The sequence below is a fragment of the Caulobacter sp. GW821-FHT10A10 genome, assembly GCF_059415745.1.
Genome location: NZ_JBWKNV010000002.1, coordinates 54696 through 110178, shown reverse-complemented (window position 1 = coordinate 110178; position 55483 = coordinate 54696). Strand labels below are relative to the sequence as shown.

61 protein-coding genes (2 of these 61 only partly in view) are annotated in these 55483 nt (G+C 68.7%); 39 read left to right on the top strand and 22 right to left on the bottom strand.

The genetic code is table 11. The features are described 5' to 3' along the window. A protein-coding gene (locus AC07NS_RS05355; protein ID WP_494602022.1) for a M3 family metallopeptidase crosses the window boundary here: on the bottom strand, positions 1-1351 show its 5' portion. It extends 788 nt beyond the left edge of the window; 1351 of the gene's 2139 nt are visible here — the first part of the coding sequence; the start codon lies at positions 1349-1351; the stop codon falls past the left edge of the window. Between the two features lie 156 nt (positions 1352-1507). Here AC07NS_RS05355 and AC07NS_RS05350 point away from each other — a divergent pair, with 156 nt between their 5' ends. Both AC07NS_RS05350 and AC07NS_RS05345 read left to right on the top strand, forming a co-directional pair. Beyond that, on the top strand, positions 1508-2359 hold the full coding sequence (locus AC07NS_RS05350) for a glutamate racemase (RefSeq protein ID WP_494602020.1): 852 nt from the start codon (positions 1508-1510) through the stop codon (positions 2357-2359). A gap of 234 nt (positions 2360-2593) precedes the next feature. Continuing rightward, entirely contained in the window at positions 2594-3127 is a 534-nt protein-coding gene (locus AC07NS_RS05345) for an SRPBCC family protein (RefSeq protein WP_494602019.1), read from the top strand. Between the two features lie 189 nt (positions 3128-3316). On the opposite strand, the gene AC07NS_RS05340 is transcribed toward AC07NS_RS05345, so the two are convergent. The 5 genes from AC07NS_RS05340 to AC07NS_RS05320 all read right to left on the bottom strand — a co-directional run bounded on the left by AC07NS_RS05340 (position 3317) and on the right by AC07NS_RS05320 (position 10348). Continuing rightward, positions 3317-4402, bottom strand: a complete 1086-nt coding sequence (locus tag AC07NS_RS05340; protein WP_494602017.1) for a GNAT family N-acetyltransferase — start codon at positions 4400-4402, stop codon at positions 3317-3319. A 93-nt stretch (positions 4403-4495) separates the two neighbouring features. Beyond that, positions 4496-6640, bottom strand: a complete 2145-nt coding sequence (locus AC07NS_RS05335; protein ID WP_494602016.1) for a prolyl oligopeptidase family serine peptidase — start codon at positions 6638-6640, stop codon at positions 4496-4498. Further along, complete coding sequence (locus AC07NS_RS05330) at positions 6641-8794, bottom strand: prolyl oligopeptidase family serine peptidase (protein WP_494602015.1); 2154 nt, start codon at positions 8792-8794, stop codon at positions 6641-6643. A gap of 185 nt (positions 8795-8979) precedes the next feature. Continuing rightward, positions 8980-9756 (bottom strand): potassium channel family protein, encoded by a 777-nt coding sequence (locus AC07NS_RS05325; protein ID WP_494602014.1) that lies wholly within the window; start codon positions 9754-9756, stop codon positions 8980-8982. Continuing rightward, entirely contained in the window at positions 9749-10348 is a 600-nt protein-coding gene (locus AC07NS_RS05320) for a hypothetical protein (RefSeq protein WP_494602013.1), read from the bottom strand. Before AC07NS_RS05320 ends, AC07NS_RS05325 begins: the two co-directional genes overlap by 8 nt. 59 nt (positions 10349-10407) lie before the next feature. Between AC07NS_RS05320 and dapF the strand changes: the two genes are divergently transcribed. Genes dapF through AC07NS_RS05300 form a run of 4 tightly spaced genes read left to right on the top strand, consistent with a single transcriptional unit; the run spans position 10408 to position 14379 of the window. Next, a complete protein-coding gene (dapF, locus tag AC07NS_RS05315) occupies positions 10408-11262 on the top strand; it encodes a diaminopimelate epimerase (protein ID WP_494602012.1) in 855 nt (284 codons plus the stop codon). After that, positions 11175-12086, top strand: coding sequence for an SDR family NAD(P)-dependent oxidoreductase (locus tag AC07NS_RS05310; protein WP_494602011.1), 912 nt, complete (start codon positions 11175-11177; stop codon positions 12084-12086). Before dapF ends, AC07NS_RS05310 begins: the two co-directional genes overlap by 88 nt. Further along, positions 12083-13414 carry a tRNA (N(6)-L-threonylcarbamoyladenosine(37)-C(2))-methylthiotransferase MtaB gene (mtaB, locus tag AC07NS_RS05305; protein WP_494602010.1) on the top strand — a complete coding sequence of 444 codons (1332 nt, stop codon included), beginning with the start codon at positions 12083-12085 and terminating at the stop codon, positions 13412-13414. The genes AC07NS_RS05310 and mtaB overlap by 4 nt, the downstream gene beginning before the upstream one ends. Further along, the gene (locus AC07NS_RS05300) at positions 13411-14379 is read left to right on the top strand and encodes an endonuclease/exonuclease/phosphatase family protein (protein ID WP_494602009.1); all 969 of its coding nucleotides are present in this window, start codon (positions 13411-13413) and stop codon (positions 14377-14379) included. The genes mtaB and AC07NS_RS05300 overlap by 4 nt, the downstream gene beginning before the upstream one ends. A gap of 1 nt (position 14380) precedes the next feature. Here AC07NS_RS05300 and AC07NS_RS05295 read toward each other — a convergent pair whose 3' ends face one another. Next, positions 14381-14782, bottom strand: coding sequence for a thermonuclease family protein (locus AC07NS_RS05295; protein ID WP_494602008.1), 402 nt, complete (start codon positions 14780-14782; stop codon positions 14381-14383). Between the two features lie 167 nt (positions 14783-14949). Between AC07NS_RS05295 and AC07NS_RS05290 the strand changes: the two genes are divergently transcribed. Continuing rightward, entirely contained in the window at positions 14950-15384 is a 435-nt protein-coding gene (locus AC07NS_RS05290; RefSeq protein ID WP_494602007.1) for a GFA family protein, read from the top strand. 168 nt (positions 15385-15552) lie between these two features. Here AC07NS_RS05290 and AC07NS_RS05285 read toward each other — a convergent pair whose 3' ends face one another. From AC07NS_RS05285 to AC07NS_RS05225, 13 genes are all read right to left on the bottom strand, one after another. Then, positions 15553-16182 carry a trimeric intracellular cation channel family protein gene (locus tag AC07NS_RS05285; protein WP_494602006.1) on the bottom strand — a complete coding sequence of 210 codons (630 nt, stop codon included), beginning with the start codon at positions 16180-16182 and terminating at the stop codon, positions 15553-15555. Between the two features lie 187 nt (positions 16183-16369). After that, positions 16370-17689, bottom strand: a complete 1320-nt coding sequence (locus tag AC07NS_RS05280) for a tyrosine-type recombinase/integrase (RefSeq protein WP_494602005.1) — start codon at positions 17687-17689, stop codon at positions 16370-16372. Continuing rightward, entirely contained in the window at positions 17686-17985 is a 300-nt protein-coding gene (locus tag AC07NS_RS05275) for a hypothetical protein (RefSeq protein ID WP_494602004.1), read from the bottom strand. The genes AC07NS_RS05280 and AC07NS_RS05275 overlap by 4 nt, the downstream gene beginning before the upstream one ends. A 69-nt stretch (positions 17986-18054) precedes the next feature. Continuing rightward, positions 18055-18384, bottom strand: a complete 330-nt coding sequence (locus AC07NS_RS05270) for a hypothetical protein (RefSeq protein ID WP_494602003.1) — start codon at positions 18382-18384, stop codon at positions 18055-18057. Further along, positions 18381-18566 carry a hypothetical protein gene (locus AC07NS_RS05265; protein ID WP_494602001.1) on the bottom strand — a complete coding sequence of 62 codons (186 nt, stop codon included), beginning with the start codon at positions 18564-18566 and terminating at the stop codon, positions 18381-18383. Before AC07NS_RS05265 ends, AC07NS_RS05270 begins: the two co-directional genes overlap by 4 nt. 3 nt (positions 18567-18569) lie before the next feature. Continuing rightward, the gene (locus AC07NS_RS05260) at positions 18570-20123 is read right to left on the bottom strand and encodes a hypothetical protein (protein ID WP_494602000.1); all 1554 of its coding nucleotides are present in this window, start codon (positions 20121-20123) and stop codon (positions 18570-18572) included. Then, positions 20123-20695: a hypothetical protein gene (locus tag AC07NS_RS05255; protein WP_494601999.1), complete on the bottom strand. Its 573-nt coding sequence runs from the start codon at positions 20693-20695 to the stop codon at positions 20123-20125. Before AC07NS_RS05255 ends, AC07NS_RS05260 begins: the two co-directional genes overlap by 1 nt. Beyond that, positions 20692-21075, bottom strand: coding sequence for a hypothetical protein (locus AC07NS_RS05250; RefSeq protein ID WP_494601998.1), 384 nt, complete (start codon positions 21073-21075; stop codon positions 20692-20694). The genes AC07NS_RS05255 and AC07NS_RS05250 overlap by 4 nt, the downstream gene beginning before the upstream one ends. Then, entirely contained in the window at positions 21075-21392 is a 318-nt protein-coding gene (locus AC07NS_RS05245; RefSeq protein WP_494601996.1) for a hypothetical protein, read from the bottom strand. Before AC07NS_RS05245 ends, AC07NS_RS05250 begins: the two co-directional genes overlap by 1 nt. 2 nt (positions 21393-21394) lie before the next feature. Next, positions 21395-21739: a hypothetical protein gene (locus AC07NS_RS05240; protein ID WP_494601995.1), complete on the bottom strand. Its 345-nt coding sequence runs from the start codon at positions 21737-21739 to the stop codon at positions 21395-21397. 1 nt (position 21740) lies between these two features. After that, positions 21741-22025: a hypothetical protein gene (locus AC07NS_RS05235; protein ID WP_494601994.1), complete on the bottom strand. Its 285-nt coding sequence runs from the start codon at positions 22023-22025 to the stop codon at positions 21741-21743. After that, positions 22022-22282, bottom strand: coding sequence for a DUF2312 domain-containing protein (locus AC07NS_RS05230; RefSeq protein WP_494601993.1), 261 nt, complete (start codon positions 22280-22282; stop codon positions 22022-22024). The genes AC07NS_RS05235 and AC07NS_RS05230 overlap by 4 nt, the downstream gene beginning before the upstream one ends. A gap of 169 nt (positions 22283-22451) precedes the next feature. Continuing rightward, positions 22452-23048: a LexA family transcriptional regulator gene (locus AC07NS_RS05225; protein WP_494601991.1), complete on the bottom strand. Its 597-nt coding sequence runs from the start codon at positions 23046-23048 to the stop codon at positions 22452-22454. A gap of 102 nt (positions 23049-23150) precedes the next feature. On the opposite strand from AC07NS_RS05225, the gene AC07NS_RS05220 reads away from it, so the two are divergent. From AC07NS_RS05220 to AC07NS_RS05180, 9 genes are read left to right on the top strand one after another with little or no spacing between them, the layout of a single operon-like run. Then, the gene (locus tag AC07NS_RS05220; RefSeq protein WP_494601990.1) at positions 23151-23381 is read left to right on the top strand and encodes a hypothetical protein; all 231 of its coding nucleotides are present in this window, start codon (positions 23151-23153) and stop codon (positions 23379-23381) included. Further along, positions 23381-23767 carry a hypothetical protein gene (locus AC07NS_RS05215; protein WP_494601989.1) on the top strand — a complete coding sequence of 129 codons (387 nt, stop codon included), beginning with the start codon at positions 23381-23383 and terminating at the stop codon, positions 23765-23767. The genes AC07NS_RS05220 and AC07NS_RS05215 overlap by 1 nt, the downstream gene beginning before the upstream one ends. 25 nt (positions 23768-23792) lie before the next feature. Then, on the top strand, positions 23793-24164 hold the full coding sequence (locus AC07NS_RS05210) for a hypothetical protein (protein WP_494601988.1): 372 nt from the start codon (positions 23793-23795) through the stop codon (positions 24162-24164). After that, the gene (locus AC07NS_RS05205) at positions 24161-24832 is read left to right on the top strand and encodes a YdaS family helix-turn-helix protein (RefSeq protein ID WP_494601986.1); all 672 of its coding nucleotides are present in this window, start codon (positions 24161-24163) and stop codon (positions 24830-24832) included. The genes AC07NS_RS05210 and AC07NS_RS05205 overlap by 4 nt, the downstream gene beginning before the upstream one ends. Further along, positions 24832-25026, top strand: coding sequence for a hypothetical protein (locus AC07NS_RS05200; RefSeq protein ID WP_494601985.1), 195 nt, complete (start codon positions 24832-24834; stop codon positions 25024-25026). Before AC07NS_RS05205 ends, AC07NS_RS05200 begins: the two co-directional genes overlap by 1 nt. Then, complete coding sequence (locus tag AC07NS_RS05195) at positions 25027-25230, top strand: hypothetical protein (protein ID WP_494601983.1); 204 nt, start codon at positions 25027-25029, stop codon at positions 25228-25230. A gap of 16 nt (positions 25231-25246) precedes the next feature. Continuing rightward, positions 25247-26383, top strand: coding sequence for a DUF7146 domain-containing protein (locus tag AC07NS_RS05190; protein WP_494601982.1), 1137 nt, complete (start codon positions 25247-25249; stop codon positions 26381-26383). Continuing rightward, a complete protein-coding gene (locus tag AC07NS_RS05185; RefSeq protein ID WP_494601981.1) occupies positions 26384-26665 on the top strand; it encodes a hypothetical protein in 282 nt (93 codons plus the stop codon). It abuts the gene before it with no gap. After that, complete coding sequence (locus AC07NS_RS05180) at positions 26659-28845, top strand: hypothetical protein (protein WP_494601979.1); 2187 nt, start codon at positions 26659-26661, stop codon at positions 28843-28845. Before AC07NS_RS05185 ends, AC07NS_RS05180 begins: the two co-directional genes overlap by 7 nt. Here AC07NS_RS05180 and AC07NS_RS05175 read toward each other — a convergent pair. After that, a complete protein-coding gene (locus AC07NS_RS05175) occupies positions 28814-29686 on the bottom strand; it encodes a hypothetical protein (RefSeq protein ID WP_494601977.1) in 873 nt (290 codons plus the stop codon). The genes AC07NS_RS05180 and AC07NS_RS05175 overlap by 32 nt on opposite strands. A gap of 472 nt (positions 29687-30158) precedes the next feature. Between AC07NS_RS05175 and AC07NS_RS05170 the strand changes: the two genes are divergently transcribed. From AC07NS_RS05170 to AC07NS_RS05070, 21 genes are all read left to right on the top strand, one after another. Further along, positions 30159-30788 (top strand): hypothetical protein, encoded by a 630-nt coding sequence (locus AC07NS_RS05170; RefSeq protein ID WP_494601976.1) that lies wholly within the window; start codon positions 30159-30161, stop codon positions 30786-30788. Between the two features lie 178 nt (positions 30789-30966). Then, complete coding sequence (locus AC07NS_RS05165) at positions 30967-32538, top strand: hypothetical protein (RefSeq protein ID WP_494601974.1); 1572 nt, start codon at positions 30967-30969, stop codon at positions 32536-32538. Next, complete coding sequence (locus AC07NS_RS05160) at positions 32526-32963, top strand: hypothetical protein (protein WP_494601973.1); 438 nt, start codon at positions 32526-32528, stop codon at positions 32961-32963. The genes AC07NS_RS05165 and AC07NS_RS05160 overlap by 13 nt, the downstream gene beginning before the upstream one ends. Beyond that, positions 32960-33193 carry a hypothetical protein gene (locus AC07NS_RS05155; protein WP_494601971.1) on the top strand — a complete coding sequence of 78 codons (234 nt, stop codon included), beginning with the start codon at positions 32960-32962 and terminating at the stop codon, positions 33191-33193. Before AC07NS_RS05160 ends, AC07NS_RS05155 begins: the two co-directional genes overlap by 4 nt. 4 nt (positions 33194-33197) lie before the next feature. After that, positions 33198-34775 (top strand): portal protein, encoded by a 1578-nt coding sequence (locus AC07NS_RS05150; protein ID WP_494601969.1) that lies wholly within the window; start codon positions 33198-33200, stop codon positions 34773-34775. Positions 34776-34782: 7 nt separating this feature from the next. Then, on the top strand, positions 34783-35274 hold the full coding sequence (locus tag AC07NS_RS05145) for a hypothetical protein (RefSeq protein ID WP_494601968.1): 492 nt from the start codon (positions 34783-34785) through the stop codon (positions 35272-35274). Positions 35275-35380: 106 nt separating this feature from the next. Continuing rightward, on the top strand, positions 35381-35863 hold the full coding sequence (locus tag AC07NS_RS05140) for a capsid assembly protein (protein ID WP_494602824.1): 483 nt from the start codon (positions 35381-35383) through the stop codon (positions 35861-35863). Between the two features lie 509 nt (positions 35864-36372). Further along, positions 36373-37302, top strand: a complete 930-nt coding sequence (locus tag AC07NS_RS05135) for a phage capsid protein (protein ID WP_494601966.1) — start codon at positions 36373-36375, stop codon at positions 37300-37302. An 80-nt stretch (positions 37303-37382) separates the two neighbouring features. After that, the gene (locus tag AC07NS_RS05130) at positions 37383-38054 is read left to right on the top strand and encodes a phage connector family protein (protein ID WP_494601964.1); all 672 of its coding nucleotides are present in this window, start codon (positions 37383-37385) and stop codon (positions 38052-38054) included. Between the two features lie 2 nt (positions 38055-38056). After that, positions 38057-38530 (top strand): hypothetical protein, encoded by a 474-nt coding sequence (locus AC07NS_RS05125; protein ID WP_494601962.1) that lies wholly within the window; start codon positions 38057-38059, stop codon positions 38528-38530. Continuing rightward, the gene (locus tag AC07NS_RS05120) at positions 38530-40632 is read left to right on the top strand and encodes a phage tail protein (protein ID WP_494601961.1); all 2103 of its coding nucleotides are present in this window, start codon (positions 38530-38532) and stop codon (positions 40630-40632) included. Before AC07NS_RS05125 ends, AC07NS_RS05120 begins: the two co-directional genes overlap by 1 nt. Position 40633: 1 nt before the next feature. Continuing rightward, a complete protein-coding gene (locus AC07NS_RS05115) occupies positions 40634-41185 on the top strand; it encodes a hypothetical protein (protein ID WP_494601959.1) in 552 nt (183 codons plus the stop codon). Next, positions 41185-43770 carry a glycosyl hydrolase 108 family protein gene (locus AC07NS_RS05110; RefSeq protein WP_494601957.1) on the top strand — a complete coding sequence of 862 codons (2586 nt, stop codon included), beginning with the start codon at positions 41185-41187 and terminating at the stop codon, positions 43768-43770. Before AC07NS_RS05115 ends, AC07NS_RS05110 begins: the two co-directional genes overlap by 1 nt. A 122-nt stretch (positions 43771-43892) precedes the next feature. Beyond that, on the top strand, positions 43893-46931 hold the full coding sequence (locus tag AC07NS_RS05105) for an ADP-ribosyltransferase-containing protein (RefSeq protein WP_494601955.1): 3039 nt from the start codon (positions 43893-43895) through the stop codon (positions 46929-46931). Between the two features lie 2 nt (positions 46932-46933). Beyond that, positions 46934-47212 carry a hypothetical protein gene (locus AC07NS_RS05100; protein WP_494601953.1) on the top strand — a complete coding sequence of 93 codons (279 nt, stop codon included), beginning with the start codon at positions 46934-46936 and terminating at the stop codon, positions 47210-47212. Further along, positions 47209-49854 (top strand): hypothetical protein, encoded by a 2646-nt coding sequence (locus tag AC07NS_RS05095; protein WP_494601951.1) that lies wholly within the window; start codon positions 47209-47211, stop codon positions 49852-49854. Before AC07NS_RS05100 ends, AC07NS_RS05095 begins: the two co-directional genes overlap by 4 nt. Positions 49855-49880: 26 nt before the next feature. After that, complete coding sequence (locus tag AC07NS_RS05090; protein WP_494601950.1) at positions 49881-52196, top strand: hypothetical protein; 2316 nt, start codon at positions 49881-49883, stop codon at positions 52194-52196. Positions 52197-52217: 21 nt separating this feature from the next. Beyond that, a complete protein-coding gene (locus tag AC07NS_RS05085) occupies positions 52218-52946 on the top strand; it encodes an FkbM family methyltransferase (protein WP_494601948.1) in 729 nt (242 codons plus the stop codon). A gap of 68 nt (positions 52947-53014) precedes the next feature. Next, a complete protein-coding gene (locus tag AC07NS_RS05080) occupies positions 53015-53494 on the top strand; it encodes a glycoside hydrolase family 108 protein (RefSeq protein WP_494601947.1) in 480 nt (159 codons plus the stop codon). Between the two features lie 2 nt (positions 53495-53496). Further along, a complete protein-coding gene (locus AC07NS_RS05075) occupies positions 53497-53913 on the top strand; it encodes a 3TM-type holin (protein WP_494601946.1) in 417 nt (138 codons plus the stop codon). 35 nt (positions 53914-53948) lie between these two features. Beyond that, positions 53949-54266, top strand: a complete 318-nt coding sequence (locus AC07NS_RS05070; protein ID WP_494601945.1) for a hypothetical protein — start codon at positions 53949-53951, stop codon at positions 54264-54266. Here AC07NS_RS05070 and AC07NS_RS05065 read toward each other — a convergent pair. Continuing rightward, positions 54220-54552 carry a hypothetical protein gene (locus tag AC07NS_RS05065; protein ID WP_494601944.1) on the bottom strand — a complete coding sequence of 111 codons (333 nt, stop codon included), beginning with the start codon at positions 54550-54552 and terminating at the stop codon, positions 54220-54222. The genes AC07NS_RS05070 and AC07NS_RS05065 overlap by 47 nt on opposite strands. Before the next feature lie 98 nt (positions 54553-54650). Here AC07NS_RS05065 and AC07NS_RS05060 point away from each other — a divergent pair, with 98 nt between their 5' ends. Together AC07NS_RS05060 and AC07NS_RS05055 are read left to right on the top strand one after the other, a co-directional pair. Then, positions 54651-55217, top strand: a complete 567-nt coding sequence (locus AC07NS_RS05060) for a hypothetical protein (protein WP_494601943.1) — start codon at positions 54651-54653, stop codon at positions 55215-55217. 9 nt (positions 55218-55226) lie between these two features. After that, positions 55227-55483, top strand: the 5' portion of a protein-coding gene (locus AC07NS_RS05055) for an SGNH/GDSL hydrolase family protein (RefSeq protein WP_494601942.1). 1015 nt of this gene lie beyond the right edge of the window; only the first 257 of its 1272 coding nucleotides appear in the window; it begins with the start codon at positions 55227-55229; its stop codon lies beyond the right edge, outside the window.

Genomic DNA, 55483 nt, shown 5'->3' with positions numbered 1-55483 from the left:
CGCCCGAGCGCTTGCCCTGGCGGGCATAGGGGTCGAAGTACCACAGGCCAACGTGCTTGCCGCCGCGCAGCACCTCGTAGACGGTCATGTCGTCCTGGTAGACGGGCAGGCCCGACACCTTCTTGAACTCGAAGCCGTAGACTTGGCCGGCGGCCCAGAACATGCCTTCGCGCAGCTTCTCCAGCTGCATGTACGGCTTCACCTCGTTCATATCGAGGTCGTACTTCGCCTTGCGGACCTTCTCGGCGTAGTAGCGGTAGTCCCAGGGCTCGATCTTGAAGCCCCCCTGGCCGTCTTTGGCTTCGGCGTCGACGATCGCCTGCATGTCGGCGACGTCCTTGGCGACCTGCTCGATCGCGGGGGTCCAGACGGCTTCCATCAGGGCCATGGCCTTGTCGGGCGTCTTGGCCATCGCGTTCTCGAGGCGCCAGTGGGCGTGGGTCTCGAAGCCCAGCAGCTTGGCGCGCTCGGCGCGCAGCTTGAGGATCTTGGAGATCAGGGCGTTGTTGTCGGTCGCGCCGCCGTTGTCGCCGCGGTTGACGAAGGCCTTCCAGACCTTCTCGCGGGTGGCGCGCACCGGCGAGTTGGTCAGGTAGGGGTCAACGCTGGAGCGCGTGTTGACGATGATGTTCTTGCCCGGGAGCTTGCGCTGCTCGGCGCTGGAGGCCGTCGCGCCCTTGATGGCGTCGGGCAGGCCGGCCAGGTCGGCCTCGGTCAGCTCGATATAGGTCTCCTCGTCGGCCAGCAGGTTCTGGCTGAACTTGGTGAAGAGGCCCGAAAGCTCGGTGTTGATGGCCGCGACCCGGGCCTTGGCGGCCGGATCCAGCTTGGCGCCCGAGCGCACGAAGTTGGTGTAGTAGATCCAGACGAGGCGCTGCTGCTCGGGCGTCAGCTTGGCCTTCTCGGGGCTGTTGTAGACCGCCTCGATGCGGGCGAAGAGCCCAGCGTTCTGGGTGATCTTGTCGCCGATCTCGGAGAACTTGGCGTCGATCGCCGGCTCGATGGCCTGGTACTCGGGCGAGCTCATGTTCGAGCCCCAGATGCCGTAGTAGCAGGCGACGTCGGCCAGGGTGCGGCCGGTGTCTTCCAGCGCCGCGATGGTGTTGGCGAAGGTCGGCTTTTCCTTGTTGGCGACGATGGCGTCGATCTCGGCCAGGTTCCTGGCCATGGCCGTGTCGACGGCCGGGGTCAGGTCGGCGACCTTCATCTTGTCGAAGGCGGGGACGCCGCCGTACGGGCCGGTCCAGGGGGCGAGCAAGGGATTGGTCTCCGCGGCGAAGGAAAGGGCGGGCGCGGCGGCGCTCGCGGCGGCGGCCGCGGCGGACGAAAGCAGGAAGGTGCGACGTTGCACGGATGGCTCTCCGTTGAGTGTGGCCGGACCCTAGGCCATGCCCGCGCGCCCGTCACATGACAGGACCGTAACCTTTTCAAAGCCGACGCCTTTTCGGCCCTTTTCCCCCATGCGGACGCATGGACGGAGGCCCTCGGCGCGGCTAATGCTCAGGCCATGACCATCGGCGTTTTCGACTCCGGCGTGGGCGGCCTCAGCGTCCACCGCGCCCTCGTGCAGCGTCTGCCCCAGGCGGACTTCGTCTACCTGGCCGACCAGGCCAACGCCCCCTATGGCGGCAAGCCGGGGGAAGAGATCGTCGACCTCACCCGGGCCGGCTGCGAGCGCCTGTTCGAGGCCGGCGCCAGCCTGGTGGTCCTGGCCTGCAACACCGCCAGCGCCATCGCCCTTCGCCGCCTGCAGCAGACCTGGCTGCCGGGCTACCGCAAGCAACTGGGCCGGCCGATCAACATCCTCGGCATCATCGTGCCGACCATCGAGGCGGCCACCGGCCTGCCCTGGGAGCACGAGGCCGAGCGCCGCGGCGACAAGGTCGAGCAGCTCGACGTGCTGGGGGTGTTCTCCACGCAGGGTACGACCAATTCCCGCGTCTACGAGATCGAGATCGACAAGCGAAAGCAGGACCTGGCGGTGTTCTCCCAGCCCTGTCCGGACCTGGTACCGATGATCGAGGCCGACGCTGGAGTGGTGGATCTGGCCAAGGCCGTCGAAGGATATGTCCAGGCGCTGAAGACCCGCATCGGCCGCTATCCCGACCGCGCCGTGCTGGGCTGCACCCATTACGAGATCATCGCCGACATCTTCCGCGCCGCCCTGCCGGCCGGCACCCCGGTGATCCACCAGCCCAAATCGACCGCCGACTCCCTGGAGCGCTACCTGGAACGCCATCCCGAGTACGACCCGGGGACGGGCGGCGGCCGGGTGTTCCTGACCACCGGCCAGCCGGGCCCGCAGAACGGCCTGGTGCAGAGCTTCTGGGGCGGCCCGCTGGTGTTCGAGAAGGCCTGACGCCTCCGTCGCATAACTCAGCCCGTCGTCCCGGAAGCGCGTAGCGCTATCCGGGACCCAGGGGACTGGGCTCTGAGGATCGATCAAGCGCCCAGGCGATGACCGACCTCGTGCGGCGGCCCCTGGGTCCCGGCTCTACGCTGCGCTTCGGCCGGGATGACGGGCAAAGGGGCGGCTTGCCTCGAAAGCCAAGCTGGCGCTTGATCCTTCGAACATCGTTTCCGGAGACGCGCCATGAAACTCGCCGCCCCCGTTCTCGCCGTTCTAACTCTGCTGGCGGCCGGCGCCGCGCGGGCCGAGGTGGTCGACGCCCAGCCGAACGGTTTCGAGACCAAGCGCGTCGTGGTCATCGCCAAACCCGCCGCCGAGGTCTGGGCGGCGCTGGTGCAGCCAGCCAAGTGGTGGAGCAGCGACCACACCTGGTCGGGCTCGGCCGCCAACCTGTCGCTGGGCGCGGCGCCGGGGGCCTGCTTCTGCGAGAAGATGCCCAATAGTGGCGCGGTGCTGCACATGACCGTCGTCAACGCCCAACCGGGCAAGCAGCTGACCCTGTTCGGCGGCCTGGGACCCCTGCAGTTCTCCGGCGCCAGCGGCCACCTGGTCTGGGCGCTGGCGGAGGCCGACGGCAAGACCACCCTGACCTGGAGCTACGACGCCGGCGGCTACATGAAGGGCGGTCTCGACAAGATCGCCCCGGTCGTCGACCAGGTGCTCGGCCAGCAGCAGGACCGGCTGAAGGCCTATCTGGAGACCGGCAAGGCTCCTTAGCTTCACGGTCCTTCCACCGATTATGCTCCGTCATTCCCGCCCTTGTGGCGGGAACCCCTGGTTCCGCTCGCACGTGAGACGCCAGCGGCGTGCTGAGCGCGCCGCCCCATCCGCCCTTGCGGCTGATGGAGGGGTTCCCGCCACAAGGGCGGGAATGACGGACGTAGAGGGGAGCGCCCTTCAGGGCCCTCAGTGCAGGCCGCGCAGCAGGTCTATGCGGCGCATCGCCTTGCCGGGCAGGGCCGACATCCGGCCCAGGGGCAGGGCTTCGGCGACCTGGCGCACGCCCCAGGCGGCCGAGCGCACGAAGGTGGCCGGCGAGGGCGCGCCGTAGAAGCCGAACACCACGGTCTGGCGGGCGTTGGAAAGCTCGCGCTTGAAGCGGTAGTCGCCGGTGCCGAGGTCCAGCCGCGTATGGGGGCCGCCGTCCATGCCCTTGAGGATGTCCTGGAACAGCAGCAGGCCGGGCGAATAGCGGTCGAACTTGGCGTTGTGGGCGATCAGCCAGCCGTGGATCGTGTGCGCCCCGCGCAGGTGCAGGTGCACGGCGGCCAGTTCGTCGCCCAGGTGCAGGGTGTAGAGCCCGCCGCCGAAGTCCGGATCGCGACGGGCGAACATGTCCTCGACCAGGCGATTGACCCAGTCGGTCTTGAAGAGGTCGGTCTGGCCGGTGGCCAGTAGCTGCTCGCGCTTCCAGGCGATCAGCTGGTCGAAGTCGGCGCGGCTTTCGGACATGGCGGCGTAGCGGGCGGGACCCACCTCGCGCTCGGCCTTGCGGCGCTTCTTGTCGATGTCCTTGAGCACGCCCACGCCCGCCGTCTTGCGGTCGGCGGCGTAGGCCTCGTAGCCGGCGGAGACGTCTACGATCCAGGAGTCGGCCTGGCCGCGGCCGTGCCGGGCCAGGGTCTCGTCGTCGGCCAGCATGTGGCAGAAGTCCAGGCGCTGGGCCTTGAGCGCGGCCAGCAGGCGGCGCGGATCGACGGCGATGTCGTGTTCGGAGACCAGGGCCTGGTAGTCGCACATCGGCGCGCCGGCCGGCATGGCCACGCCCGCCTTCACCCGCACCGGCAGGTAGGCGAGAGCCTGGCCCTCGTCGCCGCGGATCACGGCCACCTTCACGCGATCGCCCTTTTCGCCCTGGGCCGTGGCGACGGCCTTGGCCCATTGCGGCGACAGGAACGGAGAGTCGAGGCGCGGCTGCAACGCCTGGAGCGAGGTCCAGCGCGCGCTGTCCTCCGGCGAAAGCTGCAGAGCCTGGATGACGTCGATCTTCACGGGCGCCCCCCGAGCGCTGATCACGGACCTCCAGAAGGCCAGGTACCGTGATAGCGCCCAGAGATTGCGGTCCGGTTTACGGACGTTGCAGGGTCAGTCCATCAGTTTGCGGGTCAGATACGTGTACTCCAGCGCCACCCGGCGGGCGGTCTCGGCCAGGTTGGCGCTGGCCGCGTGGCCGCCGTCGACGTTCTCGTAATACAGCACCGGATAGCCCAGCGCCTCGAGCCTGGCCGCCGCCTTGCGGGCGTGGGCCGGGTGGACCCGGTCGTCCTTGGTCGAGGTCTCGATGAACACCTCGGGGTACTTCTGGCCGGCCTTGAGGTTCTGGTAGGGCGAGTACTTCTCGATCACCGCCAGCTCCGAGGGGATCTGCGGGTCGCCGTATTCGCCGATCCACGACGAGCCCGCGCCGATCTGGCTGTAGCGCACCATGTCGAACAGCGGCACCTGGATGACGATGGCGTTGTAGAGCTCGGGGCGCTGGGTCAGGGCCACGCCCATCAGCAGGCCGCCGTTCGACCCGCCCATGATCCCCAGGCGACGGGGCGAGGTGATCTTGCGAGAGATCAGGTCCTCGGAGACGGCGAAGAAGTCGTCATAGACCCGCTGGCGGTTGGCCTTCAGGCCCTGCTCGTGCCAGCCGGGACCGAACTCGCCGCCGCCGCGGATGTTGGCCACCACATAGGCGCCGCCACGCTCCAGCCACAGCTTGCCCATTGTGGGCGAGTAGCCGGGCGTCATCGAGGCCTGGAAGCCGCCGTAGGCGTAGAGCAGGGTCGGGGTCGTGCCGTCGTACTTGAGGCCCTTGGGTCGGACCAGGAAGTACGGGATCTTCGTGCCGTCCTTGCTGGTCGCCTCGAACTGCTCGACCACGTGGGTCGAGGCGTCGAACTTGGCGGGGGCGGCCTTCACCTTGTCCAGCTTGCCGGTGGCCGCGTCGGCCAGCCAGTAGGTGGTCGGCGTCAGGTAGCCGGTCACGCTGACGAAGATGCGGTCGTCCTTGTCGGAGGCCGACCCCAGTCCGACCGTCGAATTGGTCGGCAGGTCCAGCTTGGTGCGGGTCCAGGCGCCGCCCTTGAAGTCGTAGACATGGGCGCCGCCGGTGACGTTCTGGAACAGGGCCACCACCAGCCGGTCGCGCGTGGCGCTGACGCCCTCGATCGCCTCGCGGGCGGTCGGGTGCAGGATCAGCGTCGCCTTGGCGGCGTCGGGCGCGGCCTTGAACGCGGCGAGGTCGAAGGCGGCCAGGTCGCCGGTCTTCAGGCCCTGCTCGGCCCAGTCCTGCTCGACGCTGAACACCAGCTGGCCCTTGACCAGGGCCTGGATCGACGACTTCAGCGGGAAGGGCAGCTTCACCGTCCTGTCGCCGACCACCATGTGGGTCTCGGCGTTGAAGGTGTCGAGCGGACGGTTGACGAACACCGCCCGCACAACGCCGTCATGGTCGCGCAGGGCGTAGGGCGACACGCCGTAGCCGCCGTCGTCCTTGGTCCCGCGGTAGATCTCCTTGGCGGCCGACAGGGGCTGACCGCGTTTGACCAGCTTGACCACATAGGGATAGCCGGACGTCGTCACCTCGCCCGGGGTCCAGTCGGTGGCGACGATCAGGGTGTCCTTGTCGATCCAGTCGAACCGGTGCTTGCCCTCGGGCAGCTCGAAGCCGCCGGCGACGAAGGCCTTGGTCTTGACGTCGTACTCGCGCACGACCACGGCGTCCTTGCCGCCGTTCGACAGCTGGATCAGGCAATACCGGCTTTCCGGCGCCAGGCAGCTGGCGCCCTTCCAGACCCAGTTCTTGCCTTCCGCCTTGGCCAGGGCGTCGAGGTCGAGGATCGTCTCCCACTTTGGCTCGGCCGTGCGGTAGCTTTCCAGGGTGGTGGTGCGCCAGATCCCGCGCACATGGTCGGCGTCCTGCCAGTAGTTCCGCAGGTCGTGGTCGTCGATGAAGGCCACGCCCGGGATGCGGTCCTTGGCGTTGACGATCGCCAGCGCGGAGTCGTGCAGGCCCTGGTAGTGCGGGTCGCCCTGCAGGATCGGCAGGGTGCGGTCGTTCTGGGCCTTGGCCCAGTCGAGCGCCTTGGCTCCCTCGATCTCCTCCATCCAGATGTAGGGGTCGTCCTTGCCCAGCTCGGTGAGCGGGGTGCGGGCGGCCGTGTCGGCGGGAACGGGGGCGGCGTGGGCGGAAACGGTCATCAGGCTCGATGCGGCAAGGAGGGCCAGGACAAGGCTACGCATTTAGTGATCCATCAGCTGGCGCGACAGGTAGGTGTAGTGCAGCGCCCAGCGCTTGGCGTTGGCCGCCGGGTCGGCGCCGTTGGCGTGACCCCCGTCGGTGTTCTCGTAGTAGAGGTAGGGCTGGCCAAGATCGCCGAGCCGGGCCGCGAACTTGCGGGCGTGGCCGGGGTGCACCCGGTCGTCCTTGGTCGAGGTGGTGATGTAGGCCAGCGGGTATTTCACGCCCGGCTTCAGGTTCTGGTACGGGCTGTACTTCTCGATCCAGGCGCGTTCGGCCGGGATGGCCGGGTCGCCATACTCGCCGATCCACGAGGCCCCGGCCGGCAGCTGGGTGTAGCGGATCATGTCCAGCAGCGGGCTTTCAACCACCACGGCGTTCCACAGGTCGGGCCGCTGGGTCAGGGCCACGCCCATGAGCAGGCCGCCGTTCGAGCGGCCGTAGGCGCCCAGGTGACGCGGCGAGCTGACCTTGGTCGAGATCAGGTCCTCGGCCACGGCGAAGTAGTCCTCGTAAGCCCGCTGGCGGTTGGCCTTCAGGGCCGCCTCGTGCCAGGCCGGGCCGAACTCGCCGCCACCGCGGATGTTGGCCACCGCGTAGCTGCCGCCGCGCTCCAGCCAGAGTTTCCCGACCAGCGGGTCGTAGACCGGTAGCTTCGACAGCTGGAAGCCGCCGTAGGCGTGCAGCAGCGTCGGGGCCGAGCCGTCCAGCTTCGCGCCCTTCTGGCTGACCAGGAAGTAGGGGATCTTCGTGCCGTCCTTCGAGGTGGCTTCCTTCTGCTCGACCTTGAGCTTGGAGGCGTCGAAGCGGGCCGGCAGGGTCTTGACGGCGTCGGCCTTGGCGGTAGTCGCGTCGGCCAGTTTCAGCTGGGTCGGGGTGACGAAACCCTCGACCGAGTAGAACAGCTGGTCGCCGCTGTCGGCCGTCGCGACGATCGAGACGGCGGCGTTGTCGATCACCGGCAGGGCCTCGCCCTTCCAGCCCCATTCGCCCTTGTCGCTGAAGCTGGTCAGGCCGCCGCGGACGTTGTCGTAGATCACCGCCACCACGCGGTGGTCGGTCACCGCCACCTGGTCGATCGATTGGCGGGCGCCCGGCGCGAAGATCTGGCAGGGACTGCAGTCGTTGCTGACCGTGATGTCGCCGTTGGCGTCGGTCTTGATCGGGAACAGCCGGTCGGGCGCGACCGCCACCAGGGCGCCCGCGGGGAAGACCCTCTGCCGGCCGTTGGCGTAGGGCGGGGTGAACGTCCAGGGCTCTTCGACCGTCAGGATCAACTCGCCGCCGATCAGGCCCCGGATCGACGAGCGCTCGGGGATCGGCAACTGGGTCGCCTTGCCGTCCTCCAGCAGGAAGGTCTTAGTGTGGAAGAAGTCGGTGGCGCGTTCGATCAGCACCACCCGGTGTCCCTCCGCATCGCGCAGCACGTGCGGACGGGCGCTGACGTCGGCCTTTTCGCCGCGGAACACCTCGACGGCCTGATCCAGCGACTGGCCGCGCTTGAGGGTCTTCACCACCATGCCGTAGCCGCTGTCGGTGGTCGTGCCCGCGCCCCAGTCGCGGGTCAGGATCAGGGTGTCGGCGTCCAGCCAGTCGACGGTCTGCTTGCTTTCGGGCAGCAGGAAGCCGTCCTTCACGAAGCTCTTGGTGGTGAGGTCGAACTCGCGCACCTCGACAGCGTCCTTGCCGCCGTTGGACAGATTCACCAGGCAGCGGTCATGGGTCTTGGGCCGGCAGTCGGCGCCCTTCCAGATCCAGTTCTTGCCCTCGGCCTTGGCTAGGGCGTCCAGGTCGATGACCGTCTCCCACTTGGGCTCGGCCGAGCGGTAGCTTTCCAGGCTGGTGCGCCGCCAGACGCCGCGCACGTGGTCGGCGTCCTGCCAGAAGTTGAACACGGTGGTCCCGACGAAGCTGGGCGCGGCGATGCGGTCCTTGGCGGCCAGCACCTTCAGCGCCGCGTCGTGCAGGCCCTGGTAGCGCGCGTCGCCGGTCAGGATGGGCAGGGTCTTGGCGTTTTCGCCCTTCACCCAGTCGAGCGACGAGGGCGTCTCGACACCTTCCAGGGCCAGGTGGGGATCCTCCTGGGCGCGGACGGGGCCGGCGGCGAGGAGGGCGATGGCCAGGACGGCGGGCGAAACGGAGCGGAGCGTCAGCATGGCGGGGGACGTTAATGCCATTCCCGGCGCTGGCTAGGCCATTTTTGACCCTGGACAGGCTGGACCGCTCTCTCCTCCGTAAAACCCCCGCGCAACGGGGCTCAGGCTTTTTCTGAAACGCGCGGTGCTCGACGATAAAACACCTGGGTCCCCGCTTTCGCGGGGATTTCACGGAAGATCGGTCCCTAGGCCCCGTCGTCCGGTATGCACAGCAACTTGCCGCAGGCCTTGCAGTGCACCGCGTCCGGATCGTGCTTGCGCAGGCCGCAGTCGGAGCAGGGGAAGGTCACCTTGTGCGGCCGCAGGATCGACTGGATCAGCCCGATGAACAGCGACACCCCGCCCAGCATCACCGCCATCGACAGCAGCTTGCCCCAGACGCCGGGCAGGGTGACGTCGCCGTACCCCGTCGTGGTCAGGCTGGTGACGGTGAAATAGAGGGCGTCCACATAGCCGGCCACGCCCTCGTGCCGGCCGGCGAAGCTCGTATAGACGAAGCCGGTCACCACGAAGACGAAGGTCAGCAGCGACGAGGCCGCCCGGCTGATGTCCTCGATGCGGGTGTCGTCGTAGCGCCGGCCCACCGTGCGCCAGAAGAACTCGCTGTTGACCAGGGTCCACAGGCGAAGCACCCGCAGGAACCCGAAATTGAACAGCCAGGCCGGGAACAGCAGGGTGGCCAGTACGAACAGGTCGATCCAGGTGATCGGCTTCTTCAGCCAGCTCCTGATGTCGCCGTGGGCGATGGCCCGCGCCACGAGATCCACAGCCAGGAACGCCGCCACCCCGTAGTCGATGAGGTAGAAGGTGACGCCATGGTGGTGCATCAGCGGCGCGGCGATGAAGAAGGCGATGATCGCCAGGTCGATCAGGATGACGGCGTAGCGGAACCGCACCGCCGTCGGCGACGCGCCGTGATAGAGCGCTCGAAGACGGGCCCTGAGACGAAGGTCTTCAGCCATTGTCGGCGACCAGCCGTAGCGGGGTCCGCTCGCGCGCCACCGGCGCGGGCGGCGGGCCGCCGACCAGGGCCAGGGCCGTCTCGTAGCCGCCGCCGAAGTCGATCCGCGTCACCGTCGCCAGCCGTCGCGCGGCGGGCTGGGTCTCCCAGACCGCATCGGGGCCGATGTCCTGCATCCAGACCACCCCGCCTTCGATGCTGACGACCGCGCCGATGTGGCAGGCCTCCGGCGTTTCGGCTTCGGCGTGGACCGTGACGACCGGGAACAGCCGGCTCGCGGTGAGCAGGATGTCGCTGGCGCTGTTCAACGCCACGGGCGGTGTTTCGGGAAAGCTCTCGCCGCGCTTTTCGAGCGCGGTTTCGACGAATTCGGGATAGGGCGCGGGCTGCAGGTTCTTGACGTCGGACAGGCGATAGCAGCCGAAGCCGTTGAACCGGATGTGGTCGCCGACCTCGCTGAGCATCATGAAGACGGGCCCGATTCCGACCACATAGCCTTTCACCCAGCCGTCTTCGAAGCGCCGGTGAAAGCGCATCAGACGGCGCTCCTGCATGGCGCGGGTCAGCTGTTGGCGAGTATCCTTGGCCGTCATCTCACTGCGTCGTCCCGCTGCGGTGCATTTTGCACCGCTTTCCACTATATAGCGGCCTCATGAGCCGCACCTTCCTGAAGATGAACGGGCTCGGCAACGACTTCGTCGTCATCGAGACCCTCACCCAGCCGTTCGAACCCTCCGTGGAGGAGATCCGCCAGATCGCCAAACGCGGTCAGGGCGGCATCGGCTGCGACCAGGTGGTGGCCATCGATCCGCCGAAGGCCGAGGGCGCTTCGGCCTATGTGCGCTTCTGGAACGCCGACGGCGAGCCGGCCGGGGCCTGTGGCAACGGCACCCGCTGCGTGGCCTGGCTGCTGATGCAGTCGGGCGGCAAGAACGAGGTGGCCTTCGACACCGTCGCCGGACGCCTGTCGGGCGTCATGGCCGGCGACAAGCGCGTCACGGTCGACATGGGTCCGCCGCGCCTGGACTGGACCCAGATCCCGCTGTCGGAAGAGATGGACACCGCCCGGGTCGAGCTGCAGGTCGGCCCGATCGACGCTCCGTGGGTGCACACCCCGGTCTGCGTCTCGATGGGCAATCCGCACGTGGTGTTCTTCGTCGACGCCCCGGTCAGCGACGAGTTCGCCGAGAAGACCGGCAGCCTCGTGGAGCACCACCCGCTGTTCCCGGAAGGCGTCAATGTCGGCTTCGCCCACGTCGTGTCGCGCGACCACATCAAGCTGAAGGTCTGGGAACGCGGCGCTGGCCTGACGGCCGCCTGCGGCACCGGCGCCTGCGCCGCCCAGGTCGCCGCCGTGCGCCGGGGCCTGACCGATCGGGTCGCCACCGTCGAGTTCGAGAGCGGCCCGCTAGTCATCGAATGGCGCGAGGCCGACGGCCACGTGATCATGACCGGTCCGGTGGCCCTGGAATTCACCGGCAAGCTGCCCGAACTGGCCGGCGCATGAGCGAGTTGCATCCCGCCCTCGCGCCCGGCAAGACGGCCGTCGTCACCGGCGCGGCCGACGGCATCGGCCTGGCCGCGGCCAAGGCCTTCGTCGACCTCGGCCTCAACGTGGTCATGGCCGATGTCACCGGCCGCAAGCTCAAGGCAGAAGCCGAAGCCATCGGCGCCCTGGCCGTGCCGACCGACGTCGCCGACCGCGCCGCCGTCGAGGCCCTGCGCGACATCGCGATCGAGCGCTTCGGCGCCGTCGACGTGCTGATGAACAACGCCGGCGTGGGCGGCGGCGGCGACGCCTTCTCGGGCGACGACGCCTGGAAGCGCATCCTCGACGTCAACCTGTGGGGCGTGATCAACGGCGTCCAGGTGTTCGGCGAAGAGATGGCCGAGAGCGGCCGTCCCGGCCTGATCATCAACACCGGCTCCAAGCAGGGCATCACCCAGCCGCCGGGCGACACGGCCTACAACGTCTCCAAGTCGGCGGTGAAGGCCTTGACGGAAGGTCTGGCCCACACCCTGCGCGAGATCGTCGACTGCCAGGTCACCGCTCACCTGCTGATCCCCGGCTACACCTTCACCGGCATGACCAAGCGCGGCCCGGGCGGCAAGCCCGACGCGGCCTGGACGGGCGAGCAGGTCGTCCACTTCATGCTGGCCCGCATCGCCGCCGGCGACTTCTACATCCTCTGCCCGGACAACGACGTGCCGCGCGCCCTGGACGAAAAGCGCATGGCCTGGGCCATGGGCGACGTCATCGAGAACCGCCCGGCCCTGTCGCGCTGGCACGACGACTGGAAGGACGCCTTCGCGGCGTTCGTTTCCTCATGACGGTCTATACGGTCATCAAGGCCACCCCTGCCCCCAAGCCGGAAGTCGGCGAGGAGGGCGGCCCGGCCACGACGATGTCGGGCCCGGACGGCGTCGACGTCGTCACCTTCGGCTGCCGGCTGAACGCCTATGAGAGCGAGGCCATGCGCGCCCGCGCCGCCGCTGATGGTCTCTCCGACGCGGTGGTGTTCAACACCTGCGCGGTGACCAACGAGGCCGTGCGCCAGGCCCGCCAGGCGATCCGCAAGGCGCGCCGCGCCCGTCCCGGCGCGCGGATCATCGTCACCGGCTGCGCCGCCCAGATCGACCCAGCCGCCTTCGCCGCCATGCCGGAAGTCGACCTCGTGCTCGGCAACGCCGAGAAGGCCGCCCCCGGCGCCCTGACCGAGACCACGGCCCGCGTGCGGGTCAACGACATCATGTCGGTCAAGGAGACGGCCGGTCACCTGATCGACGGCCTGAAGGATCGCGCCCGGGCCTATGTCGAGGTGCAGAACGGCTGCGATCACCGCTGCACCTTCTGCATCATCCCCTATGGCCGTGGAAACTCGCGCTCGGCTCCAGCCGGCGAGGTGGTCGAGCAGGTCCGCAAGCTGGCCGCCGAGGGTTATCGCGAGGTCGTCCTGACCGGCGTCGACGTGACGTCGTGGGGCTCAGACCTGCCTGGGCAACCGACCCTGGGCCAGCTGGTTGGCCGGATCCTGCGCATGGTCCCGGACCTGCCGCGCCTGCGGCTGTCGTCGATCGACGCGGCCGAGATCGATCCTGACCTCTTGAAGCTGTTCGCCGAAGAGCCGCGGCTGATGCCGTACCTGCACCTGTCCCTGCAGGCCGGCGATGACTTGATCCTCAAGCGCATGAAGCGCCGGCACAATCGCACCGACGCGCTGAACCTGGTGGCCAGCGTGCGGGCCGTGCGTCCGGACGTGGCTTTCGGCGCCGACCTGATCGCCGGCTTCCCGACCGAGAGCGAAGAGGCCTTCGCCAACACCGTCCGCCTCGTCGAGGAGGCGGGTCTGGCCTTCCTGCACGTCTTCCCCTACAGCGCCCGCCCCGGCACGCCGGCCGCGCGGATGCCGCCGGTGAAGGGTCCGGTGATCAAGGACCGCGCTCGGCGCCTGCGCGAAGCCGGCCAGCGCGGCCTGGAGCGTCACCTCCAGGCCCAGGTCGGCCGCGTGCTGCCGGGCCTGGTCGAACGCGACGGCCTGGCCCGGGCGGAAGACTTCACCGAGATCGCCTTCACCGGCGAGGCGCCGGCCGGCCAGATCGTCGACTTCCGCGTCACCGGTCACGACGGGACCCGGGTCATCGCCGAGCGGGCGGCTTGAGACGGCTGATCACGGTCCTTGCGGCCGCTTTCGCCTTCCTGCCGATTGCCGCGCGCGCTGACGACGGGGTGAAGCTCAGCGTCATGAGCTACAACGTCGCCGGCCTGCCCTGGCCGGTGAAGGCCGGGCGCGGCGAAGCGCTGAAGAGGATCGGCGACGAGCTTGCCAAGATGCGCGCCGCCGGGACGGAGCCCGACGTCATCCTGATCCAGGAAGGCTTCCGCAAGGAGATCGGCGACCTGATCGACCGCTCCGGCTACCCCTACGTGGCTCGCGGCCCGAAGAAGGGCCAGCGGGACGCCAGCCTGTGGCCCAAGGGCCAGAAGCCCGACTATCGCCGCGTCGCCTACCGCCGCAAGGGCGAGGGCCTGGGCAAGTGGGGGTCCAGCGGCCTTTGGGTGCTGAGCAACTTCCCGATCGAGGACGTGAAGTCCCACGCCTATCACTACTGCGCGGGCCTGGACTGCCTGGCCAACAAGGGCGTGATGCTGGTGACGCTGAACGTGCCGGGCCTGCCGACCCCGGTCGAGATCGCCAACACCCATCTCAATTCCAAGGGCGCCTCGCGCGTGCCCCGCTCGCGCAACCGCATGGCCCACCACCTGCAGGCCGACGAACTGAAGATGTTCATGCGCGAGGACCGCACGCCGGGCGCGCCACTGATCGTCGGCGGCGACTTCAACGTCATGCACGCGCCCGACCGCTTCGATTATGTGATGGCCGACTATCCGTTCGAGGTGGTCAGCCGCTGGTGCCACGCTTTGCCGGGCGCCTGCGACACCCAGATCTCCTACGACGGCGACGCCCCCTGGCTCGACACCCAGGACCTGATCGGCTTTCTCGACGGGACGCGGGTGCAGGTCACGCCGGTCAAGGTCGAGGCCACCTTCGACGGGGCCAGCGAGCCGGTGCTGTCGGATCACGATGGCTATCGGGTGACCTTCCGGCTGGCACCCAAGAGATAGTTCAGCGCCGGCCTCGGCCGCCCTCGACGCCGCCGCGCGCCCGCAGCAGGTCGCCCACAGCGGCGCCGCCGATCGTGCAGCGGGCCACGACCCGGTCGTAGGAGTGCTTCAGCGCCCGGCACGACAGGTACTGGCGCCAGACCACGTCCTCCAGACGGCTCTTGGCCTGCCGGCCGCCCGCATCGTGCAGTTCGGGGGCGTAGAAGTCCGCCAGCCGCACCTCGATCCAGGTCGACGGATCGCTGGTCGGGCCGACGCACAGGCTGTCGCCGTCGCCGACATAGCGCACGGGGCCTTCGAAGCGGGTGTTCGGAGCGGGCAGGGGAGCCTCGCAGGGATCGGCCAAGGCTAAGGCGGGGGCGGCGAGGAGCGCCGCCGTCAGAAGTGCACGCCAACCGATCATCGACCCCTCCGTCTTGCACGAGAGGAATCGGTACGCTCTAACGAAGCGGTTGTATTTTCTCACGATTTACTAACTCGAACGCATTACTGCATTCGTTGGACACCGCGTCGGCCCTTGCTGTCACGCCCGATCTCGCCTCTGGTGCGGCGTCAGCTGTGGAGGGGTTCGTGGGCTTGAGCGGCGGTTGCCAGTGCGGCGCGGTGCGGTTCCGGGTGGCGGGCGAGCCCGGCCGGGCGTCGATCTACCATTGCCGGATGTGCCAGAAGGCGTTCAGCGGTCCATTCGGGGCGCTGGTGACCGTCGAGACCGCGAACCTGACCTGGACCCGCGGCGAGCGCTCAATCTTCCAGAGCTCCGACGCCATCAAGCGCGGCTTCTGCGCCGCCTGCGGATCGCCCATGACCTTCGAGTGGAGCGACGACAAGATCGACCTCGCCGTCTTCGCCTTCGACGATCCGTCGGCGGTGGCGCCGGTCGTTCAGCTGGCCGTCGAGGCGCGCCCGGCCTGGATGGAGCATCTGGCCGACATGCCGGTGCGTCCGCCGGTCGGAGGCTCGGCCGTGGCGGTGGTCAGCCGGCAGCACCCGGATTTCGATACGTAATCCCTCTCCCCTTGTGGGAGAGGGTGGCCTCCCGGAGGGAGGTCGGGTGAGGGGTCTCTCAGAACTCGAAACCGCGTGCGGTCTTTAGGCTGGGTGAGGCGTCTCAAGCCTGAGAGACCCCTCATCCGTCGGCTATCGCCGACGCCTTCTCCCGCAAGGGGAGAAGGATCAGGACGGCTTCTCTTCCCCGCCCATGAACCCCGGCAGGCTCCAGCCCAGCTTGATCGCCGCCGCCCGTAGGCCGAAGGCCGCCGCGAACCCCGCGATCCCGGCCGGCCAGAACGGCACGTGCAGCCATTGCAGCACCGCGAACACGGCCGCGCCGAGCAGGGCGGCGGTGATGTAGATCTCGCGGCGCAGCAGCAGGTTCGGCTCCTCGGCCAGCACGTCGCGCACCACCCCGCCGAAGGCGGTGGTCAGCACGCCCATGATCACGGCGGTGAAGGGGTGCACGCCCAGGCTCAGCGCCTTGGCGGTGCCGACCACGGCGTAGGCGGCCATGCCCAGGGCGTCGAGCCACAGCAGGGCCCGGAAGCGCCAGCCGCGCTGTCCCATCAGCCAGACCACCAAAGCAGCGGCGAGGCAGGCCAGTATGTAGCCGGGCCGTTGGATCCAGAACACCGGCGCGCCGATCAAGAGGTCGCGCAGGGTGCCGCCGCCCACGCCGGTGATGGCGGCGAAGAAACCGAAGGTGACGATGTCGTGTTTACGCCGCGCGGCGGCCAGGGCGCCGGTCGCGCCGAACACGGCGGCGGCGGCGTAGTCGAGCCAGAAAAGGGCGGCGGCCAAGGGATCCATCGGCCCTAGACGCCACGAGCCGCGCACAAGCGCAACCTTGTGGTCGCTCGCGCCGCTAACCTCGAATCGTAAATCGCGTCATATCCTCGTCGTTTACTTCGCGGCCAATTACCTCAGATACAACAAAGGCGCGTCCGACTTCGGGCGCGCCTTTCCGACTTTTCGGAAGTCGGACGTCCGACTTTGGCTAGAGGGCGACCCCGTTTCGTTCCGCCCAGGCGATCAGCTTGGCCATCGTCTCGCGGGCCCCTTCCTCGCGAAGCACCAGGTAGTGGTCGCGAATGATCTCCTCGATGTCGCTCATGCTGTGAGCCGTCCAGGCGCTGATGGCCAGGAGGGCCGTGCCGCTTTCGACCAGCTTGGTGATGCAGGTGTCGCGGCAGTCGCGCAGCTGCTTGTCCATGATGGTGGCGGGAACCGCGCCGGCGGCGACGGCTAGGCCGCGAGCTTCCAGATAGCGCTTCCACAGGCTCGTGGTCGTGTGTCGGTCGCCGTCCGGTGTGACCAGGAAGGCGCGCTGGAGAGAGGTGACCGTCTGAGCCTTACGTCGTTGAACGCGGGCCTGCACCAGCGGCATGAGCCCGGCCAGCGCCTCGCGGCCGCGCTTCCTGGTCTTCTGAGGAACATAGCGCCAGGTGTCACCGCCCAGGACATCGAGATCGGACAGGCAGACGTCGATCGGCCGGGCGCCTGTCCAGAGCATGGTGGTGATCCCGTCGGCGACGTCTGCGAAACCGTTTTCGTCGCACCAGGGAAGGAAGGTCGAGGTCTCTTCGTTGGACCAGAACACCCGGCGGCCCGCCGGCTTGCTCATGCCCAGCTTCACGGCCGGGCTTTGCTTGATCCAATCCTCATAGACGGCGAACTGAAGCATCGAGCCAAAGGTGCTCATGATCAGGTTGGCCGTCGCCAGGCTGTGCTTCTCGCAGAGTTCGTTGATGTACCAGCTGCGCAGCTGGCCGGTCGTGAGACTGTCGACGCGGTCGCGGCCGAACTTCAGACGCACCTTTTTTGAGTGGATCTTGTAGACGCGGATGGTGCTGTCGGAGAGGCGATGTTCCTTGACCCTGTCTGGATCGAAGTAGAGGTCGCCCAGCGCATCGACCGTGCGCGGGCCGCCGGCCAGGCGCACGCCGGCGTCGGCGTCGCGGCGATCGACCAGCGCCCGGGCTTGGTCGATCAGATCCTGGATCATGGCGCGGGCGTGATGGTCGTTCACCTCGTGCGGGGCGGGCAGGTCGTCGAGCGCCAGGCGCAGGTCGGCGCGGGCCTGTTCGGCCGAGGCGTCGTCTCCGTGGGCCTCGCGCACCAGGCTGGCCCACAGCTGGCGGGCGTCGGCGGCGGTGATGGCCGCGCCACGGTCCATCCAGGCGCCGGTGGCTGTCCTGAGGTCCAGGCCCTTGATCCCGACCTTGCGCGACGCTGGCGACGGCTCCCAGCGCGGGCGACCGTCGCGCCACTTCAGGCCGATGCGCAGGTTCTTGGGGGCGGCGGGAGCGCGGGTCATTCCGGCCGCCACGGCCGGTGCGGCTTGATGATGTCGCGGTTGCCGATGAGCCGCTCGCCCATGTCGGAGACGGCTTGCGGGTTCTGCGCCATCCACTTGCCGTAGTGGAACTCAAACTGCTTACAGACCGTCTTGCAGCGCTCGACGACGCGCAGATCGAAACACGCGACCGAGGTAGGGTCCGTTTCGAACTCCACCGCTATGGCGGCCAGGGTGATGTACATCCCCAGTTCGGACGGCAGAGGTTCGTCCCATAGGTCGCTGGAGGCGCTGTAGTGCGGGCGACGTTGGCTCATCTTCAGGATCCAAGAGAAAGGCCGCCCAGCAGGACCGGGCGGCCGGGGAAGGTCAAGGGTGGTGGCTGCCTAGCGGCCGCCGCCGGCGGCGGCGACCAGGCGCGCGGCGACCGAGGAGGGCGCCGGGCGGCGCGGCCTGGGATCGTTCGCGATGGGAGGAACGGCCGACGGCGCAGGCGCGGGTTGCGCGAAGTTCGCATCGGTTCGCAGGCCGCCCTGCAGGTCTTTCCAGGCTTCGATGGCGGCGGCGCGCCACCAGGGCCGACCGCCAGGCTCGCCACCGACGAACGGCGGGGGAAAACCCCGGCGCTCGACGAGGCCGCGCCAGTTCTTCTGCATCCAGTCGTACTTGCGATGCATCAGAGCGGCGGCGCCAGAGAGGTCGACGTCGTGGGTCATGGTTCCCGCCCCTCCCTACCAAGGGCGGAGGCCTGGTCGATGGGTTCGTTACGCAGGATGCGGCGCACCTCGTCGGTGGCTTCTTGGTCGGTCGGCTCGCGGCCCAGGCGTTCGGCCAGCTTGGCCCATATCGTGTCCGGGTTTCCGCTGGCGTGCCATTTGATGGTGATGGAGACCGCCAAGGCTCAGCCCTCCGCTTTCTGTGCGGCGAGAGCGGGGCACCAAGAGGGCGTCGGGTCGGTATCGTAGTGGTAGGCGCCCATCGACTTGCGGTCTGCGGCTTTGCACCACGCATACTGACCGCTGTCGTAGGTCTCGCCGTCGCCGGAAGGCTCTCGCCAGTCCTTGGTCTCAAAAGCCGTACAGCCTTGGCAAATGAACCCTCGCGGCGTTGGGCCGATCCGCGCCTCCACCAGAGCCCCCGTAACCGGAGGGGCGACAGGGTAGGCGCTGGCGTCGGGCGCGGAGGCGGGCTTGTTGGTTGGCTCGGCCGCGTAGGCCTTCATCCGCTCGGCGGTGTCGAGGCCCATCTGGCAGTGTTCGGGATCGCCGCCAGCCGCCAGCCGACGCTCAGCCCAGGACCGCACGATGTTGTGCGCGTCAGGGTCGCGGCCCAGCAGGATGAACATGGGCTCGCCCGGCCGGCGCTTGGCCAGACAGTCGTGGTTGCCTTTCTCCTCGGGCGTAACCGGAGAGGTGGCGGGAGGGGTAGTGGTAGAAACCGCGGGAGCTACGAGAGTTTCATCGGGATAGAGGAACGGACCTCGCGGCTGTCGAGCGCGGCAGCCCTGGTTGAGGCCCGGCTTTCGCCCACTACCCACATGAACGCGAGCCAGGGCGGACGTGGACCAGCCGTGATGCCACATGAAGGCGCAGTAGGCCGCCACGTCGCGGGGATCACCCTTGTCGATGTGCCTAAGCAGCGCCTCGCGGCAGTCCGCCTGCCAATTGGCCGACAACCATCCATCGGTATAGCCGTATTTGGCTTCGGCCTTGGCCAGTTTCTCGGCCAGAGCGGCGGCGAAGCGCTCGACCAGATCGCGCGTAGCCGGATGCAGCGCTAAGTCCTCGGCCGTGACCGTAGAGGGCTGGGCGGGGCAGCGGAGGCGGCGCTTGAAAGCCGGGTAGAGGTGTTCGGCTTCTGACAGCAGCCAGTCGGCGATCTGGTCCCACTCCTCTGGGAAGAAGGTTTCCTCCGCCTTCCGGCCGTTCAATTCATCGCCGATGTAGGCATGCCAGCCGCTGTCCCAGAACGATGAGACGCAGCAGTTAATCTCTGCCGCGTAGAGCTGACGAAGCGCCTCGGCGAGGCTCAGATGCGCCACGGGCTCGGCCGGCGCTACAGGGGCGCGGCGCTCGTCTTCCCGCACGGCGTTGACGAGGGGCGCTAAGTCAGAACTGAAGACGACAGGCCACCGGACGTGCGCCTTGATCAATTCCTGGTCGCAGGCGGTGAAGCGCATTTCTTCAGCGATCGGCGGGTCCAAACCGGCGGCGGTGACCTGCGCTTCCCACTTGACCCGCGACGTGGCGGTGACTTCCGCCCGCAGCGCGGCGAGCAACGGCGTGACCGTGTCGAGGATCTCGGTCGCGCCGGCGTTGCTGACGTAGTGCGCCACCCGGTCGGCCCAGAAGACCAGGCACCAGCCCGCGCCGTTCTCGTTGGTGTGCTCCTGGACCCGGTCTTCGACGACCTGCAGGGTCTCGCGGAAGGCCGCGCTGAGATTGGGCTGCGCCATCACGCGGCTCCCCGCGCGGCCGCCCGCAGGCGGGCCCGGCCGTCGGCCGAGATCTTGACCGAGCCCAGGCGGCCACCCGACGGCTCGTCATAGGCCCAGCCGCCGGCGAGCAGGGCGTCGATCGTCGCCTGGGCGATGGCGGGACCGCCGCCGCCGCCGATCGAGAAGCCTGTCTCGGTGCGGTAGGCGCCGTAACGGGCGGCCGCCAGACGGCGCAGCAGGGCCAGCTGCGAGGCCTGGCTGGCTGGATCCTGGAGCTGCAGGGCCAGGTCGCCTTCCGGATCCTGGGCGTTGGCGGCCTCGGGCGCAGCCTGGTCGTCGCCGGCGGCGGCGTCGGCCGGGGCGTCCTGGTCGGCGGCGGCCTCGAGCTCGAGCACGGCGTCGTCGTGAGCGGCCGCCAGCACCGCGTCAGCGATGGGCGCTTGGGAGGCTGGCGGCGGCGCGATCGGCGCGGGACGCATGGCCAGGGCCGCGACGATGCGCTGGCGGTAGTGCTGCAGCTCCACGAGCTGGGGCACGGCGGGCGGCGGGGCGGCCCAGCCGGCGAGTTTGGTTTTCGGTGCGCGGGTCAATGGGCTTCCTTTCGAGCGGAGGCGGCCAGTTCGGCCTCGGACTTGTCGGCCGTGGTGACCAGACGGGCGGCCAGGACGGCGGGCTGGGTGAGCACGGCGGCGAAGCGCGGATCCTCGCGGATCCGTTCGGCCACGAACCGGGCGGTGGCGGCGCACATCAGGGCGATGGCCGCGCCATTCTCGCCCGGCTCGTCGATCCAGACGCAGGCCACGCCGGCTCGGCCCGGGCTGCGCCGCCAGGTCAGGCCGACGACGACGGCGTCGGCCGTGGGCAGAGGGGCCAAGCGCATCAGCAGCAGTTCGGCGATTTCGGCGGCGTCGGCCGCCTCCACCGTGCGCGAGGCGACCAGCTCGCCGGCGCGATCGAAGTGGCTGAACATCACAGCAGCACCGCCGTCAGGCCCATGGCCAGGCCGGCGACGGCCATGACGATGCAGAGAGCGATCCAGGCGGCGAAGACCATGTCTCCGTGCCCGTCGCGGCCCATCCAGGCATCGACGCGATCGACCAGGCGCGACCAGCGCCCGGGCATGAGGGTGACCAGGTCGCGGCGGCTGCGCTCGGCCGTCACGCCGCGGCGATAGGCGTCGCGGGCGACGCGCTGCAGCAGGGCTCGCGGCGGCGTGGACTTGGCCGGCCTCGCGGCCGCGACGGCGCGCGGCTTGGGATGCACCGGAAGGTGAACGACGTCAGCCATAATCAGTCTTCTCCCTGCTGGTAGCGCTCGATGGCGCTGAACATCCGTTGGTGGGGGGCGATCAGGCCTTGGGCCTCGATGGCTAGGCGCAGGGCGTCAGCTAGCGGCTCAACGACGTCCTCGCCCAGGGGCTCCTCGTTGGGGGTGTCCCAGGCCTCGGCATGCTCGGCGGCGCGATCGAGGCCGCCGCGCAGAGCTTCGGCCATGCCAAGGACGGCCGCGCCGGCGGCGCTCAGCGCGGCCTCCAGCTTGGATCGCATGAAGGCGATGTTCTGGGCACGGATGAACGCCGGATCGGTGGCGACCTGCGGAGCGCCGGAAATAGCCGCTTCTAGAAGCACGGCCATGTCAGTGGCTCCTTTTGTCGGCGGGGGAGCAGGCCAGCGCGGCGCTGGCGGCGGTGGCGCGCTGCAGGCGGTCCATGCAGCAGTCGCAGACCGTGGCGTTCCGGGCTCCGGTGTCGGCCAGGTCCTGCAGCAATTGGGCGATCGCGACCTCCAGCATCTCCGGCGTCAGGCCGTGGATCGCGGCGTCGACGGCGAACTGGTCGCCGTCCTCTTGAACCAGCACGACGATGGCGGGGGCCTTGCCGCGCTTGGCGGCGTCTCGAACGAGGGTTCCGGCGCGGATCATCGCGTGCCGCCCCGGCGCATTTCGGCGCGATAGAGGTCGAGAACGATGTTCTCTTCCTGGACCACCTGCTCAGGGCGCTTGCGCTCCTTGATGAGGTCCTTCATGCGGGCGACGTCGTAGCCGGCGAGCTTGGCCTCGTCGAAGACCTGCTGGACCATGGCTAGGGCTTCGGCGCTTTCGCGCTGAAGGGCCTCGATGCGCTCGATGAAGCCGCGCAACGGCGAGGCTGTGGCGGCAGAGATCGTGGATGTCGTCATGGGCTTCCTCGCTCGCCGGAATGGCAAGTGTGGAAGTTATGGATGGATGATTTGTGGACATCGTCAAGTCCACGTTGTGGGCAACGGCTTCCATGGTGGGGGCGTGCAACCGGCCCGCGTCACGGCGGTGGGACCGGCGGGGTTGGTGGTGAGGTGGGCCTAGGCTGCTCTAGAGGCCTGGGCGCCAGACGATGTGAAGGCCAAGCACCTTGGTGGCGTCGTAGTCCAAAGTTTTCCGCTCGTTGTACTGTTCGGCGAAAACCTTCCCGTCCTTTTGCCCCATATAGGTTTTAACCACGGCGGTGTTGTCCTTGAAGACTATGAGTGCGTCTTGCCCCTTGGCTGGCGGGTAATTGAGCCGAACGGGGGCGATCTCGCCGTCAAAATATCTAGGGTACATGCTGTCGCCGGATAGGCGGACGTAGATTAGCTCTCCGTTTCCATTCCAGAATGGCGGGGGCTCGATGTAATCGAGGATCTGGTCGTCTGCATAGGCGATGCGGTCGTCACCGCCCATAGCGGCGTAGCCGAAGACGGCGATCCGGGTGGGAATGATCCTGCGTGTTGGCCCTGGAGCGATCTCTAGTTCTGGTTCGATCGTCTCGCCGAAATACTGTTCAAGGCCCTTGAGCTCAGCGGGCTGGAAGCGCCGTTCACCATTCAATGTCTTCGTCAGGGACGAAGGGTCCAAGTTGAGGTGGCGGGCGAGGTCGGCCTGACTGCGATTGGTCTGGCGGAGGCGGGGGCGGATGTCGTCGATGCGCATGGGTGGAAGTGTGGAAAAAATTTCCACTCCACGTCGTTGACGAATTTCGCGAAGCGCCTGAGGCATGGAACGTGGAAATAACGTCCACATGGAAGTTCCACAATGCCTCAAGGCGAAGTTTCGACGCCCGCAACCCGGGCGGTGGCCCTTTTGGGCGCCAAGCGGATCGCGGCGGCTTGCGATCTGACCACCAACGCCGTCTGGAAATGGGCGAAGAGCGCGCGGGGCACGATCCCGGTTCGTCACCAGGGCACCGTGCTGGAACTGGCGCGGTCGATGGGCAAGCCGCTCTCGGCTGAAGACCTGATTGGCTCTTCGGCGGCGGCGGCCTGATGCCTCCGCCCTGGATCCCGCCGTCGGCGACGGCCTTGAAGCGCTGGCATCGTCTGCACCGCGAGGCGGTCGACCTGATCGGCCGGCCGATGGCCAGCGGCGCGCCGCTGATGCAGGCGGCCATGGCCGTCGAGAGGGACCCTTACCCCACCAGCGACCGAGCGCACTGGCAGGGCTTTGGCGAGTGGGTGAAGGCCGCCCGTGCGTTCGCCACCGCCACGCCGCTGGAGCGGCGCACGGACGCCGACAGCCTGGCCGAGGGCAACCACTGGGCGGGCCGGATCATGGGCCTGGTCGAAGGCCAGGACCCGCCGATCGCCGGACCGGTCGGCGAGCCGATGTCGGGTGCGTCAACCCGGCGTTTCCGCGCCGACCTGGACGGGTGAACCGATGCGGGGGCTGGAAACCAATATGACCTGGTGGCCGGAGGTGACGGCCGATCGGATCGCGGCGGCCCTGATCTGGGCCGCGATCGGCACGCGCGAGTTGTCGATTTTGATCAAGCATGACCAGGCCGCTCTGGCGGGGCGAGTGACGCTGCGCGCCCGCTGGGTGGCGTTCGCCGCGCTGTCGGCGCTGAAGGAAGCCGCGCCCGGCCCCGTAGCCAAGGCCATGGGCTGCGGCAACAACCCCCTGTTCCTGCTGGAGGTGCAGCGCTCGCAACCCTGGTGGAACGAGGACTTGGTCACGGCCGTGACGGTCAGCCTGGCGGCCGACGCGCCGCCGGTCGCGCCGGCCGGCGTGGAGCGGCAGGTGACGGCGGCCGTCGAGGCGCGCCTATGACCCTGGCCCTCGCGAAAAAGGCCGCCGGCGGCAGCGCTCGGGCCCTGGCCCTGAAGCTGGATCTTTCGCCGCGCGCCGTGCAGCGCTGGACCGAGGTTCCGGCCGAGCGCGTCTGGCAGGTGGCCGAGGCCACAGGCGTGCCGCCCGAGCAGCTGCGCCCAGACCTGATCGATGAAATCCTGGAGGAGCGCCGCCGGCGGCGGATAGCGGTGGCGCGTGAGCGCTATTCGCTGATCCGGGCCGCCGTACGGGCCGGCAAGGACGGCACGGCGGGCGAAGATCTGGATACGATCGACATCCTGGTCACCCTGGCGGCGGCCCGCTTCACGGCGGCCGAGCGCGACCTGTCGCTCGCGGCGGTGCTGCTGGGTCAGGACCGTGCCGCCGGCGGCGCCCGGGCCTGGGCCATGGGCCTGGCCCTGGTGGCCGGCCGGGCCCGGGCGACAACGATCGGCGGCTTCTTCGGCACCACCCGCCAGAACGTGGACAACGCGGCCGAGCGCTATATCCGCGCCCGCGACGGCGACGATCCCGACGACTTCCTGGATCAGGGCGCCGCCGGCGGCCGCGTGATGGAGCGCGGCCGGATCCGCAAGGCCAAGACCGCCGACGGCGCCTGGTGGGAAGCCGAGCGCCGGTTCGCCGCCCTGATCGGAGGGGAGCGGTGATGGCCTTCGATCCCGACTATCTGCGCTACTGCCTGAGACAGATCGCCGCCAGCGGCGACCCGGACGAGATCCTGATGCACGCCGTCGTCGGCAGCGTGCGCCTTTGGGTCGATCAGGCGGCGCGCCCGGCCGATCCCCCCCCCCGCAATTCGCGTGCCACGGCCGTACATCCGGCTGCGGCGGGGAGGCCGTAGGTGAGACGGTTCGATCCACGCCTGACCGAGGCCAGCCCCGACGCCGATCGCGCCGCCCAGTGCGCCGGCAAGAAGGCGTTCGCCAGCGGCGCTCTGGCCCATCGCGTCGCCCGCCGCCGTCGGCGCGGCCGGCGAGTGGTGACCGTCTACCGCTGTGACCAATGCCACCAATTCCACATCGCAGGCCGGGGGAAGGAAGACTGATGAGGGAGCGCGCCGCATGACCGACGCCGCCACCCCCACCGCAACCGAACTGTCGGGCATGCTGGCCGACGACATCGAGCGCGTGGTTGAAGCCCTGGCGCTGGACGTGGATAGCCGCAGCCGGCGGCTGATCTACGCCTTCTCGCCATGGAACGGCCACCACAAGGCCAAGCTTGAAATCGACATCGGCAACAAGCCGGGCAAGTGGAACGACTGGGTGGAGGGCCGCTATGGCGACGCCCTGTCGCTGGTGGCGTGCGTACTGTCTGGCCGGTGCGATCCCAAGGACAAGCGCGCCCTGGGCGCGGCCTGCCGCTGGGCGCTGCAGTATTTCGGCCTGGACCGGAAGGATTATGACCGCGAGGCCTGGCTGAAGCGCCGGGCCGAGGCCGAGAAGCGCGCCCGGACCCGGGCGATCAAGGCCGCGCGCGAGCTTTCCGAAGCCCGCAAGGCGGCCAAAGCCCTGTGGCTGGCCAGCGACGAGCTGCGCCCGCACCAGGTGGATGCGGCGACCGGCGAGATCACGCCCGGGTGCGCAGGCTGGGAATACCTGCTGGCGCGGGGCATCGACCTTTTGACCCTGCCCAGGATACCGCGATCCATCCGCCTGTCGCTGGAACAGCCCTGGCGCGACGACGAGGGCGAGATCCGCCATGTCGGGCCCTGCCTGATGACGGCGATGATGCTGCCCAAGGGCGAGCTGGGCAGCCTGCACCGGACGTGGATCGATCCGGCCCGGCCGGGGGAGAAGGCCGACCTGCCGACGCCCCGCAAGATGTGGCCGTCGAGCGAGGGCGCCCGGATCCCGATCTGGCGAGGCGAGACCGACCTTTCGGAGGCCACGGCCGCCAAGCGCGGCGTCATCGAGGACGTGATGGTCTGCGAGGGCGTCGAGGACGCCCTTTCGATCGCCCTGATGACGCCGGAGATGCGGGTGCACGCCGTGGGCAGCCTGCCCGGGCTGCTGTCGTACGTGCCCGGGAAAAACGTCCGGACCGTGATCGTCGCGGCCGACAACGATTGGGGCAAGCCCCAGGCCGAGGCCCTGCTGAAGCGGGCCTGCCAGCGGTTCGTCAGCGAATTCAACAAGTCCGTGCGCATCGCGCGCAGCCCGGAGGGCAAGGACTTCAACGATCTTCTTCGGGGCAGGTGAGTGGCGTACGGAACTCAGAAGGATAAGGCCGGCTGGGGCGGCGAGCGGGCCAGGCGTGAGACCTGGGACGAATTCGACATGCTGCCCAGGGGGGTCAAACGGCTCTACTGGGAGGGGCCGTACGAATACACTGCTCAGAGCGCTGTGAAGGCCTTCAGCGGCGGCGTGAACATGCGCGCAAAGGTAAAGGCCATGGTCCAGTCGATGGCGGCCGACGTGAAGCGCGAGGCGCGCCGCCTCTATGGCCCGACCCACCCGCAGGCGAGGTCCGGCCGATGGTAGGCGCTCTGGACGACGAGGATCCGTACGGCGACAAGGCTTGGCTGGAGCGCAAGCGCCTGAAGGGGCGCGGCGCCCTGCTGGACGACGCAGAGCCGTTCGTCGGCGAGGACTTCGGCGACGCCGGCGACGAGGCCGGCGGCGATGATGGGGGCGATGGGGGGGGCGACGACGGCGAGGGCGGCGGCTTTGGCGGGCCTGATGCGCCCAAGTTCGACGTGGTGCGCATGCCGCGTATCGTCGGCAATCCGGGCACGGTGCGCTGGATCCCGATCAGCATGCCCGACCCGTGCCCGATCACGCCGCTGGGCAAGAACGGCAACATGTACTGGTACTTGGACCCCCTGGGCCAGCTGGTGGGGCTGGAAGACAGCCAGCACGGCCAGGCGCACATCGAGGGCCTGTGGTCGCCGAAGATCAACGAGTTGCACCGGGCCTTCCCCCAGTTCGACAAACAGGCCGCGTTCAAGGGCTTCCAGGCGCAGTACGCCCGGGCGGCGATGTTCGGTGCCTGCGCGGCCAAGGGCATCTTCGACGCGCACGAGAAGGTGCGCGGCCTGGGCTGCTGGAAGAGCGAGACGGGCGAGCTGGTGCAGCACCTGGGCGACCGGATCCTGGTCGGCGATCGCGAGGAAAAGCCCGGCGAGATCGACGGCTACGTCTATCCCGGCCGGCCGCCTATGCCGCCGCCGTCCAAGGGCGGGCGTGGCCAGGTCGAGGCGATCTATGAGCGCCTGCAGACCTGGAACTGGGTGCGCGGGGATCTGGATGCACGCCTGCTTCTGGGGCAAATGGCCTCCACCGTGCTGGGCGCCGCCCTGGAATGGCGGCCCATGGCGTTCCTGACCGGCGACGCCAGCACCGGCAAATCGACGCTGCAGCGCTATGTGCGCGCCATGCTGCCCCGGCGCCTGGTGGCGACGGTGGACGCCTCGGAGGCGGCGCTGCGGGGCTTGCTTGGCCAGGACAGCGTCGGCGTGTCGTTCGACGAGATCGAGGCCGACGCCCTGAACGATCGGGCCCAGCAGGTGATGAAGCTGGCGCGCACGGCCGCCAGCGGCGACGATGCGCACCGCTCCAGCTCGAGCCAGGAGATCCGCAGCTTCACGCTGCGCGGGTCGTTCCTGTTCTCGGCCATCATTCCGCCCAGTATGCGCAACGCCGATATGCAGCGTTTCGTCTTCCTTCGCCTGCAGACCCTCAAGAAGGGGCAGAAGCTGGAGACCCTGACGACGGCTCGCCAGCGTGAGATGGGCGCGGCGCTGGTGGGGCGGATTACCGACGCCTGGCCTCGTTGGCAGCGCACCCTGGACCTGTTCAGCCAAGCCCTGGAGCAGCGCGGCCACGCCCAGCGCAGCGCCCTGCAGTTCGGCACCCTGCTGGCCGGCGCGCACGTGATGTTAAGCGACGTGGAGCCCAGCGAAGACGAGCTGGCCCGCTGGTGCGACCAGCTTAAGCGCGAGAGCCTGTTCGAGTACGAGAACACCGAACCGGCCTGGCTGACGGCCTGGCGGCGGGTGATGAGCGCCCAGCCGGAGATCTGGCGCTCGGAGGGCTTCCCAACCGTGGCCGAAATGGTCCGCCGCTACCTGGTCGCTGAAGCGCGCGGATCCGACGGCGACGACGAGCGCCGCAAGGTGCACGACAAGCTCACCAGGGCGGGCCTTGCGATCGTCAAGCAGCGGGGCACCGGCCGGGTCTTCCTGGCCATTCCACCGCGCCACCAGGGCGTGGCAGGGATCTTCGCTGGCACCGACTTCCAGGCCCGGGGCGGCGAGGGCGCCTGGTCCATCCCGCTGCGCGGCGCGCCCAAGGTCGAGAGCGGCACCGGCACGACCGACCGCAGCGCCAATCGCGGGATCCTGCACGTCGACAAGGTGCCGCGGCTGGATCGCCAGAAGTGCGCGCTCTTCTGGCTGGACGGTCAGTTCGAGCACGCCGGCGTCTGGACCCCGATCTTCGAGCGCAAACTCGACGAGGACGAGATCGACGGCGAGCTGGGGCTCGCCGATCGTCTGGCCACCTTCCGCCGCGAACTGGCGGCCGCCCCGACCCAGGCGGCGGCCGAGGCCCTGTGGCGACGCACGGGGCCGCTACGCGACGCCCTCGACGCCGACCAGGTCGACGGCTCGGCCGAGCTGGAGGAGGAGTTTAAGCGCCGGTGGGAAGAACTGGTGGGGTAGGAGGGGGCGGCCGAAACGTCGTCATCGCCAAACCATTCGCGGTCATCCGCGTCGCCTTGACATATGTCGCTTCATGGAGGTCTCCGAAGATATCCTCGAAGCGGACATACACCTGCGCCACCAGTCGGTACGTTCCGAGGGCTACGAGGTCTGCCTCGTCAGTCGTCAGCATGCGCGAAAGGCCGGTGGTCGCTAGCTCGAAGTCGCCGGCACCGATGGGGTCCTCGTCCGCGGTCTGAGACCAGGGATCAGGTAGTAGAGCGGGCCAGCTATTGGGCTCCGTGACGAGCATGACGTTGCTGAGGATGCGGGCCTTCATGGCGGGTGTCTGACCCGAGTTGTTAAGCGTTATGTCGAACGCGGGCACCCGTGGGTTGCGTGCGTCTACTTCGACCGACTTGAGCGTGAAGTAGGCGCGCAGCTGAGCTTTGGTCGCCTTGGTACTTTCGACCAGGGACGCCTCGGAATGTCCTATCGCCTTGGACGACTGCCGTATCGTCCATAGCAAGCCGGCCACGCTCGCCACGCCGATCAGGATCTGCAACACGGTCAGCGTCAGCATCTTCTGCGCAGAGGTCGCCATGCTTTCTTGGGCCAGCAGGTCGCGCTTTTCGCGGGCGATCTTCTCGGCCTCAGGCTCCGCCGCCGCCGGCGCGTACTTCGATTGGACCGCCTGCAGGGCCAGGAAGCGCTCGTAGATCTGCCTGTCGATCTGCGCCTGCCGTTCGATCTGGCCGAGGATCGCTGATGGCGCCGGCTCCTCGGCCGGCTTTGGCCCGCCCCCGCCCAGGACTAGGCACAGCGCCAGCCCCGCCCCGACCCTCATGATCATCGGGTTCATTGTGTAGTCCCCCTCAAAGCTCCACCATTACGGCACCGTAGACCCGTCGTGGTTGTCCGGCGAGCCCCAACCCTTGTGCCGACGGCGTTCAAGAGGCATGGTGTGAGGGTCAGGCCGAGCCCGGAGCCCCGATGTCCCCCGCCATGGGCCGGGGGAGGGGACATTCCAGGGGACATTGATCCCCAGGCTTTTCAGTCATTTACAGAGCATGTCCCCCATGTCCCCCGTGTCCCGGGTCGCCGCCTCGTATGTGCGCGCGACTTCATGGGTGCAGTGACGGGGCGGCCTCTTCATATGGGCGCGAGCGAGGGGACATGGGGGACATGGGGGACATGGGTAGGTAAGGTATTGATTTGATTTATGATCAATGTCCCCTGGAATGTCCCCTGAGCCAAAATCGCCAGGGGACATGCCGCGTTGCGCGCCGACCCGCCGCCCGATCCTGCCTGGGTCGATAAACAAAGGGGTCGATATGAGCGGCGGCGTGAAGGCGGCCCTGGACGCGGTCATGGACGGTCAGGGCGACATGGACCAGGTCGTCCAGGCGGGCCTATTCGACGACCTCGCCCCGACCGAGACCGGCGCCCTCGATGCGCCGTCGCCGCTCAGCCGGGCGCTGACGCCCAAGAAGAGCGGCGGCGGCCGCAAGCCCGGCTCAAAGAACCGCCGGACAGAGGCCGTGACCGCCTGGCTGCTCCAACAGCACCGTCACCCTGTGTCGGTGATGATGGAGGCCTACAGCATGGAGACGGCCGAGCTGGCCCGTCGGATCGGCATGAAGACCGCCACGGTCGTGGTGAAGGGCGAGGACGGCGTAGAGCGCCTGGTCGACACCGGCCACTACACCAACGACGAGCTGCTCGACCTGTTCAAGCTGCAGCTGCGCATGGCGGAGGCCTCAGCGCCGTACGTCGCCCAGAAGCTGCCGCAGGCCGTGCAGATCGACGCCAAGGCCGGCGTCACCATCGGCTTTTCGGGGGTCTCTTTTCCCGCGCGCGGGGTGGCTGGCCAGGATCCTGAGCCGATCGACGGCCAGGTCATGAGCGTCAATCTGCCCCGAAGTCGGACGACCGAAGTCGGAAACGACGAAGAAGATGAATGAAATCAATGAACTGAGGTTAAGTGCTGGTTATCCAGCGGCGTCGTGACCCCTTTGACAAGCCGCGCCGCCAAACCCTCCCCTCCCTTGCGTCCCGCACTTTTCGGCGTTGCGAGATCGGGGGCCGCCTGAACCTCGGTCGCACATCCCAGGGTCGGGGTGGGGAGAGTGAGGCAGGCGGGTGTTCGACGCTCGAACCTATGAACCGGCGGGTCCGACGACCCGGCGGCTGCACGAAAGCGACGCGTTCTACCGAGGGCTAGCAGGGCCGATCGGCGGCGGCAAGACCGTCGCCGCCGGCGTGGCCGAACCGTTCTTCACGGCCATGCTGCAGGAGCCTCAGGCCGACGGGGTCCGGCGCGCCAAGATCGGCATGCTGCGCGACACCTACCGGAACCTCTACGCCACCAGCCTGAAGACCTGGCACGACTGGGTTCCGCGCGAGCTGGGGCGGTTCGTTGGCTCGGACGATCGGCCGGCGCTGCACGAGTTCACCGTCGAGACGCCCTTTGGTGAGTGCGAGGTCAGCTATGAGATGCGGGCCCTGGGGCCCAACAGCGTCGAGGCTGTGTGTCGGGGTTGGGAACTGAACGGCGCTTATCTCGACGAGGCCGACCTGATGCCGCGCGACGCGCTGTCGTTTTTGGGCGGGCGGGTCATGCGCGCCGGACGCAAGGAAACTCGCCGGACCCGGGGGGTGTGGTTCACCTTCAACAAACCCGACGTCGACCACTGGACGTACGAGATCTGCGTCGAGGAGCCGCTCGACGGCCTGGTCTTCTTCGATCAGCCGGGGGGGCTTCTGGACGGTGGTCCGCCGTTCATCACCAACCCGGCGGCTGAGAACCTGCAGAACCTGGACGATGGCTACTATGTCCGGGCGGCGACCGGTCAGCCGGACTGGTACATCACCCGGATGATCCGTAATCGCTGGGGGGCGAGCGTCGCCGGGGACGTGATCTACCCGGAGTTCCGCGCCGAGCTGCACGTCTCGCCAGTGGAGCTGGTGCCGCTGAAGGGCTCGGTGCTCGAGCTGGGGCTGGACGGTGGCGGTACGCCGGCGGCCACGATCAGCGGCCGCGACGACTACGGCCGCAAGGTCGTCTACGCCGAGGTGGTGCTGGTCGATCCCACCGATCCGCGTCGCCAGCGCCTGATGACAGGCGTCGGGCCCAAGCGCTTCGCCCGGGCGATCAAGGACAAGCTGGCCGAGCCCCAGTTTCGGGGCTGTCAGGTGCGGATCGGCTATGGCGACCCGGCCGCCTTCTACGGCGCTGACCGGGAAGAGGGCGAATACTCGTTCATGGAGACCGTCGCCCTGGAGATGGGCGTCGGCATCATCCCGGCCGATAGCAACGAGATCTACATCCGGCATGAAGCCGTGCGCGGTCTGCTGACCACTCTGGCGGGCGACGGCCGGCCAATGCTGATCATCAACCCGTCGTGCCGGTTCCTTCGCCGGGGCTTCGCGTCGGACTACAAGCTGGAGATGCGCGACCCCAAACAGGCGGGCAAGCGCCTGAAGCCGCAGAAGTCGGCGACCAGCCACGTGCACGACGCCCTGCAGTACGATTGCCTGGGGTCCGTCGGCCGGGCCGGCGTCACCGCCGGCCGGGCGTTCGATCGCTGGCAGCCGAAGGCCAATGGCCTGCTGGTGCCGACCTCGCCCGGGATCGTCACGCCCTGGGAAAAGCCCCAGGCCGTGGTCAAGGGCACGCACTACCAGGTGGATTTCGACCTGTGGCGGTCGTGACCGTCAGCGACGCTCGGGCGCTGGATCTGCTGGAGGCGCTCGACGACGAGGGGCGGCCGGTGGGGCGCCGGTCGCGGCGGGTGTTCGGGCTGCTCGCGCGCCAGGTCGAGGGCGGCACGGCGGTGACGGTGCGGGACGGGGCAGGGCGGCTGTGCCTGGTCGTCGGGATCTACGCCGGCGAGCTGGGGGAGGCGGAGGCCTGGTTCGCCGCCGGGCCGGGCCTGCGCGAGGCGCTGCTGCCGTCGTTGCGGGTCGCGCGCCAGGTCCTTGAATTCGTCGGGGGCGAGGCCGCGCCGGTGGCGATCGCCGCCTACACCGCCGGCGTTGCGGGGGCGCGCCTGGCCGCATGGTTCGGTTTCAAGGCCCGGGGCGTCGAGGACGGCGCGCTCGGGCCGATGACGACCTGGACGCGGAGTTTCCCTTGAACACGGTCAAGAACCTCTTCGGCATGCGGACCAACGCCCAGAAGGCGCAGGCGGCCGCGCAGACCGAGGCCCTGCAGGCCCAGAAGCGCGCCGCCAACGCCGCGGCCGAGGACGCCGCCGTGACCCGGGCCGAGCAGGCCGCCAGCGGTCGTCGCCTGCGCGGTCTTGGCCGTCGCGCCCTGGCGTTCCAGGGCGTCGAGACGGGCCTGGCCTCGAACCTAGCGGGCTGACCCCATGGCGATGTGGACCGACAAACAGATCTCCGAGCACGCCAGGGCGGCCGAGCAGGCCAGGGCGCCGATCCTGCCCTACATCCGCGACTGCCTGGAGATGACCATGCCCTGGCGCAGTCAGCACCAGCGGCACGGCGCGGGCTTCGATCGTCTCTTCGACAGCACCGGGCCGATCAACGTGCAGCGCTCGGCCAGCCGGCTGCAGCGCGACTTGACCCCGCCGTTCCAGCGCTGGTTCGAGCTGGAAGCCGGGCCGCTGGTGCCTGAGCACCTGGTCGAGCAGGTCAACCGTGAACTGGCCACGCCCACAAACATCGCCCACGCCACTCTCGATGCCAGCTCGTTTCACCAGGCCAGCATGGAGGCCTATGCGGACCTGCTGGTCTCGACCGGCGCCCTGCTGGCTAAGGAAGGTGATGACAACATCCCGATCCACTGGTCGGCCGTGCCCGCCTGGGCGCTGGCCATCGAGGAGGGGCCGAGCGGACGGGTCGACAACTGCTATTGGCGCAAAAAGTATCCGGCCTGGACGCTAAAGCAGCACTGGCCGCAAGCGCAGTGGCCCGAAGCGATCTCGCGGAAGATCGCCGAGAATTCCACCGATCCGGTGACGATCCTGCAGGCCAGCTACTACGATCCGGAGATCGAGTGCTGGCGGATCGCCGTGCAGCTGGACGATGGCGGCAAGTCGCAGACGGTGTTCGACAGCGCCCGCGATCGCACCAACCCGTTCATCGTCTTCCGCTACTGGACGACGCCCGGCGATCCCTGGGGGCGCGGCCCGGTAATGCTGGCCCTGCCCGACATCCGCACCGTCAACAAGACCGTCGAGATGACCCTTAAGGCGGCGGCCTACAGCCTGGCCCCGCCGCTGATGGTGCTGCACGACGGGGTCGTGAACCCCGACACCCTGCGTCTGGCGCCGCAATCGCTGATCCGGGTGGCGCGGACGGGCGGGCCCATGGGAGCGTCGATCACGCCGCTGGACGTAGGCTCGCGCGTGGATCTGGCGCAGATCGCCCTGACCGACATGCGCCAGAACATCGGCAAGAACCTGCTAGGCACCCAGCTGCCGCCCGACAGCGGCGCGGTACGTAGCGCCTCGGAGATCATTCAGCGCACCAAGGAGCTGCAGTACGACGCCGGCGCGGCCTTCGGTCGCCTGAACCACGAGTACGTGCCGCAGGTGGTGGCGCGGATCGTGGACATCCTGGATCGCAAGCGGGTGTTCGGCATCAACTGGAACGAGCTGAAGATCAACCAGCTGGTGATGCGCGTGAAGATCACCAGCCCCCTGGCCCGCAGCCAAAACCTCGAAGACGTGCAGACGATCGTGCAGTTCTGGGAGCTGGCCAAGTCGATCGGCGGCGAAGAGGCCTTCCTGCAGATCGCCAACACCGAGGACGGCCTGCCGCGCCTGGCCAAGCTGATGGGCGTGCCGATGTGGGCCGTCAACGACAACGAGACCCGCCAGCAGTTGGCCCAGGCGGCCGGGCAGATGGCGGCCAACGTGATGGCGGGCGGCTCGCCCGGCGGCGGCGCGCCGATGCTGGCCGGTCCGCTGCCCCTGGCGGCGTGAGGCGAGCATGATCAATCCCTCTCTCGAACACGCCATGGGCTGGCTGCGCGACGGCGCCATAGCCCCCGTCGCCGGCGCGGATCCACGCGGCACGATCGGCGACGAGGTCCTGAACCGGAAGGCCCGGGCGATGAAGGCCGCCTTCGGCGGCGATCAGGGCCAGTTGGCGCTGCAGGTCATCCTGGAGATGAGCCTGTTCCGCAGCCCGGTCGATCATCGCCTTCCGGCCGCCGAGTACCACCAGTTCGCCCAGCTCCGCGAAGGCCAGAACCAACTGGCGACCGCGATCCTCGCCTACATCGACCACGCCGACACCCTGGAAAGGCATCACCATGACCGACGTCACCGCGCCCCCGAGCAACCCGGCCCCGGCGGCCCCCTCCTCGCCGGCGGCCTCGCCGTCGAACTCGCCCGCACCGTCGAACCCGCCGGCGGCGGAGACGCAGGCTCCGGCGACGCCGACTGGTTCGCCGACGGAAACCCCTTCACAGCCCTCTGACGCTGCCGCCCAGACGCCGGAAGCCGCCGCACTGGAGGCCGCCCGTGCTGTCGTTCCGGAGGCGGCCGACGGCTACAGCTTCACGCCCAGCGACAAGCTGAAGGGCGTGGTCGGCGACCTTTCCAACGACCCGGCGATCAAGGCGCTGCAGGGGCACGCCAAAGCCGCCGGTTGGACGCAGGGGCAGTACCAGGACGTTCTGGGCGCCCTGGAAGTGTTCGCCGATCAGGGCTTGCTGGATCCGGCGTTCGACCCGGCGGCCGAGCAGGCCAAGCTGGGCGACAACGGCAAGGCCCAGATGCAGGAGCAGGAAAGCTTCCTGACCTCGCTGAAAGAGCGCGGCGAGCTGGGCGAGGAGGAATTCGGCGAGCTGATGACCCTCGTGCCCACGGCCGCCGGCACCAAGGCCCTGGCGGCCCTGCGCAAGGTGATGGGTGCGGCCGGCGTGATCCAAGCACCGGCGAGCGTGGTCACCGGCGGTGATGCGATGAAGGAGGAGGCGCGGCAGATGCGCCTGGATCCGCGCTACGAGACCGACCGCGTGTTCCGCAAGGAAGCCGACGCCAAGTTCATGGCCGCCTTCAGCTAACTGTCTGTGCGAACGGAAATTTATCGTCTGGGATAGATATCGGAGTATCGTAGTTGCCGCCCCCTCTGTCGCAACCAGAGGGGGCGGCGGTTCGAACCTGGGTCCGAACTTAGAATGCGAGGACGTAAGCCGCGAAGGCGACAGCCGCCGCGGTGGCTAGGTATCGAGCAAGGCGGGTGATCTTTTTGGGATCGCCCGCCAACTCGACCGAAACGCTCAAGTTGAAGCGCATCTTGCCCCCTTGTTGGAACGACGCTTCAGCACGGTGCCTTCGCCGTCGCTCCCATGAAGTAACCGGGGAAGTTGGGGCCGGTTTCCTAAGCTCACGAAAACGTGATGGAACAAACAACAGGGGTTCGCCGCTCCACTGCGCGCGAGCCGCAGCGGTAGACCGTCGGCAGAGGCCGATTCAAGGGTCCGCCCGCGTTGCCCCCAGACACCCAAATCTAACTTCGGCGAGGTCAACACCTCGCCGGCGCGATCGCCGGCCTTCATGGAGCGATCACGTCATGACCATCCAGCTTCCGGAATGGTTCAAGCCCAAGTACCGCGAAGAGGTCATCATTCGCGCGCAACAGCGCAAGCGCAAGCTGGAGGGCCTGACCACCGAAGTCGGCACCTTTGTCGGCAGCGAGTGCTGGTTTCCCCGCTTCGGCTCAGTCGAAACCTACGCTTCGTCGCGCCACGCCGCCCTCAAGCTGGCCAACGCCGAGCACGACTGGGTCAAGAAGGGGGCCGATCCCGAATTCGTGGCCTTCGGCCTGTGGGATCCCGACAAGTCCAAGCTGAACATCAACACGGCCAGCTACTACGCCGACGCCTGCGTGAAGGCCGTCAACCGTGCGCACGATCGCCAGGTCGTGGACGAGCTGGCCGACATCGCCGCGAACGGCATCAGCAACACCAAGGGCTCGCCGGCCGAGAACATCGAGACGATCGGCGACTACGACACCGTCGCTGACCTCGAAACGATCTGCGAGGCGATCGCCTATCTCGGCACTAACGAGATGTTCGAGGAAGAGACCGTCAGCGTCATCTCGCCGTTCAAGGTGAACGTGCAGATGTCGCTGGATCCGTACCTGGCCAAGATGGACATGAAGTCCAACCGGCCGTGGGACCAGGTCAACTGGCGGTCCTTCGAGCGCCTGCCCGGCAACGGCGCGAACGGCGAGGGCTGGCTGAAGGACCCGAAGACGGGCCAGGCGACCGGGGCCACCGGCGCCGACATGTTCATCTTCGCCAAGTCGGCCGTCGCCTCGATGCAGAACGACACCGATACGCCGATCGACGAACGCCTGGGCGCCAGCCTGACGGACATGATGGGCCAGTGGTTCCAGGCCACCGCCAAGGGCTTGGAGCCGAAGGGCATCATTCGGGTGAAGACGAAGCTGGACTTCGACCTGCTGCGTCACCCGGTCGTGACCCAGGAACTCGCCTAAGCCCCAAGCGGGCCTTCTCGGTTCTCCCCCGACTGGCCCCGGCGACCCTGTGCGCCGGGGCCTTTTTCTTCGAGGTTTCTATGGCCCAGACGGCCCTCGATATCTGCAACCTGGCGATCGCGGCGATCGGCGGCGAGCGCATCGACGAGATCGGCGAGGACACGCCGGTCGGCGCGTTCTGCCAGACGGCTTATCCGGATCTGCGGGACTGGCTGCTTGGCCGTCACCGCTGGATCTTCGCCAAGCAGATCGTCCAGTTGGGGCGGTTGACCACCACACCGGTAGGGTCGCCCATGGCCTACGGCTTTACCCGGCCGGGCGACGTGGTGGGGGCGGTGCATGCCTTTCGCCAGGGTCCGCGCGAGGACGCCTGGAACGTGCCGGTCAGCCAGATGGCCGACTACATCGCCGCCGACGAGGCGGTCGTCTGGGCTGAATACACCGCTCGCCGGCCCGAGGCGGCCTGGCCGGGCGAGTTTCGCCAGCTGGTCGTCACCGCCTTCGCCGAGCAGGTGGCGCGGCTTTGCATGCAGTCGTCCAAGGCCGACGAGCTGAACCGCAAGGCGTTCGGCGGGCAGCAAGACAACGGCGAGGGCGGCCTGTTCCTGGCCGCCAAGATCGAGGACGGGCGAAACGCGCCCCAGCGCCAGCTTTTCTACGACGATCCCGGCCCGTTGATCGAAGCCCGCTTCGGCGGCGGCTGCGGCCCGTTCGGGCGCGGACCGATCACCGTCATCGTGCAGGGAGGCTGACCATGGGCCTTGAGATCCTGCGCCAGGTGAACTGGAACGGCGGCGAGCTGGCCCCGCGGCTGCATGGCCGCCGCGACCTGAAGGCCTACTACAATTCGGCCGCCGTCATCGAGAACCTGGTGGCCTCGCCCCTGGGGCCGCTGGTGCGCCGCCCCGGCCAGCGCCACGTCGACACCCTGCGCCACCGGCTGGAGGCGATCGACCTTTCGACGGCGACCCTGGCGGCACCCAACGGCGGGGCGGCCGGCAAGATCCTGGCGAACGACGCTGATCCTCTCGTGACCGAGACGGCGCTGGGAACGACCGACCCCTATGTCGTCTGCACCATCACCTTCGACGCGCCCGTGACGGCGCACCTGATCGACCTGGTGGACTACGGCGTCCAGGCCTCGGCCGGCAGCGGCGATCCCGTCGATGATCCGCCGATCTATCCGCCCGGCTATCCGTGGTGGAGCCCGACGAAGGACCAGGTCTGATGGCGATCCCCGTCACGCAAAGCGGCGCCCTGCAGGTGCAGTACCTGGAAGGGGGCGTCTGGAAGGACTTTGGCCCGGCCATGGATCTAGGGGCGCTGAAGCGCACCCGGCGCTGCGGCATCGGCGCCCGGCAGGCCGCGAGCGCCACGCAATGGCGCATCGTCAAGGTCGGCGATCTGGACTGGGAAGACACCGTCGTCACCCTGGACGCCGTGCAGTTCTGGGCGGAAACCGGCGAGCTGTCGCCGGTCAAGCTGTTCAGCTTCGCCTTCGACCAGGCCGAGCAGCGCTATGTGCTGGCCGCCACCGACCGCAACGTCGAGGTCTATCACCAGGACGGCCGGACGGCGTCGATTGTCGCCCCGCATCTGGCTGACCAGGTGCGGCTGGTGACGAAGACCCAGGTGCTGGACACCTTCCTGCAGTTCCATCAGGCGCACCCGCCCTGGCGCATCACGCGGCAGGGCGCCCACGATCAGTGGGACGGGCGCGCGGCCACCTTCACCAACGTGCCGGTCTACGATTTCACCGGCCAGAAGCTGGGCGGGGTCAACGAGGTGCAGCGCCTGCGCTTCAAGGATTTCGCCGGCGGCGACACCTTCAACATCACCCTGGAGGGCGAGACCACCGACAGCATCGCCTACAACGCCACCGGGGCAACCCTGGCGGCCAGCATCCAGGCGGCCCTGCAGGCCCTGCCCAACATCGGCGCGAGCGGCGTGACCGTGACGTCGCTGGGCGGAAACGAGTTCGACGTCACCTTCACAGGCAACAACGGCGCGGACGATCTGGCCGAGATGGCGCCTCGCACGCTGTCGTCGGACGCTGGCGGCGTGTTCGCCGCGACGATCACTCAAGGCAAGGCTGGCGGGGAGGCGGTGTTCTCGGCCACGCGCGGCTATCCGGCCTGTGGGGTGTTCTACCAGCAGCGCCTGTTCATGGGCGGCCTGGCCAGCCGACCGCAGACGGTGCTGGGCAGCCGCCTGGGCGATCACTTCAACCTGGACATTAAGGGCGCGACTTCGGCCGCGGCGCTGTCGTTCGACCTGGATACTGACGAGGCGACGCCGATCTACGACTTCTTCCCCGGCCAGCATCTTCAGATCTTCACCTCGCTGGCTGAATTCCACGTGCCGACCAAGCCGATCGTCGCGCCCGGCGCCGCCGACCGGAACACCAAGAAGGGCTTGCAGCAGGGGATCCAGCCGGTGGAGCTGGACAGCGCCACGATGTTCGTCGGCGGCGGCGGCGGGGCGCTGCTGGAATTCATCTGGGACGACAGCATCGCCAAGTACCGGGCCAACAACCTGGCCAAGCTGGCCTCGCACCGCGTCTCAGGCGTGGTCGACATGGCGTTCCGCCGCGCCCTTTCGACCGACGAGCCAGACATGGCCATCCTGGTGAGGAGCGATGGCGACGCGGCGGTGATGAATAGCCTGCGCGAGGACGAGGTCACCGGGTTCACGGGCTGGACGACCCAGGGCCAGTACCTGGCCGCCGTCTCCGACATCGCCGGCAGCATGCACGTGGCCGTCAGGCGCGCGGTTGGCGGCGGGGAAGAGATCTTCCTCGAGGCGATCGACGAGGCGGCCATGCTCGACGCCGAGATCGTGGTCTCAGGGCCTGGAACGACGCAGGTCGCCTGCCCGTGGCTGGAGGGGCAGACGGTTGTGGCCTATATCGACGGCGCCGACGCCGGCGACATCGTCGTGAGCGCCGGAACGGCCGTTTTGCCCTACGCCGCGTTGCGCGAAGTTCGCATCGGTTCGCTCTTCGTCCCGCGATACGTTTCGCTGCCTCCGGTGCTGCAGGAAGACCCCCGATCTGGGGCCGGCAAGCGCGAGCGCGCCGGCGAGATCGCCCTGCGCCTGGGCCCGACCGCGAACCTCAAGGCCGGCCAGGCGAACGGCCGGCTATGGACCGTACCGCTGAAGAAGCGCCCCCAGGTCCTGGCCGACCAGGGGCCCGGCGAAGATGCCTTCACCGGCTGGACGCGGCTGCAGGGCGTGCAGGGCTTTTTTGAAGCCGCGCAGATCGAGATCCGGCAGGTGCGGCCTGGTCCTCTCGAAATTCAGGAAATCGTCGTGACGGTGGAGAGCTGACATGCAGACGGTGATGATGTTCGCCGCCCGGGCCTTCGCGGCCGGCAAAACGGCGGTAGCGGCCGTCGGGGCCAAGGCCGGCGCGGCGTCGGCGGCCGCCGGCGGATCTAAGGTGCTGGCGGGACTGCGGTTCGGGACCTCGGCCATTTCGGCCCTGTCGACCTATGCGCAGGGGCGCGCCCAGGCCCAGAGCCTGGAAGCCGACGCTTTCGGGGAAAGCCTGCAGGCGCGGCAGGAATACGTGCAGGCCCAGGAGAAGGCCAACGCGATCCAGCGCCAGTACAACGAGACGGTCGAGGACCAACTGGCGGCGGCCGCCGCCTCGGGGATCTCCATCTCGTCGGGTTCGGTCGTAGCCGCGCGCGAGGCCGCCCAGACCGAGGCCGATCGTCAGCTGACGATCACTCGCAACGGCGCGGACCTGAACGCGGCCTTGCGCCGTGGCCGCGCCGCGGCCCTGCGCCGCAGCGCCGGCATGACCAAGGCCGCCGGCACGATCGGCAGCCTGACCCAACTGGCCAGCGCGGCCATCGACTACAAGGGAGTTCGCTGATGGCGCGCGGACCGTTTCCCCGGCTGGACCTGGGGCAGCAGATTTCACCGGACGCGGCCGGTTCGGTCTCGGACGGCGGGGCGTCGGCCCGGGCCATCGGCGCGATCGGCCAGGCGGCCGACGCGTTCGGCGCCAGGCTACAGGGCCTGGCCGAGAGGGCGGCGACCCGCGAGGGCGAGGCGGCGGCCGCCAAGGATGCGGCCGCCGGCACGCTGTCGCCGCAGGACGCGGGCACGGTGTTTGGCCGGGCCTATGGCAAGGTCGCCCAGGACGCCCTGGCCGCCCAGCGCGAGGCGGCGATGGCCGACGACATCGACCAGGCGCTGGCGGCCAACCCCGACAATCCCGGCAAGCTGGACGCGGCGCTGAAGGCCGTGCGCGCCGGCTACGGATCGACGGGCTATCCCGATTTGGACGTGCGCCTGGGCGGCGTCTTCGACGCCAGGCGCGTGGCCGCGATGGGCGTGGCGCGCGACGGCCAGCACAAGCGCCTGGTCGATCAAGCCAAGGCCAACTTCCTGCTCGACGGCCAGAACGCCGAGACCACGCTGGTGCAGACCTCGGGCCAGGCCCGGCTGGACGCCGACGGCGACCAGGCCGTGGGCGCGGCGATGAGCGCCTATGTCGCCTCGCTGGCCCGCCATGGGCCCAAGGATGCGTTCGAGGTGGCCGGGATCCAGGTTCCCGCAGATCCTTCTCGCGACGGTCTTCTGTCCGTCGAGGCGATCGGGGCCCAGGCTCTGCAGGGCGTCAGCGCCGCCAAGCGGGCGCGGATCCTGGGGGCGATGGACCGCCTGCCCGACGCGGCGGGCAAGGCGCGCCTGGCGGCCGACCTGCGGGCGCGCTGGAACGCGGCCGATCCGCTGTTCGCCGGCCTGGACGGCCCGTCGGCCGAGCGGCTGTTCAACGCCGTCGACAGCGACGTCGAGCGGGCTCGGACTTCCGAACGTTCGGCCCAGGTCGAAGCGGGCCAGCGCGTGCGCGACATGCTGGAGGCCGGCAAGTACGGCGCCGACGTCGACTTTGACGCGGCCGGGGCCCTTGCGGCCCGGTCGGGCGACGTCGGCCTGCAGGCCCAGGTGCAATACGCCGCCCAAGTGGGCTTCGCCGAACCCGGCGCTGCCAAGGCCCTGGCCTATGACGGCGATCCGACGGCGGCGCCCGGGTTCGCGGCCGCGGCCGATTTCGTCATCGACGCCATCGAGGGCGGCGAGCAGCTGGTCGAGAACGACAACGGCAAGGGCGCGACCCGCTGGGGCATCAACCAGACGGCCAATCCGGACCTGGACGTGCGCACCCTGTCACGCCCGGGCGCGGTGAAGCGGTATCGCCGCTACTGGAACAGCGTCGGCGGCGACGGCCTGCCGCCGGCCCTGGCGCTTGTGGCGTTCGATGCGGCCGTCAACCAGGGCGAGGAGCGGGCGGCCCGGTGGGTGGACCAGTCGGGCGGCGATGTCGGCCGCTACATCGCCCTGCGCCGCGCGGCCTACCAGGACCTGGCCAAGGATCCGGCTCAGGCCAAGAACCTGGCCGGCTGGTTGAGCCGCCTGGAGAAGGTCGGCGCCCGGGCGGCGCGGATCCAGGCCTTCGCCAACGTGCAGGAAGGCTTCGGGTCCGATCCGATCCGGTTCGCCCTGGGCACCAAGAGCCGTCCAGCCCTGGCGAACGTGCCGGTGCTGGATGTGATGGGGGCGTTCTCGGAAGACGGCGCGGCCGTGTCGGCCTGGGGCCAAGCGATCGGCCAGCGCCGGGCCCTGGGCGAGGCCCTGGGAAAGACCTATCGCGTGCCGGCCCGGATGCTGACCGACGGCGAGCGCGACCAGGTCGTCGACCAGCTGGCTCAGGATCCTGCGGCGGGCGTCGCCTTGGCGGCGGCGGCGGAAGGGGCGATCGGGCCGGATGGCGCGCGGGCTCTGCTGCGCGAGGTAGGCCAGAAAAGCGATGAGGCCGGCCTGGCCGTGCACGTGGCCGAGTTGCGGATGGGCGGCCAGAAGGCGTTCGCCGGCCGCGTCGTCGAGGGGCTGCGGCTGAAGGCCGAGGGGGCCAAGGTCGTACCGATCGAGAAGGGCGAGCCGACCTGGGACGAGGTGCAGAGCCAGTACGCCGGCGCGCTGACGGCGACGCCGGGTCTGATGCCGGCGGCGCGCGAGGCGGCCGAGCTGGCACGCCTGGCCGACCTGCAGCGCGGCCGCGCGGCCGGCGCGGAGTTCTATCTGCGCAGCGCACTGGGCGGCACGCCGGTGGGAAAGACTTGGTACGGCGGTCCAGGCCAGGTGAACGGCCGCATGACCGTCCTGCCGCCGTGGCTGGACGTCGAGCAGGCCGACGAGGCCCTGGAGGCGATCGGGTCCAAGTGGGTCGCCGGCGGCTATGCCCCGGTTTACGCCAACGGCCAGCCGATGGACGCCAAGGCGATCGGCGGCCTGCAGCTCGAGCTGGCCCCTAGCGGGCGCTATCGCCTGATCCGTCGCCAGACCCAGGCGGCCGTGCTGGGGCGCGACGGCCGTGTGTTCGAGGTCGATCTGGACGGCCAGCGGGCCTTCGTCGCCTCGCGCCTTCCTCGCGCCGTTCTGGGAGGTCGCTGATGCCCGGCTTTTCCGCCGCCACGCGCGGCATCGATCAGAGCCAGTCGGACGCCGACTTCCGCGCCCGCTACTCAGGCCCCAACACAGCCCCCGTTCCCTTCTGGGACGCCGTCTCGCGATCGGTGGACGACTACGCCATGACGCGGCGGGTCGGCGTGCGCGAGGAAGACCTGCGCGCCATGCTGTGGGAGCGTCACCGCGAGGTCGAAAAGAGGTTGGGGCGAAAGCTGGCCTTGCCCGACAGCCTGGCGGGCGAGCCGACCGCCCAGCGCGACGCGATCGAAAACAGCCCGGTCTTCCGGCTGCGCGACCAGGTCAACGCCTGGATGCTGCGCCAGCCGGGGGTGATGGCCGACGACGCCTATGAGGCCGAACTGGACAAGCTGCGGCGCGAGAACCCAAAGGCGCTGGACGGGATCCTGACCCGGTCGCAGATGACCGCCGACCTAGACGCGGGCCTGCGCCGGATCCGCGCTCGGGCCGACGAGGCTTCGCAGGGCGGTGGGTTTCAGGGGGCGGCCGGCGGCTTCGTCGGCGGCGTGGCCGGCAGCTTCACCGACCCGGGCAACGCCGGCGTGGCGCTGATCACCGGCGGCTGGGGCGCGGCGCGGCCGCTGCTTAGCCGCATGGCCATCCAGACCGCTGCCGGGGCCGGCGTCGAGTTGATGCAGGTGGGTGACCGCGCGGCGGACGCCCGTGTCGCGGGTCCGGACTACACCGCCGGCGAGGCGGGCGCGGACATCGTCCTGGGCGGCGTCGCCGGCGGCGCGTTCGAACTGGCGGGCGCTGGCCTGAAGCGGGCGTTCGGCGCGCTGAAGCCGCCGCGCGGGGAGGCGGGGGCGCGGCTGTCGGAAGTGATCGACCAGGCCGTCCGCGACGAAGCGGCCGTGGGCGGGCAGGACGGCGAGACCTTCGAGGCGGGCCTGGACAGCCTGGAGCGCGCCGCGCCGCCGCCCAGGCCACCGGCGGCCCAGAACCTAGAAGAGTTGTCGTTTGCGCCGGCGGCCGAACTGGGCGGCCCTGAGGGCGTGACCCTGTCGGCCCAGGCCGACTATCGCGGCCGGCCGATCTATGCGGGCCGGTTCGATCCACGCGTGCTGCAGGCCGATCCCGGCCGCTTCCAGTACAAGGCCGACGGTGACGGGGAGGGCGTGACCGCGCGCCTGCGCGGCGTCGAGGCCTGGGACGCCACGGCTAGCGGCAAGGCGATCGTCTGGCAGGACGAGGCCGGCGCGCTGTTCGTGGCCGACGGCCACCAGCGCCGGGGCCTGGCCCTGCGCATGCTCGACAAGGGGTGGGAAGACGTCGCCCTGGACGGCCACCTCTTCCGCGCGACCGACGGCTGGACCGCCCGCCAGGTGCGCACGGTGGCGGCGCTGAAGAACATCCGCGAGGGCTCCGGCACGATCCTGGACGCGGCCAAGATCCTGCGCGACGCGCCGGACGCCGCCGCAGACAAGAGCCTGCCGGTGACGGGTGAGTTCATGGGCCAGGCCCGCGCCCTCTCGCGACTGTCGCCGGAGGCCTTCGGCGCCGTCGTCAACAAGGTGATCCCCGAGCGCTACGGCGCCGAGATCGGCCAGATCGCTGGCGACCGGCCCGACCTGCACGAGGCCATGGTCAAGCTGTTGAAGGGCGGGGAGCCGGCCAACGCCGACGAGGCCCGGGCCATGGTGGTCGAGGCCCTGCAGGACGACTGGATCCGCAGCGAGGGCGACCAGGCCGACCTCTTCGGCTACGACCCCTCGGTGAGCGCCATGGCCGCCCGGGCCAAGGTGGCCGCCAGCGTCAAGCGCGGCTTGGCGCGCGACGCAAAGCTGTTTTCCGGCCTGATCAAGCACGCCGACGCCATCGAGGCCGGCGGCAACGCCCTGGCTCGCGACGCCAACGAGCAGCGGCTGGCCGTCGATCGCGCGGCCCTGGAACTGACGGCGAAGCTGGCCCTGCGTTCCGGCCCGATCGGCGAGGCGATGGCCGAGGCGGCCGCCAAGGTGGTTAAGGGAGCGGCCCCGGCCGACGCGGCCAAGGCGGTGACCCAGCGGCTGCGCCAGGCCCTGAAGGCTGGCGAGCGCCTGGACGACCTGCGCGGCGTGGCTCTCTCGCCCGAACCTCCTTCGCCAGCGGCCAAGGCCGTGGCCGAGGGGTTCGACGATCCGACCGGCGCGGCCGCGAAGGCGCAGGTCGAGCCCAAGCCGGAGGAGGCCCGGCTGGAGGTCGAGCCAACTGAGACCCCGGAGTTCAAATCCTGGTTCGAAGGTAGTCAGGCCGTAATGCCAGATGGTCAGCCACGGATTGTGTTTCACGGCACCCATGCCGCCCGCATCGAGCGCTTCGACCCTGAAAAGCTGGGAAGCAATACCGGAGCAGCTTCGGCGAAGAGGGGGTTCTTCTTTGCTGGCTCAGAACAAACGGCGCTGGAGTATGCGCCGAACCGGGTCAAGGCCTCTGAACGCGCTCGTCAAGCGCAAGCGATCCAGGACGCCGAGTCCAAGGTCGAACCGGTTGTTCGGGAAATGATGGAGGCCGCCCGCAAGCAGAGGCGTTTCACTGATTTCGAGGCTGAACAGCTGATTGAGCAAATCTCCGATCGCGGGAAGAACTTTGTGAGAAAGGCGGGCGACGACGCGGGTATTGGCTGGTGGCTTACGGAGACGCGTAAGAATGCGTTCGGCCATCTGCAAAATCAATCTGAACTATTCGAGATAGCCAATAGGGCCAAGGTGACGCTGTCGGAAGCAGCAAATGCTATTCCGACATTCGATCATATGGAAAGAGAGTTAAACACGGACGTTGAAGGGCACATTGGTCGATACTATCTGTCTTTGAAGAGCCCGCTTGTCCATGATTTCGAGGGTTCCGAATATCGCGAGATTACTTACAACGAACTACTTAAGCGAGCCCAAGAGGCCGGGCATGATGGCGCCATTTTGAAGAACACGTTCGATGGCGGCAAAATCGACCTTCCAGATGACGTGTATGTGGTGTTCTCGCCAGATCAGGTGCGAGCTGCAGATCCTCTCCCCCCCATCGTCGATGGGCCCGGTGAACTCGTGGTCTCTGCCGCGCGCGATGCGCCCGACCTGTTCGGAGACATCATGCCCGAGGTTGGAGCCGAGGCGCGGGCTCACCAGCGTCTCGCCCAGTGCGCGCCGGGATTGTGAATATGGCCACTTATCGGAAGAAGCCGGTCGTCATCGAAGCGCGACAGGCCGTGGGAACGCCCGAAAGCAACCGGGACATCATCGACTGGACGCGCGGATCCCAGACGCCCGCCTACATGGACACCGACGGCGACGGGCAGCGGCGCCTAAGCATCAACACGCTGGAAGGTGCCCACTGGGTGACGCCCGGCGATTGGGTCATCAGGGGCGTCGCGGGTGAATTCTATCCGTGCAAGCCCGAAATCTTTGAGGCTTCCTACGAAATCGTCGAGGTCTCGTGACCGACTTCCGCAACTGCATCGTCGAGGCGGCCGAGGCGGGCGAGATCGACAAGGACGTGGCCGCCGCCGCCCAGGATGCTTACGACGCCGCCCACGCCGCGGCGGCCGAGACCCTCTCGCCCGACGAGGCCGACCGCCAGGCGGCCCGCGCCACCATGAAGTTCCTGGAGGACGAGGATCTGAGAAAGCGCCGCCTGCGGGTGCTGGCGGTGCGCTCTCGCCGGTCGGCGCTGAAGAACCTTGCGGCCTGGAAGGAACGGCGCGGCTATACCGACGTCAAGGCGCTGGGCGGCGGTGGCGGGCGGCCGCCGAAGGACGGCTGGATCCAGGGCGGCGCGCCGCCGCCGCAGGGGCCCTACAGCAAGGGCGCGACGGCGGCGGTGTTCCTGGAGCAGCTGATTGACGGCGACGGCGGGATCTCCGGCGCGCCGGGCGCCTCGGTCAAGGGGCGGTACCAGGCCATTCGTGGCCAGCTCGACGCGATGATGGCCCAGCTGGGCGAGACGTTCGAAAGCGACCTGGGGGGCTTTCGCAATCCCGCCCGGGCGACGCTGGAGAACCTGGTGCGCGAGGCCTTCGGCGAGGACACCGGCGACGTCGCCGCCAAGCAGATGGCCAAGGCGTGGGCGGGCGCGGACGAACACGTTCGGATGATGTTCAACGCCGCCGGCGGGGATATCGGAAAGATCGAAGGCTGGGGCCTGCCGCAGACCCACGACCCGCTGGCGATCAAGGACATGGGCAAGGACGCTTGGGTCGAGGCGACCGCGCCGATGCTCAACCGCGACCGGATGATCGACCGGGTGACCGGCCAGGCCTTCACCGAGCCTCGCCTGCGCTTCGTGCTGGGCGAGGTGTGGGACGCGATCGTCACCGGCGGGGCCAGCAAGCTGAAGCCGGGCGAGCACCTGGGGCAGGGCGTGCTGGCCAACCGCCACCAGGACGGCCGCTTCCTGATCTTCAAGGACGCCGACAGCTGGATGACCTATCAGGCCAGGTTCGGCCGCGCCGACCCCTATGCCGCGATGATGGGGCACCTGGACCTCCGGGCGCGCGAGGTGGCCCAGATGCAGGTGCTGGGGCCGAACGCGGCGCACCAGTTCGATTGGCTGAAGCGCTTTTCCTTGCGTGAGGCGGCCATCGAGGACGCCGCCGGCTCGGACGGAGCGATGAAGAAGGCCCGGGCGGCGGTGGAGAACGCCGAGCGCATGTATGGCGTCTTCACCGGCGAACTATCGACCCCCTACGGGCGCAGCGCCCTGGCCGACGTTGCCGGCGCGACGCGGGCCTATGTGTCGGGCGCGCAGCTCGGCAGCGCCGTCGTCAACGACCTGGTCAGCAACCCGGTCTTCGCCGCCAAGACCCGGGCCCTGACGGGCCTTTCAAAGAGCGGCGACTTCAAGGCCTGGGCTGGCCACATGTTCAGCGAGGATGCCCGAAGGACCGCCCGGCGCACCGGCTTCATCCTGGAAGGCGCGCGGGCCCAGCTGGCCGGTTCGACCCAGGACTTCCTGCGGGCCCACACGGTGGGCGGCAAGATCGCGTCGGGGGCCAACTGGTTCGCGCGCCGTGTGCCGATCGCCGTCTATCGCCTGCAGCTGCTGAGCCAGAACATGGCGGCCAGCCGCTGGTCGTTCCAGCACGAGTTCATGGGGCGGCTGTGGGACCTGAAGGATCTCACGATCGCCGACCTGGTCGCCAGCGCCGATGGCGAGGAGCGGCTGTTTGGCGAAACCCTGCAGGCCCGTGGCTTCACCGAGGCCGAGTGGAGCAAGATCGCCACGGCCGAGGCGGACGAGCCCGAAGCCGGCGCGCGGTTCCTTTCGCCCGTCGCCGTCTCGCGCGTGGATCCGGAGCTGGGCCTGCGCGTCTCGGAGATGATCGAGCGCCAGACGCGCTTGGCCGTGCCCGAGCCATCGCTCTGGGCCCAGGCGCAGCTGATCGGCCGCACCCGGCCGGGCACGATCGCCGGCGAGATCAACCGCAGCCTGGCGGCCTATCGCAGCTTCACGGTGACCCAGACCTATCTGTGGAGCCGGGAACTGGCGGCGCGCGGCATGGCCGGGGATCCGCGCAACTGGCTGGCGCCGATGGCGGCCCATGCGGCAAGCCTGTTCATCCCCCTGACGATCGCCGGCGCGGCCGGCATGCAACTGCGTGAGCTGGTCAAGGGCAACGAGCCGCGCCCGATGGACGACCCCAAGTTCTGGGGCGCAGCGATCCTGGCCGGCGGCGGCCTGGGTATCCTGGGCGATTTCTTCTACAGCGCCCAGTCGCGGGCGGGGAAGTCCAGCACCATGACGGCCATGGGCGCGCCGGCGGCGGCCGTCTCGGACCTGTGGGACCTGACCGGCGGCAACATCGTCGAGATCGCCGGAGCCATGGCCCAGGGCGAGGATTTCGGCGAGGCGGTAAAAGGGGCCAAGGTCGGCGCCGACCTCAGCCGCGCCGCGGCTCGATACGCGCCCTGGTCGTCGCTGTGGTGGCTGCGTACGGCCTGGGACCGGGCCGTGGTCGACCAGATGCAGCGGGCTCTGGATCCGGAGGCCGAAGCGGCGTTCCAGCGCCAGCGCCGCCGGCTGGAGCGCGAGATGGGCCAGGAGCAATGGTGGCCGGAAGGGCAGGCCACGCCCGGTCGGTAACCGCGTCAGCGCCGGCCCGATGGGCGTTGCGCCGCTCCAACTGCTTTGATCTTGATCGCATGGGAACCCTAGCGCTCAACGACCGCCTGACCGCCGCCGTCACCCTGAATGAGGGGCAGACCGATCTTGCGGCCGACTTCCCCTTGCTCCGTGACAAATTCGGCGCGCCCGTCGGCATCTATGTCCGACGGGTGCGTGGGAGCGCGGAGGCGATCTTCGATCTGCAGCATTTCGAGATCGTCGGAGAGATCGAGAGCGGCTTCACCGTGCGGCTCGCCTCTCCGGCGCTGGACGGTGACCAGTATCAGGTGTTCGGGCTGCTGCCGCCGGCGCGCGACCGAGCGCATCCGCCTGGGGGCGCGGTGCGCACCGCCACCTTGGAAGGCGACGCGACCGGCTTCCAGGCCCAACTGCAGGAGCTGCGCCGCGATGTCGATCGCGCGGTTCGATCTCCGCTCGGACAGCCGGGGTCGATCCTGCCGCTCGCCGGCGCTGGCCAGTTTCTGGCCCTGGACCTCGATGGACGGGTCATCGGGGTGGAGGGGCAAATCCCCGGCGTCCCGGCGGCGGCGGCCGCCATCGCGTATCAGCCGCCGACGGGCGGGAGTTTCAGGACGATTGAAGCTCGTCTTGGCGATAGGCTTTCGATCTACGATTTCCGATTGGTCCCCGAGAACTTGGTGGGCGGAAACGCGGCGGCTTTCACGGCGGCGATGACGCGCGCGATCGCGTACTTCAACCAGGTGGGCGGGGAGTTGCTGATCCCTCGCCCACCGAATGGCGTGGCTTGGCTTCTCAACCCGATCGTCTTCAGCAATCTGCCGGTGAAGACCAACAAGACGATCATCAGAGGTGAAGGCCCGGCGACGCTGATCCAGCCTGGCGGGGTCTGCACGATCTGGATCGACATCCAAAGCAGCTACTTCGACCTGCGGGATCTGGTGTTGAGCGACCCCGCGGGATTTGTCCAGGAGGCGGGGATCCGTCTGCGCAAGGCCAACCTGGACGGCCTGCCGACCCGTTTCACGGGGCTCAAGATGGGTGGCTTCGTCACGGCTATCGCCAACGATGGCTTTGACAACTTCGGGCTCATCGACTCGTGGATGATCAACAACGGCACCTGCTACCATTCAAGGTACGGCGCGCCGGACTGCTTCATCCAGGACGGCTACTGGCAGGGCCACAAGATCGGCGTGAAGCTGGACGCGACGACCGGCCCGGTGGCGCAGGCGGAGGCCTTCCGCATCTCCGGTGTGACGAACCTGGCGACCCAGGTCGATGCTCGCGGCCTGATCGCTTATTGCGCCTATGTGCTCACGATCGACAACTGCATTTTCGGGCAGATTGGCGCGGGCGGATCGGCGATCGAGCTGGACGGCAGGCAGGCCGGCAAGGCGATCACGCGGGTCAATATTCGCGGCGGTCAGATGGAGGCCGGAACCGGAGGGGCGGTGATCAAGGCGCGGGGCAACGTGTCGCGCGTCAGTCTCGACAGCGTGAACCTGAGCATCGGCGGCGCGGCCAACACCATCCGGGGGTTCGACTTTGAGAATACGATCAAGCTGTCGGTGAAGTCGTGCTCGGTCATCGGGGTAGACGGCGTGATCGGCCGCTTCGTGGGCTGCTCGGGCGAGTTCTTCGACAACGACTTCGCCACCGGATCGCGGGGCGTCATGGACGCTGCGATTACGGCGGCCGGGACCGGCGGCGCGAACGGAACCTTTGCGGTGGCTTTCACCGGCGGCGGCGGGAGTGGGGCCGCGGCGACCTTCACCGTCGCCGGCGGCGCGCTGACGTCGATCGAGATCACCAACCCTGGGAAGGACTACACCTCGGCGCCGGCGCTAAGCTTCGCTGCTTCCGCCGGTCTTGTCGGCGCCACAGCCAATGCGGTGATCGACAAGCTATGGGAGGACGTGACCTGTGCGATCCGCTGGGATCAGTCCGAAGTTCAGGGTCTTCCGACCGCCGCCCGGCGGTTGACCTGCGAATACCCGCGGTCCTGGACCCTGTATACGCCGACCGTCACGGCCAACGTCGGCGTGATCACGACCCTCGGGGCTGTCGCGGGGCGCTACATCCGCGACGGAGGGAATTGCAAGCTCCTGTTCGATCTCCCCATCACCGTGAACGGCACCGGCGCGGGCCTCATTTCTGTGACGCTGCCGATCGCGGCGGCGGGCGGCATCGTGTCCTTCATGACGGGGCGGGAAACCGGCGTGTCGGGCAAAGCCTTGACGGGTGAGATCTCGGGGGCGACCTGCGCGATCCGCAACTACGACAACACCTATCCCGGCGCCAATGGAGCGAGGCTGCGCCTGTCGGGCCAATTCGAGATCTGACGGTTGACGCCTGGTCGAGCGATGGCCCAGAATCAACCCATGGAAGGGCCAATAAACCTTGTCGATGTCGGAGCCGCCGGAGGCGTCGCTTCGTATTGGAAGGAAGTGGCCTGGAAGCTGGCGTTGACCCTGGTTGAGCCTTCAGCGAAGGACGCCGCTGAACTGAGGGCGGCGATGCCTGCGGCCAGGGTGATCGAGGCTGCTCTTTCCGACGTTGACGGGGACCGCCCGCTCTTCATTGCGGCCGCGCCTCACTGTTCATCTCTGCATCGTCCCAACTGGGATGTCTTGGGGCAGTACGCCGTGGCGCCCTGCTTTGAGACGGTCGCGGTCGAGACGGTGTCGTGCCGCCGTTACGACGGCTTGGACGCGCCTGTTCCGCACATCCTGAAATTGGACGTGCAAGGCCACGAGCTGGAAGTGTTGAAGGGGTTCGGCGCATTGCTGCACCAATGCGTCGCGATCGAACTCGAGGCGCATTTCTATCCGATCTATCAGGATCAGGCCCTGTTGAGCGAACTGGTCGAGTACTTGGCAGGCTACGGCTTCCGCTTAAGGAAGGTCGCGCCGCAAATGTCGTTCGACGGTGACCTGGTCGAATGCAACGCCTACTTCACGCGTTCGGCTGGGAACCCCTTCCAGGAGAACGTTCTGGCGATCGTCACCTGGGCGTGGGGCCTGGAAGTCTCGCCGACCGGCGCGCAGTTCGCCGCTGGCCTGGGTCCGCGATGGGGAGTGGCGGCGGAATAACAGCATAGCTTTCTAGAGGCCGCTTCTTCTGTGCGTTGCCGCTTCCAGAGGCAGGCCACAGTACGGGCATGACAAACGCACCCATCACCTTCGACGAAGCCTTCGAGCGCCTGCTCGGCCACGAGGGCGGCTATGTCAACGATCCCCGCGATCCGGGCGGCGAGACCAAGTACGGGATCAGCAAGCGCTCGTATCCCGGCGAGGACATCAAAGCCCTGACCCTGGCCCGGGCCAAAGCGATCTACTATCGCGATTTTTGGCTCAAATGCGCCTGCGACCATGCGCCGGTCGCGGCGTTCGATATTTTCGACATGGCCGTGAACAGCGGCGTCGATGCGGCCAAGAAGACCCTGCAGCGCGCTGTCGGCGTGAAGGCCGACGGCGACATCGGACCGGTGACCCTGCGCGCGATCGGCGCGATGGATCCCGAGCGCCTGGCGGCGCGGTTCAACGGGTGGCGTCTCGATTTCCTCAACGACCTGCCGACCTGGCCGACCTATGGCCGGGGCTGGGCTCAACGGATCGCCGAAAACCTCAAAAGGATCTGATCATGGCCGTGGAGCCGATTTCCGCAGCGCTGGACCTGGGCGGTAAGCTGATCGACCGCCTGTGGCCCGACAAGGTGGCCGACGCGGCGAACCGCGCGGCCGCGCAACTGAAGCTCCTCGAGCTGCAGCAGCAGGGCGACCTGGCCGAGCTGACGGCCCGGGCCAACATCGTGCTGGCCGAGGCCAAGAGCGAAGGCTTCCTGGCCAATAGCTGGCGGCCGATCCTGATGCTGGTCTTCGGCGGTCTGATCGTGGCCCGCTGGTTCGGCCTGGCCGCGCCGAACCTCTCCCAGGATGAGTACCTGAAGCTGTGGGACATCGTGCAGCTGGGCCTGGGTGGCTACGTCATCGGTCGCAGCGCCGAAAAGGTCGTGCCCCAGGTGGCGGCGGCCGTGGCCACCGCCGTCGGCAAGAAGTGAACCCCGGCCTTCGGGCCGAGCGTTAGGAGGGGCGGGTGGCGCCAACGAAGGGTAACACCATGGCCGAGCGCATGACGGCGGTGGAGATCTGGCAGAGCGAGCACGAAAAGGCCTGCGCCTCGCGCTGGGGTCTTCTGCTCAAGGTGATCGGCTGGGGCGGATCCTTGGCCTTCGTCACCGTGCTGGGGGTCGCGGGCTTCGGCCTGAAGTCGATCTACGACGGCCAGCAAAAGCAGCTCGACAGCCTGCGCGCCCTGAGCGTGCAGGTCGCCGCCGCGCCGGCCGCGCCGGCGGCCGTCGTCGCTGTCAATCCGGCGCCGACGCTTCCGCCGACACCGACCGCACCCCGTTGAGGTCGGAAGCCCGGAACCGGGCCACATAGCGCAACACCCCCACCTCCATAGCGCTGACGTCCACGGCGTTGGCCGATAGGCCGGCGCAACGCGTGCGGCAGGCGAAGGCGCCGTCCTTGAGCAACTCCACGATTGGGCGGGATCCTGGCGGCTTGTCGGCGGCCTTGGCCAGGTTCAGGTCGTAGCTGTGGCGGCAGCCCGGGCAGTGGGCGCTGACCCGCCAGTCGAGGTCGGCGCAGACACGCAGGGTGATGCGGTTGGGGGCGATGGGCCAGGATCCGGGCATGCGCGAACAAAGCCGGAACTTTGCCGAAGAGTCGAGGGGCGGCGTTGCCGCAGGCGGTGCGGCCCTAGGGTTGGTCATGCGGACCAACGGAGGGCGACTTGGCCAAGATCCACATCACCTGGCGGCGTAACGACCACGTCTATGGAGGCCAGGGCCTGCAGGTCGGTGGCGACGTTGTCGTGTCGGAAGCCGCTCCGGACTTCGGACAGACCCCCGGCAAGGCCATCGTTCGGGTCTTGAGCGGCTCGGTGTTCATCAAGCCGGGCTCGACCGTCGACGGCGAGAGCGGTGCGTTCGCCACGGCCGGCGATCCGCCGATGGTCGTGGCGATCAGCGCCGGCGCCACCCTGGCGTTCGTCGATGCGGGCGGGGCGGGCTCGGCCTATGACCTCGCGGCCAATCTGAACATCGCCAACGGGGCGTATGGCCCGATCGTCAGCGGTATACCGGCCGGCTCCTACGGTCTGACCATGGTAGCCGCCAACTGGAACGGGGCGACGATCAAGCTCCAGTACCTGGGGCCGGACAATGCCAGCTGGATCGACGTCGAGAACGGCAGCCTGACCCAGAACGGCGTCAAGGGCGTGGTGGTCTGGGACAACGCCACGGTGCGCCCGGCCGCCACCGGCGGCGCGCCGACCGGCGTGTACATCAAGTTGGGTTGAGGAGGGATCATGCCGCTTCCCACATCCTATGGCCTTGCCCGTGGGTGGCCGCAGGTCGGCGGCCGCGGCCGATCGACCTCGCCGATCGCCGTCGCGCCCAACGCCGTCGCCCCGATCGGGGACAGCATCACCGACGTCATGTCGTTCGACGCCAAGGGCATCCAGGGGGCGATCAGCTGTCACATCCTCTGGGCGAACATGCTCAACAAGCACGCCTTCCACCTGACGGGCGAGTTCGCGACCGGGGGCTTCAGCAGCACCCAGAT

Coding starts and splice junctions, on each gene's coding strand:
- AC07NS_RS05330 (WP_494602015.1), bottom strand. CDS start 8,794: ATGCTGACGCTCCGCTCCGTTTCGCCCGCCGTCCTGGCCATCGCCCTC.
- AC07NS_RS05080 (WP_494601947.1), top strand. CDS start 53,015: ATGACAAACGCACCCATCACCTTCGACGAAGCCTTCGAGCGCCTGCTC.
- AC07NS_RS05110 (WP_494601957.1), top strand. CDS start 41,185: ATGGCGCGCGGACCGTTTCCCCGGCTGGACCTGGGGCAGCAGATTTCA.
- AC07NS_RS05225 (WP_494601991.1), bottom strand. CDS start 23,048: ATGCGCATCGACGACATCCGCCCCCGCCTCCGCCAGACCAATCGCAGT.
- AC07NS_RS05210 (WP_494601988.1), top strand. CDS start 23,793: ATGACCTGGTGGCCGGAGGTGACGGCCGATCGGATCGCGGCGGCCCTG.
- AC07NS_RS05280 (WP_494602005.1), bottom strand. CDS start 17,689: ATGACCCGCGCTCCCGCCGCCCCCAAGAACCTGCGCATCGGCCTGAAG.
- AC07NS_RS05285 (WP_494602006.1), bottom strand. CDS start 16,182: ATGGATCCCTTGGCCGCCGCCCTTTTCTGGCTCGACTACGCCGCCGCC.
- AC07NS_RS05235 (WP_494601994.1), bottom strand. CDS start 22,025: ATGATCCGCGCCGGAACCCTCGTTCGAGACGCCGCCAAGCGCGGCAAG.
- AC07NS_RS05130 (WP_494601964.1), top strand. CDS start 37,383: ATGGCCCAGACGGCCCTCGATATCTGCAACCTGGCGATCGCGGCGATC.
- AC07NS_RS05100 (WP_494601953.1), top strand. CDS start 46,934: ATGGCCACTTATCGGAAGAAGCCGGTCGTCATCGAAGCGCGACAGGCC.
- AC07NS_RS05310 (WP_494602011.1), top strand. CDS start 11,175: ATGGCGCGAGGCCGACGGCCACGTGATCATGACCGGTCCGGTGGCCCT.
- AC07NS_RS05125 (WP_494601962.1), top strand. CDS start 38,057: ATGGGCCTTGAGATCCTGCGCCAGGTGAACTGGAACGGCGGCGAGCTG.
- dapF (WP_494602012.1), top strand. CDS start 10,408: ATGAGCCGCACCTTCCTGAAGATGAACGGGCTCGGCAACGACTTCGTC.
- AC07NS_RS05295 (WP_494602008.1), bottom strand. CDS start 14,782: ATGATCGGTTGGCGTGCACTTCTGACGGCGGCGCTCCTCGCCGCCCCC.
- AC07NS_RS05085 (WP_494601948.1), top strand. CDS start 52,218: ATGGCCCAGAATCAACCCATGGAAGGGCCAATAAACCTTGTCGATGTC.
- AC07NS_RS05120 (WP_494601961.1), top strand. CDS start 38,530: ATGGCGATCCCCGTCACGCAAAGCGGCGCCCTGCAGGTGCAGTACCTG.
- AC07NS_RS05205 (WP_494601986.1), top strand. CDS start 24,161: ATGACCCTGGCCCTCGCGAAAAAGGCCGCCGGCGGCAGCGCTCGGGCC.
- AC07NS_RS05220 (WP_494601990.1), top strand. CDS start 23,151: ATGCCTCAAGGCGAAGTTTCGACGCCCGCAACCCGGGCGGTGGCCCTT.
- mtaB (WP_494602010.1), top strand. CDS start 12,083: ATGACGGTCTATACGGTCATCAAGGCCACCCCTGCCCCCAAGCCGGAA.
- AC07NS_RS05175 (WP_494601977.1), bottom strand. CDS start 29,686: ATGAACCCGATGATCATGAGGGTCGGGGCGGGGCTGGCGCTGTGCCTA.
- AC07NS_RS05170 (WP_494601976.1), top strand. CDS start 30,159: ATGAGCGGCGGCGTGAAGGCGGCCCTGGACGCGGTCATGGACGGTCAG.
- AC07NS_RS05240 (WP_494601995.1), bottom strand. CDS start 21,739: ATGGCCGTGCTTCTAGAAGCGGCTATTTCCGGCGCTCCGCAGGTCGCC.
- AC07NS_RS05065 (WP_494601944.1), bottom strand. CDS start 54,552: ATGCCCGGATCCTGGCCCATCGCCCCCAACCGCATCACCCTGCGTGTC.
- AC07NS_RS05145 (WP_494601968.1), top strand. CDS start 34,783: ATGATCAATCCCTCTCTCGAACACGCCATGGGCTGGCTGCGCGACGGC.
- AC07NS_RS05250 (WP_494601998.1), bottom strand. CDS start 21,075: ATGTTCAGCCACTTCGATCGCGCCGGCGAGCTGGTCGCCTCGCGCACG.
- AC07NS_RS05150 (WP_494601969.1), top strand. CDS start 33,198: ATGGCGATGTGGACCGACAAACAGATCTCCGAGCACGCCAGGGCGGCC.
- AC07NS_RS05325 (WP_494602014.1), bottom strand. CDS start 9,756: ATGGCTGAAGACCTTCGTCTCAGGGCCCGTCTTCGAGCGCTCTATCAC.
- AC07NS_RS05275 (WP_494602004.1), bottom strand. CDS start 17,985: ATGAGCCAACGTCGCCCGCACTACAGCGCCTCCAGCGACCTATGGGAC.
- AC07NS_RS05200 (WP_494601985.1), top strand. CDS start 24,832: ATGGCCTTCGATCCCGACTATCTGCGCTACTGCCTGAGACAGATCGCC.
- AC07NS_RS05215 (WP_494601989.1), top strand. CDS start 23,381: ATGCCTCCGCCCTGGATCCCGCCGTCGGCGACGGCCTTGAAGCGCTGG.
- AC07NS_RS05190 (WP_494601982.1), top strand. CDS start 25,247: ATGACCGACGCCGCCACCCCCACCGCAACCGAACTGTCGGGCATGCTG.
- AC07NS_RS05075 (WP_494601946.1), top strand. CDS start 53,497: ATGGCCGTGGAGCCGATTTCCGCAGCGCTGGACCTGGGCGGTAAGCTG.
- AC07NS_RS05115 (WP_494601959.1), top strand. CDS start 40,634: ATGCAGACGGTGATGATGTTCGCCGCCCGGGCCTTCGCGGCCGGCAAA.
- AC07NS_RS05260 (WP_494602000.1), bottom strand. CDS start 20,123: ATGGCGCAGCCCAATCTCAGCGCGGCCTTCCGCGAGACCCTGCAGGTC.
- AC07NS_RS05350 (WP_494602020.1), top strand. CDS start 1,508: ATGACCATCGGCGTTTTCGACTCCGGCGTGGGCGGCCTCAGCGTCCAC.
- AC07NS_RS05135 (WP_494601966.1), top strand. CDS start 36,373: ATGACCATCCAGCTTCCGGAATGGTTCAAGCCCAAGTACCGCGAAGAG.
- AC07NS_RS05245 (WP_494601996.1), bottom strand. CDS start 21,392: ATGGCTGACGTCGTTCACCTTCCGGTGCATCCCAAGCCGCGCGCCGTC.
- AC07NS_RS05320 (WP_494602013.1), bottom strand. CDS start 10,348: ATGACGGCCAAGGATACTCGCCAACAGCTGACCCGCGCCATGCAGGAG.
- AC07NS_RS05270 (WP_494602003.1), bottom strand. CDS start 18,384: ATGACCCACGACGTCGACCTCTCTGGCGCCGCCGCTCTGATGCATCGC.
- AC07NS_RS05335 (WP_494602016.1), bottom strand. CDS start 6,640: ATGCGTAGCCTTGTCCTGGCCCTCCTTGCCGCATCGAGCCTGATGACC.
- AC07NS_RS05230 (WP_494601993.1), bottom strand. CDS start 22,282: ATGACGACATCCACGATCTCTGCCGCCACAGCCTCGCCGTTGCGCGGC.
- AC07NS_RS05345 (WP_494602019.1), top strand. CDS start 2,594: ATGAAACTCGCCGCCCCCGTTCTCGCCGTTCTAACTCTGCTGGCGGCC.
- AC07NS_RS05180 (WP_494601979.1), top strand. CDS start 26,659: ATGGTAGGCGCTCTGGACGACGAGGATCCGTACGGCGACAAGGCTTGG.